Annotated in this window: 49 protein-coding genes (1 of these 49 running past the window's edge); 27 read left to right on the top strand and 22 right to left on the bottom strand. The window is 38.4% G+C overall.

What is annotated here, in order from left to right:
* Nucleotides 1–247: the 5' end (the start) of a hypothetical protein gene (locus tag H7R46_RS04895; RefSeq protein ID WP_002118650.1), read on the bottom strand. It extends 545 nt beyond the left edge of the window; only the first 247 of its 792 coding nucleotides appear in the window; its start codon is at nt 245–247; its stop codon lies beyond the left edge, outside the window.
* Between the two features lie 179 nt (nt 248–426).
* Between H7R46_RS04895 and uvrB the strand changes: the two genes are divergently transcribed.
* The 8 genes from uvrB (at nt 427) to proB (ending at nt 9,971) form a co-directional block, all read left to right on the top strand.
* Nucleotides 427–2,448 (top strand): excinuclease ABC subunit UvrB, encoded by a 2,022-nt coding sequence (gene uvrB, locus H7R46_RS04900; protein ID WP_005067853.1) that lies wholly within the window; start codon nt 427–429, stop codon nt 2,446–2,448.
* A 93-nt stretch (nt 2,449–2,541) separates the two neighbouring features.
* Complete coding sequence (locus H7R46_RS04905) at nt 2,542–3,129, top strand: lipocalin family protein (protein ID WP_005067854.1); 588 nt, start codon at nt 2,542–2,544, stop codon at nt 3,127–3,129.
* Nucleotides 3,130–3,239: 110 nt separating this feature from the next.
* Nucleotides 3,240–4,187 (top strand): EamA family transporter RarD, encoded by a 948-nt coding sequence (gene rarD, locus H7R46_RS04910; RefSeq protein WP_080631061.1) that lies wholly within the window; start codon nt 3,240–3,242, stop codon nt 4,185–4,187.
* A gap of 216 nt (nt 4,188–4,403) precedes the next feature.
* Nucleotides 4,404–5,861, top strand: a complete 1,458-nt coding sequence (locus H7R46_RS04915) for a glyceraldehyde-3-phosphate dehydrogenase (protein ID WP_005067858.1) — start codon at nt 4,404–4,406, stop codon at nt 5,859–5,861.
* A 149-nt stretch (nt 5,862–6,010) separates the two neighbouring features.
* Nucleotides 6,011–6,736: a hypothetical protein gene (locus H7R46_RS04920; RefSeq protein ID WP_005067859.1), complete on the top strand. Its 726-nt coding sequence runs from the start codon at nt 6,011–6,013 to the stop codon at nt 6,734–6,736.
* Nucleotides 6,737–6,747: 11 nt separating this feature from the next.
* Complete coding sequence (locus tag H7R46_RS04925; protein WP_005067862.1) at nt 6,748–7,422, top strand: hypothetical protein; 675 nt, start codon at nt 6,748–6,750, stop codon at nt 7,420–7,422.
* Between the two features lie 179 nt (nt 7,423–7,601).
* Nucleotides 7,602–8,822: an Obg family GTPase CgtA gene (gene cgtA / locus H7R46_RS04930; RefSeq protein ID WP_002118576.1), complete on the top strand. Its 1,221-nt coding sequence runs from the start codon at nt 7,602–7,604 to the stop codon at nt 8,820–8,822.
* A 15-nt stretch (nt 8,823–8,837) separates the two neighbouring features.
* A complete protein-coding gene (proB, locus tag H7R46_RS04935; RefSeq protein ID WP_002118789.1) occupies nt 8,838–9,971 on the top strand; it encodes a glutamate 5-kinase in 1,134 nt (377 codons plus the stop codon).
* A gap of 26 nt (nt 9,972–9,997) precedes the next feature.
* On the opposite strand, the gene H7R46_RS04940 is transcribed toward proB, so the two are convergent.
* Nucleotides 9,998–10,654 (bottom strand): HAD-IB family hydrolase, encoded by a 657-nt coding sequence (locus H7R46_RS04940; protein WP_005067866.1) that lies wholly within the window; start codon nt 10,652–10,654, stop codon nt 9,998–10,000.
* Nucleotides 10,621–11,829 carry a DUF1615 domain-containing protein gene (locus H7R46_RS04945; protein ID WP_025466547.1) on the bottom strand — a complete coding sequence of 403 codons (1,209 nt, stop codon included), beginning with the start codon at nt 11,827–11,829 and terminating at the stop codon, nt 10,621–10,623. The genes H7R46_RS04940 and H7R46_RS04945 overlap by 34 nt, the downstream gene beginning before the upstream one ends.
* Before the next feature lie 83 nt (nt 11,830–11,912).
* Between H7R46_RS04945 and dusB the strand changes: the two genes are divergently transcribed.
* A complete protein-coding gene (gene dusB, locus H7R46_RS04950; protein WP_005067871.1) occupies nt 11,913–12,938 on the top strand; it encodes a tRNA dihydrouridine synthase DusB in 1,026 nt (341 codons plus the stop codon).
* Between the two features lie 37 nt (nt 12,939–12,975).
* On the opposite strand, the gene H7R46_RS04955 is transcribed toward dusB, so the two are convergent.
* Both H7R46_RS04955 and H7R46_RS04960 read right to left on the bottom strand, forming a co-directional pair.
* Nucleotides 12,976–14,022 (bottom strand): NAD(P)H-dependent flavin oxidoreductase, encoded by a 1,047-nt coding sequence (locus H7R46_RS04955; RefSeq protein WP_005067873.1) that lies wholly within the window; start codon nt 14,020–14,022, stop codon nt 12,976–12,978.
* A 117-nt stretch (nt 14,023–14,139) separates the two neighbouring features.
* Nucleotides 14,140–14,841 carry a VIT family protein gene (locus H7R46_RS04960; RefSeq protein ID WP_005067876.1) on the bottom strand — a complete coding sequence of 234 codons (702 nt, stop codon included), beginning with the start codon at nt 14,839–14,841 and terminating at the stop codon, nt 14,140–14,142.
* A gap of 267 nt (nt 14,842–15,108) precedes the next feature.
* Here H7R46_RS04960 and H7R46_RS04965 point away from each other — a divergent pair, with 267 nt between their 5' ends.
* Nucleotides 15,109–16,326, top strand: coding sequence for a tetratricopeptide repeat protein (locus H7R46_RS04965; protein WP_005067880.1), 1,218 nt, complete (start codon nt 15,109–15,111; stop codon nt 16,324–16,326).
* 1 nt (nt 16,327) lies between these two features.
* The gene (wecB, locus tag H7R46_RS04970) at nt 16,328–17,470 is read left to right on the top strand and encodes a non-hydrolyzing UDP-N-acetylglucosamine 2-epimerase (protein WP_005067882.1); all 1,143 of its coding nucleotides are present in this window, start codon (nt 16,328–16,330) and stop codon (nt 17,468–17,470) included.
* Nucleotides 17,471–17,476: 6 nt separating this feature from the next.
* Here the strand turns inward: wecB and H7R46_RS04975 are convergent, their stop codons facing one another.
* From H7R46_RS04975 to H7R46_RS05015, 9 genes are all read right to left on the bottom strand, one after another.
* On the bottom strand, nt 17,477–18,373 hold the full coding sequence (locus H7R46_RS04975) for a hypothetical protein (RefSeq protein ID WP_005067885.1): 897 nt from the start codon (nt 18,371–18,373) through the stop codon (nt 17,477–17,479).
* Nucleotides 18,351–20,195, bottom strand: coding sequence for a hypothetical protein (locus tag H7R46_RS04980; RefSeq protein WP_086260902.1), 1,845 nt, complete (start codon nt 20,193–20,195; stop codon nt 18,351–18,353). Before H7R46_RS04980 ends, H7R46_RS04975 begins: the two co-directional genes overlap by 23 nt.
* Entirely contained in the window at nt 20,196–21,446 is a 1,251-nt protein-coding gene (locus tag H7R46_RS04985; protein ID WP_005067892.1) for a glycosyltransferase family 2 protein, read from the bottom strand.
* Nucleotides 21,433–22,329, bottom strand: coding sequence for a hypothetical protein (locus H7R46_RS04990; RefSeq protein ID WP_005067894.1), 897 nt, complete (start codon nt 22,327–22,329; stop codon nt 21,433–21,435). The genes H7R46_RS04985 and H7R46_RS04990 overlap by 14 nt, the downstream gene beginning before the upstream one ends.
* Complete coding sequence (locus H7R46_RS04995; protein WP_005067896.1) at nt 22,329–23,078, bottom strand: hypothetical protein; 750 nt, start codon at nt 23,076–23,078, stop codon at nt 22,329–22,331. The genes H7R46_RS04990 and H7R46_RS04995 overlap by 1 nt, the downstream gene beginning before the upstream one ends.
* 194 nt (nt 23,079–23,272) lie before the next feature.
* Nucleotides 23,273–24,715, bottom strand: a complete 1,443-nt coding sequence (locus tag H7R46_RS05000; RefSeq protein ID WP_182924245.1) for a cryptochrome/photolyase family protein — start codon at nt 24,713–24,715, stop codon at nt 23,273–23,275.
* Nucleotides 24,716–24,833: 118 nt separating this feature from the next.
* A complete protein-coding gene (locus tag H7R46_RS05005; RefSeq protein ID WP_002118581.1) occupies nt 24,834–25,316 on the bottom strand; it encodes an FKBP-type peptidyl-prolyl cis-trans isomerase in 483 nt (160 codons plus the stop codon).
* 135 nt (nt 25,317–25,451) lie between these two features.
* Nucleotides 25,452–26,738: an NAD(P)/FAD-dependent oxidoreductase gene (locus tag H7R46_RS05010; protein ID WP_005067905.1), complete on the bottom strand. Its 1,287-nt coding sequence runs from the start codon at nt 26,736–26,738 to the stop codon at nt 25,452–25,454.
* A gap of 97 nt (nt 26,739–26,835) precedes the next feature.
* Entirely contained in the window at nt 26,836–28,155 is a 1,320-nt protein-coding gene (locus tag H7R46_RS05015; protein ID WP_017399276.1) for a D-alanyl-D-alanine carboxypeptidase PBP6B, read from the bottom strand.
* Nucleotides 28,156–28,324: 169 nt separating this feature from the next.
* On the opposite strand from H7R46_RS05015, the gene H7R46_RS05020 reads away from it, so the two are divergent.
* Nucleotides 28,325–30,028 carry a M61 family metallopeptidase gene (locus H7R46_RS05020; protein ID WP_005067909.1) on the top strand — a complete coding sequence of 568 codons (1,704 nt, stop codon included), beginning with the start codon at nt 28,325–28,327 and terminating at the stop codon, nt 30,026–30,028.
* 400 nt (nt 30,029–30,428) lie between these two features.
* Nucleotides 30,429–32,666, top strand: a complete 2,238-nt coding sequence (locus tag H7R46_RS05025; protein ID WP_002118624.1) for an NADP-dependent isocitrate dehydrogenase — start codon at nt 30,429–30,431, stop codon at nt 32,664–32,666.
* Nucleotides 32,667–32,781: 115 nt separating this feature from the next.
* Here H7R46_RS05025 and H7R46_RS05030 read toward each other — a convergent pair whose 3' ends face one another.
* Nucleotides 32,782–33,570, bottom strand: a complete 789-nt coding sequence (locus H7R46_RS05030) for an rRNA large subunit pseudouridine synthase E (protein WP_005067912.1) — start codon at nt 33,568–33,570, stop codon at nt 32,782–32,784.
* A gap of 196 nt (nt 33,571–33,766) precedes the next feature.
* Here H7R46_RS05030 and icd point away from each other — a divergent pair, with 196 nt between their 5' ends.
* Nucleotides 33,767–35,023: an NADP-dependent isocitrate dehydrogenase gene (icd, locus tag H7R46_RS05035; protein WP_005067916.1), complete on the top strand. Its 1,257-nt coding sequence runs from the start codon at nt 33,767–33,769 to the stop codon at nt 35,021–35,023.
* 35 nt (nt 35,024–35,058) lie between these two features.
* Here icd and H7R46_RS05040 read toward each other — a convergent pair whose 3' ends face one another.
* Entirely contained in the window at nt 35,059–35,184 is a 126-nt protein-coding gene (locus H7R46_RS05040; protein WP_002118699.1) for a hypothetical protein, read from the bottom strand.
* Complete coding sequence (locus H7R46_RS05045; RefSeq protein WP_005067919.1) at nt 35,181–36,359, bottom strand: YbfB/YjiJ family MFS transporter; 1,179 nt, start codon at nt 36,357–36,359, stop codon at nt 35,181–35,183. The genes H7R46_RS05040 and H7R46_RS05045 overlap by 4 nt, the downstream gene beginning before the upstream one ends.
* Nucleotides 36,360–36,455: 96 nt before the next feature.
* On the opposite strand from H7R46_RS05045, the gene H7R46_RS05050 reads away from it, so the two are divergent.
* The 4 genes from H7R46_RS05050 (at nt 36,456) to H7R46_RS05065 (ending at nt 42,789) form a co-directional block, all read left to right on the top strand.
* Entirely contained in the window at nt 36,456–37,337 is an 882-nt protein-coding gene (locus H7R46_RS05050) for a LysR family transcriptional regulator (protein ID WP_005067921.1), read from the top strand.
* Nucleotides 37,338–37,545: 208 nt separating this feature from the next.
* A complete protein-coding gene (locus H7R46_RS05055) occupies nt 37,546–38,940 on the top strand; it encodes an L-cystine transporter (protein WP_002118474.1) in 1,395 nt (464 codons plus the stop codon).
* A 148-nt stretch (nt 38,941–39,088) separates the two neighbouring features.
* A complete protein-coding gene (locus tag H7R46_RS05060; RefSeq protein ID WP_032012346.1) occupies nt 39,089–39,904 on the top strand; it encodes a PhzF family phenazine biosynthesis protein in 816 nt (271 codons plus the stop codon).
* Between the two features lie 122 nt (nt 39,905–40,026).
* A complete protein-coding gene (locus tag H7R46_RS05065) occupies nt 40,027–42,789 on the top strand; it encodes a M16 family metallopeptidase (RefSeq protein ID WP_005067924.1) in 2,763 nt (920 codons plus the stop codon).
* Between the two features lie 61 nt (nt 42,790–42,850).
* On the opposite strand, the gene H7R46_RS05070 is transcribed toward H7R46_RS05065, so the two are convergent.
* Complete coding sequence (locus H7R46_RS05070) at nt 42,851–43,234, bottom strand: DUF3144 domain-containing protein (RefSeq protein WP_002118682.1); 384 nt, start codon at nt 43,232–43,234, stop codon at nt 42,851–42,853.
* 107 nt (nt 43,235–43,341) lie between these two features.
* On the opposite strand from H7R46_RS05070, the gene H7R46_RS05075 reads away from it, so the two are divergent.
* Nucleotides 43,342–43,974, top strand: a complete 633-nt coding sequence (locus H7R46_RS05075) for a hypothetical protein (RefSeq protein WP_005067925.1) — start codon at nt 43,342–43,344, stop codon at nt 43,972–43,974.
* 35 nt (nt 43,975–44,009) lie between these two features.
* Here H7R46_RS05075 and H7R46_RS19490 read toward each other — a convergent pair whose 3' ends face one another.
* Nucleotides 44,010–45,473 carry a CYTH and CHAD domain-containing protein gene (locus H7R46_RS19490; RefSeq protein ID WP_005067926.1) on the bottom strand — a complete coding sequence of 488 codons (1,464 nt, stop codon included), beginning with the start codon at nt 45,471–45,473 and terminating at the stop codon, nt 44,010–44,012.
* A gap of 165 nt (nt 45,474–45,638) precedes the next feature.
* Between H7R46_RS19490 and H7R46_RS05085 the strand changes: the two genes are divergently transcribed.
* From H7R46_RS05085 to rapA, 6 genes are all read left to right on the top strand, one after another.
* Nucleotides 45,639–46,022 carry a DUF962 domain-containing protein gene (locus H7R46_RS05085; RefSeq protein WP_080631066.1) on the top strand — a complete coding sequence of 128 codons (384 nt, stop codon included), beginning with the start codon at nt 45,639–45,641 and terminating at the stop codon, nt 46,020–46,022.
* Nucleotides 46,023–46,137: 115 nt separating this feature from the next.
* On the top strand, nt 46,138–46,749 hold the full coding sequence (thiE, locus tag H7R46_RS05090) for a thiamine phosphate synthase (protein WP_005067932.1): 612 nt from the start codon (nt 46,138–46,140) through the stop codon (nt 46,747–46,749).
* 42 nt (nt 46,750–46,791) lie between these two features.
* The gene (hemL, locus tag H7R46_RS05095; RefSeq protein ID WP_005067933.1) at nt 46,792–48,090 is read left to right on the top strand and encodes a glutamate-1-semialdehyde 2,1-aminomutase; all 1,299 of its coding nucleotides are present in this window, start codon (nt 46,792–46,794) and stop codon (nt 48,088–48,090) included.
* A 62-nt stretch (nt 48,091–48,152) separates the two neighbouring features.
* Nucleotides 48,153–48,857: an isochorismatase gene (locus tag H7R46_RS05100; protein WP_005067935.1), complete on the top strand. Its 705-nt coding sequence runs from the start codon at nt 48,153–48,155 to the stop codon at nt 48,855–48,857.
* Nucleotides 48,858–48,989: 132 nt separating this feature from the next.
* Nucleotides 48,990–49,628 (top strand): RluA family pseudouridine synthase, encoded by a 639-nt coding sequence (locus H7R46_RS05105; RefSeq protein ID WP_005067937.1) that lies wholly within the window; start codon nt 48,990–48,992, stop codon nt 49,626–49,628.
* Nucleotides 49,629–49,772: 144 nt separating this feature from the next.
* Nucleotides 49,773–52,610 (top strand): RNA polymerase-associated protein RapA, encoded by a 2,838-nt coding sequence (gene rapA, locus H7R46_RS05110; protein ID WP_005067938.1) that lies wholly within the window; start codon nt 49,773–49,775, stop codon nt 52,608–52,610.
* Between the two features lie 56 nt (nt 52,611–52,666).
* Here rapA and H7R46_RS05115 read toward each other — a convergent pair whose 3' ends face one another.
* Nucleotides 52,667–53,683 carry an AI-2E family transporter gene (locus tag H7R46_RS05115; protein ID WP_005067939.1) on the bottom strand — a complete coding sequence of 339 codons (1,017 nt, stop codon included), beginning with the start codon at nt 53,681–53,683 and terminating at the stop codon, nt 52,667–52,669.
* A gap of 166 nt (nt 53,684–53,849) precedes the next feature.
* Nucleotides 53,850–54,545 carry an HTH-type transcriptional repressor FabR gene (gene fabR / locus H7R46_RS05120; RefSeq protein ID WP_002118668.1) on the bottom strand — a complete coding sequence of 232 codons (696 nt, stop codon included), beginning with the start codon at nt 54,543–54,545 and terminating at the stop codon, nt 53,850–53,852.
* A gap of 140 nt (nt 54,546–54,685) precedes the next feature.
* Here fabR and H7R46_RS05125 point away from each other — a divergent pair, with 140 nt between their 5' ends.
* Together H7R46_RS05125 and H7R46_RS05130 are read left to right on the top strand one after the other, a co-directional pair.
* Nucleotides 54,686–55,756: a ferredoxin reductase gene (locus tag H7R46_RS05125; protein ID WP_032012348.1), complete on the top strand. Its 1,071-nt coding sequence runs from the start codon at nt 54,686–54,688 to the stop codon at nt 55,754–55,756.
* Between the two features lie 12 nt (nt 55,757–55,768).
* Nucleotides 55,769–56,863 carry a fatty acid desaturase family protein gene (locus H7R46_RS05130; RefSeq protein WP_002118415.1) on the top strand — a complete coding sequence of 365 codons (1,095 nt, stop codon included), beginning with the start codon at nt 55,769–55,771 and terminating at the stop codon, nt 56,861–56,863.
* A 47-nt stretch (nt 56,864–56,910) separates the two neighbouring features.
* Here the strand turns inward: H7R46_RS05130 and H7R46_RS05135 are convergent, their stop codons facing one another.
* A complete protein-coding gene (locus tag H7R46_RS05135) occupies nt 56,911–57,612 on the bottom strand; it encodes an SIMPL domain-containing protein (RefSeq protein WP_005067944.1) in 702 nt (233 codons plus the stop codon).
* Nucleotides 57,613–57,671: the final 59 nt, after the last annotated feature.

Genomic DNA, 57,671 nt, shown 5'->3' on the forward strand with positions numbered 1-57,671 from the left:
TCTTAAAGTCTTCAACATAATGCTGAATTTGTGAAAGTGGCATTTGTTGAATGTGTTCATTTAAAGTTGGAATTGCAAAGCTTTGACCAGCCCAGCCACGACCTACACCTTCAACTGCTCCGAAGTGCTGACTTGCAACGCGCGCTGCACCACTACCGTGTTGTCCAGCAAGATTACTTCCAAATACAAAAACTGTATCTTCGGGAAGTTCGGTTACAATACTTTCATCATGATATTGATAGGTCATGGTTATACTTTTTGTTTAATGGATAGCTTCATGTTGCAACCGATTAGGGTATTGGTCAAGTGTTAAGATGCTTAATCTTTTACATTGAATTTCCAGCTCAATTTAGACTTTAAATTAAGATAAAAATCCCCATTAAAAGGGGAGACGTTAAATTCAATTTTTCATAAAGAGAGATAACTTTGAACGAAAATCAACCTTTTGATTTGGTCACTCATTATCAGCCAGCAGGTGATCAGCCACAGGCCATTGAAAAGCTGGTAAATGGTATCGAGCATGGTTTTCGTAATCAGTTATTGCTGGGTGTAACTGGCTCGGGTAAAACCTATACCATGGCGAATGTGATCGCTCAAACACAGCGACCTACAATTGTGATGGCTCATAACAAAACTTTGGCTGCCCAGCTTTATGGAGAGTTTAAAGCGTTCTTCCCTAATAATGCGGTTGAGTATTTCGTAAGTTACTATGATTACTATCAACCCGAGGCTTACGTTCCATCCTCAGATACTTTTATTGAAAAAGATGCTGCCATTAACGATCACATTGACCAGATGCGACTATCAGCAACACGTGCTTTATTAGAGCGTCGTGATGCAATTATTGTGGCCTCGGTTTCTGCAATTTATGGTTTGGGTGATCCAAATGCTTATATGCAAATGTTACTGGATGTGGTTGAGGGCGACCGTGTAAGTCGTGATGAAATTATCCGCCGTTTGGTTGAAATGCAATATACGCGTAATGAACTTGAGTTCTTACGTGGTACATATCGAATTCGCGGCGAAATTATTGATATTTTCCCTGCCGAATCTGATCAACATGCGATTCGTATTGAACTATTTGATGACGAGGTCGATTCGATCCGTTGGTTTGACCCGTTAACGGGTAAAATGGTCCGTAAAGTTCCACGTGTTACGATTTATCCAAAAAGCCACTATGTAACGCCGAAAGATCATCTAACTCGTGCTATTGATACAATTAAAGATGAGTTACAAGATCAACTTAAATTCTTCCGTGAACATGACAAATTGCTGGAAGCCCAGCGTATTGAGCAGCGTACCCGTTATGATTTAGAAATGATGCAACAGTTGGGCTATACCAATGGTATCGAAAACTATTCACGTCATTTATCGGGCCGTCCAGCTGGTGAAGCGCCTCCAACTTTATTTGATTATGTACCAGAAGATGCATTACTGATTATTGATGAGTCACACGTTACAGTTCCGCAAATTGGAGCGATGTATAAAGGTGACCGATCACGTAAAGAAAATTTAGTGAATTACGGGTTCCGTTTACCAAGCGCACTTGATAATCGACCAATGAAATTTGAAGAGTGGGAGCGCATTGTACCGACGACCATTTTTGTCAGTGCAACACCTGCTAAATATGAGCTAGAAAAGTCTGACCAAGTGGTTGAACAGGTGGTACGTCCAACAGGATTAATCGATCCTGAAATTGAAGTTCGTCCTGTATTAACTCAAGTTGATGATGTTCTTTCTGAGATCAATATTCGTAAGAACCTAAATGAACGTGTGTTAGTGACCACTTTAACAAAGCGTATGGCGGAAGATCTGACTTCTTATTTAAAAGAATACGGGGTTAAAGTCGCTTATTTACACTCTGATATTGATACGGTTGAACGTGTCAAAATTATTCATGAGTTACGTACAGGTGTATTCGACGTTTTAGTCGGTATTAACTTGTTGCGTGAAGGTCTCGACATGCCAGAAGTTTCTTTAGTTGCTATTTTAGATGCAGATAAAGAAGGTTTTTTACGTTCAGAACGTTCACTCATTCAGACGATTGGTCGTGCCGCGCGTAACGTGAAAGGTAAAGCAATTTTATATGCTGACCGAATTACTGATTCTATGCAAAAAGCAATAGATGAGACTGAACGCCGTAGAGCTAAACAAATTGAGTTCAACGAGTTGCATGGTATTACGCCACGTAGTGCTGTTCGTCAGGTCATCAAAGAAATTGATTCAGGCGAAGTGCTTTCAGACGACGAAATTGATGAGAAGGTGCTTGAACAAGCACAAGCTTTAAGTGCTGACGAAAGACATATTCTCTCTGATCCAAAATTGTTTAGTAAGCATATTACTAAGCTTGAAAAAGAGATGTTAAAAGCTTCGAAAGATTTACAGTTTGAGCAAGCAGCACGGATACGTGATGAAATCATTCGTCTGAAAGCGCAAATGTTGCAATAAACGAATACATAACGCTACATAATGTGTTTAAAAAACAAGCTACTGTAGATATTTGAGTTCTTTTGTATTCACAACTAATCGTTGAGGGCAACAATGGCATTTCGAAATAATGTTCCGCAAGCCAGCTGGCGTTTGGCTAAAATTGCGTTGGGCGGTGTCGTTTTGGCTGGTTTGGCTGTTGGAACCTATGTCTATGCCCAGCCGAAACCTTTGCAAACTGTCTATAAAGTTGAACTGGACCGATATTTAGGTGTTTGGTATGAAGTCGCGCGTAAACCTGCATTTTTCCAAAAAAAGTGTGCTTATGATGTATCTGCAACCTACACCTTAAACGAAAATGGAAATGTAGTAGTAGATAATCGCTGCTACGATAATAGAAAACAATTACAGCAATCTATCGGGGAGGCCTTTGTGGTTAACCCGCCATATAACACCAAATTGAAGGTAAGTTTTTTACCGGAAGCTGTAAGATGGATTCCGGTAATTCGTGGGGATTACTGGATTTTAAAGCTAGATGAAGACTATCAGACTGTTTTGGTTGGGGAACCTTCACGTAAATACCTTTGGGTGCTATCAAGAGACCCTCATCCAGAGCAAGAAGTGGTAGATGAATATTTAAATTATGCAAAAACATTAGGTTTTGATATTCGAGATATTATTCGTACAGAGCATAAAGAATAGTGGTATATGTCTGTTTAAGAAAAAACCATGTTTTTACATGGTTTTTTCTTTTTTATAGTGGATAAATCAAGTATTGTAGTGAGTTGTTTTTACTAAAGTCTAAGAGGTTAATGATGTTTAAGGGCGTGATCTTGTCTGTCATGGCATCATTCACTTTTGGTGTACTTTATTTTTATACTCAATTATTAAGCCAGCTAGATAGTGAGCAAACTTTTGGATGGCGGATTATTGCAACACTACCGTTCCTTACTTTATTTATGTGGTGGAGTGGTGATTTAACTTATATCAAAAATATCTATCAACGTATTTTGGCTAAGCCTTCTTTACTATTATTGTTAATCACAACCTCTATTTTAACCTCAGTACAACTTTGGCTTTTTTTGTGGGGGCCGATGCATGGGCGTGGGTTACAAGTCTCTTTGGGATATTTCTTATTACCGCTGGTTCTTGTCTTAGCTGGAAGTGTGTTGTATGGCGAAAAAATATCAAAATTTCAATGGGTAGCAATTATTCTTGCAGTCATTGGCGTTAGCCATGAGATATGGCGTTTAGGAAGTATTGCGTGGGAAACTGCATTGGTAGCAGTTGGATATTCTGCCTACTTTTTATTACGTAAAAAAATTAAAACAGATAATTTAGGGGGCTTTTGGTGGGATTTGGTCATTATTATGCCCGTTGCGATTTATTTAACTCATACAGGTTTGCTGCCATACAGTAAATTTATAGACCAACCGAGTCTTTCTTTGATCATTATTGGGCTTGGAATTTTAAGTGCTATTGGTCTGGGAAGTTATATTCTGGCAAGCCGCTTTTTACCTTTAGTTGTGTTTGGACTCTTGGGGTATTTGGAACCTGTATTACTGGCTTTAGCTTCTTTAGTTTTAGGGGAGAGCATTGGTCAAGAAGAATGGTTCACTTATATTCCGATTTGGTGTGCTGTTTTTGTACTCGTTTTAGAAGGGGCAATTCATCTTTATCAACAACGGCAAAAAGCCCAAAATCTGCAACTTAATATCACGAAATATCAAAAAAGATTAAAGAATGATGAGTTCGAGTAGGTCGTCAGAACCTAAAAAGTAAGAAAAAGCAAAAATTTAGCTGCTTTAAACAATAAGATAATAAAAAATAATTATAGGTATTTTATGAATTTATGATGAATTTTAGGAAAATCTAGTCACTAACGTCAGCTTTTGATTCATTCTTGCCAATAATTCCATTACAATTACGGGGTTTTAAAAATCACGCCTAGATATAATTAATTAGAGGACGTATCTGTGAGCAAAGACACTATCATCGCCCTGCACGCTGAACACCAAGGCCGTTGGAAAAACCGTGAAGAAATCGCGGAACGTATGATTGCATTAATCGGTCAATTATACCGTGAAAAAAATATTGTCGTATCTGTTTACGGTCGCTCTTTAATTAACCGTTCTGTTATCCAAATTTTGAAAACTCACCGTCGTACACGTGTTGTAGACGTTGAACTTTCTGTTGTAAATACATTCCCAATTTTAGAAGCTTTAGCAAAAGTTGAAAATATTGGTTCTGCAGAAGTTGACATCGGTAAACTTGCTGTTGAATATAAAGAAAAAGGCGGTGATGTTGATGCTTTTGTTGCTCAATCAGTTGAGTCAATCAAAGGTAGCGCAACTTCTGAACAACCTAAAGATGTAGTTCTTTACGGTTTTGGTCGTATTGGTCGTATCTTGGCTCGTTTAATCATTAGCCAATCAGGTTTAGGTCGTGGTTTAAGCCTTAAAGCAATCGTTGTACGTAAGTCTTCTGATGGTGACTTAGCAAAACGTGCTTCTTTACTTCGTCGTGACTCTATTCACGGTACTTTCGCTGGTACAATTTCTGTTGATGAAGAAAACGAAGCAATCATTGCTAACGGTAACTTCATTAAAGTGATTTATGCGTCTAGCCCAAGTGAAGTTGACTATACTGAATATGGTATTGAAAATGCACTTTTAATCGACAACACTGGTAAATGGCGTGATGCTGAAGGTCTAAGCCAACACTTGAAATGCCCAGGCGTTGCACGTGTTGTATTGACTGCACCAAGTAAAGGCGAAATGAAAAACGTTGTATTTGGTGTAAACAACACAGATATCTTAGATGAAGACAAAATCATCTCTGCTGCAAGTTGTACAACAAATGCAATTACTCCAATTCTTAAAGTATTGGATGACAAATATAAAGTTCTTAACGGTCATGTTGAAACTGTTCACTCATTTACAAATGACCAGAACTTAATCGATAACTACCATAAAGCAGATCGTCGTGGCCGTGCTGCTACTTTGAACATGGTAATTACAGAGACTGGTGCAGCTAAAGCGGTTGCTAAAGCATTACCTGCATTGAAAGGTAAGTTAACTGGTAATTCTGTACGTGTTCCTACACCAAACGTATCTCTTGCAATCTTGAATTTAACACTTGATAAAGAAGTTGATCGCGAAGAAGTGAATGAATACATTCGTCAAATCTCGATTAACTCTAGCCTTCAAGGTCAAATTGGTTATACCAACTCGACTGAAGTCGTATCAAGTGACTTTATTGGTTCTCGTACAGCAGGTGTATACGATGCTCAAGCAACGATTACTTCTGGTAACCGTTTAACTGCTTACGTTTGGTACGATAACGAAGTTGGTTATAGCTGTCAGGTATTACGTATCGCTGAACAAATGTGCGGCGTAAGCTACAAAAAAATTCCAGCAGAATTGAATGCTTAAGATCATTTAACGATCTATAAAATATTTTCACAAAAAGACCCAGTTTAGACTGGGTTTTTTTACAACCGTACAAAATATATGCTGACTATTTTTTGTAAATAAATGAGAATACAAATTAAGGAAAAAAAGAAAATAGTAAGGGATTGGAATTGTCGCAGTTTAAACGTTTGTTGGTCGTTTTTATATTCATCATTATTGCCAATTTATGTGGTGTACTCATTGCAATATGGGTATTTAAGCACTTTAATATTTATATTCCACTGAAAAATCAGGCAGTTGCTATTGATTTGCAAGAGCCTCTACAGGTTAAGGTTAAAGTACAAGATGCTTTAAATGTGGATGTAAAGGGGCGCGTAAATGCCAGTATTCCAATTGATGAGAAACTGAATATTCCTTTAACACAAACATTAACTCCGCGTGTTTACTTCGATAATATGGTGCCGATTAGCACAACCATTCCGGTCAAAGAAACATTAAAAGTTGAGCAAAATCTACCAATTGATACCAAGGTTCAGGTGCGAGTTTTAGGACGTGATATTACCTTGCCATTGAAAGGGACAATTCCACTAAAACTTGATGTGCCAATTGATATTAATGTCCCACTTGAGCAAAAGGTTCATTTAAAATTTGATGCCCCAGTACGCACGGTATTAAAAGAAAATCTACATATTCCTTTAAAAGCAAGATTAGACACGAATATCCCAATCGAAGGGAATTTAAATGTACCTGTTAAAACTGCATTAAATGCTTCAGTTGATGTGAAAAATACTTTGCCTGTTAAGATTGCAAATGGTGAGTTAAAGATTCCTCTGTCCACTATGCGATTAAATCGAGTATTAGGTTCAGAAACATCACAAAAGACAACTGATCAATAGGGTGGATGCTAATGTTCCGTTCACTCAAGAGTATGTTAATCAGTTTCTTTTTAATGATGATACTTGCCGCTATTATGTTTTGGGTATATCTCAATATTCAAGCAAATTTAGTCGTTTCGGCTCATAATGCCGATATTAGTTTACCTGACTCTTTAGAAACAAAAATTCAAGTTGGTAATACTTTGCAGGTTCAGTCTATTGGTAAACTTGATACAACTTTAGATATAGATCGCCAATTAACTTTACCCTTAAAAGGGAAATATTTGGCAGATTTAAATTTTGCTGTAGAAACACCTATTACGGTAAGTGTCGATTATTCAACGACTCTAAAAATTGATCAGGTTATGCCTTTAGAAACCACCACAGACTTGGTTTATCAAAGTAAGTTTTTACCAAAATTTCCCCTTAAATTAGATATCCCTATTAAATTAGATGTGCCTTTTAATTTAAAACGTAGTTATACCGTTCCCGTTAAAATTGTTTTTGATGGTCCGGTTTATTTTGAATTCGATGAACCTGTAAATTTATCGGTGAAACATCAGTTTAAACCAAGCCTAAACATAAATGATCCTATGGAAATGGGGAATGTCTCTTCATTTAATGCCATCATGTATAATTCTGTGCCAAAAACAAAAGCAAATCTTGATATGCAAATGACCTTACCTCTGCGCAATGTTCATCCTTGATAATTAAATAAATTGGCTAAATTTTATTTTTTATAAGGATCTTATTTGCAAAACTAAAAGCATCTGCTGGATTAAAGATAAAACAGATCGTTATAAATGGAATTGTTCCATTTTCTATTCGAGAATTTTATGAAAATATGGCAGAATAGGCGGTTTTAGAGTTTTTAGAGGATTGGCAGATGCGCTTTGTTGATGAAGCAGTCATTACCGTAGAGGCTGGCGACGGTGGCAATGGCGTAGCCAGTTTTCGCCGTGAAAAATTTGTACCATTTGGTGGCCCAGATGGTGGTGATGGCGGACGTGGTGGAAGTATCTATATTCAAGCTGATGATGATACAAGTACGCTAGTCGATTACCGTTACACACGTAAATTCCGTGCTGAGCGTGGAAAAAACGGTGCAGGTGCTAACTGTACTGGACGTGGTGGTGAAGATGTGGTTTTAAAAGTACCCGTTGGTACAACAATTGTTGATACAGATTCAGGCGATATTATTGGCGATTTGGTTGAAGACGGCCAAAGAATTCTGGTTGCTGGTGGTGGTGAAGGTGGTTTAGGTAACACTCACTTTAAATCATCAACTAACCGAGCACCGCGTAAATGTACGACTGGTACAAAAGGTGAGTTCCGCGAAATTCGTCTTGAATTAAAAGTATTGGCAGATGTTGGTTTGCTTGGTATGCCAAATGCCGGTAAATCTACTTTTATTCGTGCTGTAAGTGCTGCAAAACCAAAAGTGGCAGATTATCCATTTACAACCATGGTTCCAAACTTGGGTGTAGTCGATGCTGACCGCCATCGTTCATTTGTAATGGCCGATATTCCTGGGTTAATCGAGGGTGCAGCAGAAGGTGCAGGTTTAGGAATTCGTTTCCTTAAACATTTGGCACGTACGCGTATTCTTTTACACATTATTGATGTACAACCAATTGATGGTTCAGATCCAGCACATAATGCAAAAGCGATTATGAATGAGTTGGCTAAGTTCTCACCAACTTTGGCTAAATTACCAGTTGTTTTAGTACTCAACAAACTTGATCAGATTGCTGAAGAAAGCCGTGAAGAGTGGTGTCAGCACATTCTAGATGAACTAGAGTGGACTGGACCTGTCTTTAAGACATCGGGCTTATTAAGCGAAGGTACAAAAGAAGTTGTGTATTACTTGATGGATCAGATTGAACAACAACGTGAACGTGAAGTTGAAGATCCTGAATACGCAGCAGAAGTAAGAGCTTTCCGTGAACAACTAGAAGTTGAAACACGTGAACAAACCATTGCGGCAAAAGAAGCATATCGTGCAATGCGTCGAGCACAACGTCTCGAAAGCATGATGGACGATGATGATGATTTTGACGATGATGAAGACGACAATGATGTAGAAGTCATCTACGTTCGTGACTAGAAAACCGAGGGAAACATGATAGAAGTGGTCGATGGGCAACGTCAGCTCAGTGAGTGTAAACGAATCGTTGTTAAAATCGGATCATCTTTACTTACAGCTAATGGGCAAGGTTTAGATCTAGATGCTATTTCGCATTGGGCGAAACAGATTGCAGATTTGCACAATGCCGGGCACGAGATTATTTTAGTGTCATCAGGAGCTGTAGCAGAAGGTATGGTTCGTATGAAGCTTGCGAGTCGACCCACCGATCTACCCAGTCTACAAGCCTGTGCTGCAATTGGGCAGATGGGCTTAATTCATACTTGGTCTAGTGTGCTTGAAAACCACGGTATTCGTACTGCTCAGGTTTTATTGACTCATGATGATTTGGCAGATCGCCGTCGTTATCTGAACTCGTGTGATGCTTTGCAAAACTTGATTGATTGGCGTGTGATTCCTGTCATTAATGAAAATGACACTGTGTCTACCGACGAGATTCGCTTTGGTGATAACGATACTTTAGCTGCTATGGTGGCAGGTCAGGTTCACGCAGAATTGCTGATCATTTTAACCGATCAGCAAGGTATGTTTGACTCAGATCCGCGTCATAACCCTGATGCTAAATTACTCTCTACTGTTCGGGCTATGGATGATGATTTATTCGATATGGCCGGCGGTGGTGGCGTGCTTGGGCGAGGTGGGATGGTCACTAAAGTTCGTGCTGCGCGTTTAGCTGCTAAATCGGGCTGCCCAACCCTCATCGCGAGTGGCGAAAGTGATAATGTCTTATCACGTGCGATGGCAGGTGAGATGCTAGGCACTTTGTTTACTACAGATAAAGACCGCATGACTGCTCATCAACAGTGGCTCGCTGCTCATTTACAAACAGCAGGTCGTCTTGTGATTGATGATGGTGCTGTTGAAGCGATTAAATTGAAGCATCGCAGTTTGCTCCCTGTTGGAGTTAAAAATGTTGAAGGACATTTTGATCGTGGTGATGTGGTTGAATGTGTCGATAAACAAGGTAAACGTATTGCGGTAGGTCGAGTGAACTTTAGTTCACGATCAGCCGAAATTATTAAAGGCTTAGCCTCAGATAAGGTTTATCAAGTGCTTGGTGAAGCTCGTTCACTTGAAATGATTCACCGTGATCATATGGCAATTTATTAAGATTTACTCAAATAAAAAAGCTCGCTTTAAGCGAGCTTTTTTTCTGGTGTTAAACGAGGTAAAACACGGTCTTCACCTACCATATATGGATGTGTGGCGAGACTAAGCATGTCTAAGTCTTCCGAGCTATTACCATAAGCATAAATCTGGTGGTAATGCTGTAGCGTATATTGCTGATGTATTCTTAACTTCTTTTGTTCACTACTACAGTCTGGAGTGGAATAGTAACCCGTCATCATGCCGTTTTTAATTTGAGTTTCAGTACAAATTAATTCGATATCTAGTAACTTGCAAAGTGGAGCAAGATAGACATCAATTGAAGCTGAAACTAATACGACCTGATCACCACGCAATTGATGGTGTTGTAACTGATTAAAAATTTCAGGCGAAAGCACAGAGACTAACTCTTGTGCGTATTCTTCACCTAATTTTTGTAATTCGATTGCAGGCGTATTTTTAAACATGCTACGGAATAACTTGGCACGCATAGCATGGGCAGGATAAAAGTTAAGATAGTAGGCTTGAATCCATGGCAGAATTTTCAAGCCTTGCTTAACAATGTGACGCTTAGATAAAGCATAAAAGATGAACCCTGTAAAACTATCTTTACTACACAAGGTTCCATCAAAATCGAACAGGGCGAGACTTTTTATAGTCTTATTCGTTTCGCTCGTTGCATACATGTTTCATATCGTCCGTTTACGCGGGTTGCATACCAATTGGTATTATAATCACGACTTAATTTAGGCCCAGAAATTACCACTTGAGGCATAATTGCATAGAGTGGTTCTTTGCCAGTTTTTGATTTATAAAGTTTAGTCAGCGCAATATAAGTTTGAGTACTTTCAAACTTTTTCTCTTTTTCTAATTTAAGATCATCACGGATTTGTCGTGGGGTAACCAATACATTATTTTTTGCAAATACCGTGATCAGTTCTTTTTCTGACTCGCTTTGAGCTGCGCGTGGATCACCATCTTTTGTATAAAGAAGTAAATCGCCATCAAGACTTATATCTTTATCCGTAAGTTCCTGTAGCATTTTTTGAAAAGCTGCATTACGGCTAGAGTACATACCAGAGTTATAATCCGCAAAACGATAAATGGCTTTATCGTAGTCTGCCGGATAAACCATTAAACGATGTATGCCGTAATATAAACCACCGTATTCAGTATATAGGTCATCGCGGAGCGCAGCAGTACTCATACTCGAACGCTTATTGGCTTTCGCATAGTTAATATGAACTTGCATTGAGCCCAAAGTCGTAATAGGGTTCATTTTCTCGCCAATATCCTGACCAACCAATTTGGCTGCACCAGTTAAGGCACTCACATGATAGTGTTTAGCCATGAAGTCGAAAATTTCTCGGTAAAGTAAGTCGAGTTCTTTCTCGGTTTTAACTTTACGCATTTGACTCATATAGTTGTTATCAGGAGAGGGCTGAGTTCTTAGAACTTCTTCAAAGTAACCAGCAATTGTTCCACCAACGGTTTTGCCAAGCTTATCTTCAAATTTTTCATTTAAACGTGTACTAACTTCTTCAACTGCCTTTTGTCCTAACCCAGGCACTTGAGGGTTGGCAACAAAGTTAGATTCCTGATCCACTACAGCTACAATACTACAGACATTTTTCTTGGTTTTAGGAATATCCAAGTCTTTCATAATGTCATCAATATCTTTAGCCCATGACTCACGGTCATGCACACGTGATGGAATTAGACGTTTAATCTGTTGGCTTTCTAGTTCAGGCTCATCATTGTTTGACCACCAAGCTTTATCACCACAAGCAGCTAAACTCATGCATACGGCAGCCATGCCGAATGATTTTAATAAAAAACGGGAAGACAACGGTTTGTTCATGGCGAGGAAAGCACCTGCATAAAAAGATGAGCCGATTAAGCGGATGAAGTATACTATGTTGATCATCAATTGTATGAATATATATGTATATTGGTCCCTATCAACTGTCAAATAATTTAATTGTTGCTCCTATGGCGGGAGTTACTGACCGTCCATTTAGAACACTCTGCAAGTATTTTGGCGCAGGCCATGCAGTCAGTGAAATGATGACTGCTGATAAAACTTTGCGGATGAGCAAAAAGAGCCTCTACCGTGCGAACTTTGATGGTGAGCTCGCTCCGATCTCTGCTCAAATTGCAGGCTCTGATCCTGAGCAATTGGCAGAGGCTGCACGCTATCAAGTAGCAAATGGCGCACAAATTGTTGATATTAATATGGGATGTCCTGCCAAGAAAGTATGTAATAAGCTCGCTGGTTCAGCGTTATTACAAGATGAAGACTTAGTGGCTCGAATTCTTGATGCGGTTGTTGCTGCTGTTGATGTTCCCGTGACTTTGAAAACCCGTTTAGGCTTTTTAAATGGTCAGGAAAATATTTTAAGAGTCGCAAAAAGGGCAGAAGAAGCGGGGATTGCCGCGCTAGCTTTACATGGCCGCACCCGTGAAGACATGTATTTAAATACAGCACGTTATGATTTGATCAAACATGTCAAAGAATTAATCAATATTCCACTTATTGCGAACGGTGATATTGATAGTCCTGAAAAAGCAAAATATGTACTCGACTATACAGGGGCCGATGCAATTATGATTGGTCGAGCTGCTCAAGGTCGACCATGGATTTTTCGTGAAATTGCTCATTATTTAAAAACTGGTGAACACTTAGCTGCACCTAATATTGAAGAGGTGAAGCAGGTGTTACTAGGACATTTATCAGAACTTTATCAATTTTATGGTGAATACTCTGGCTGCCGTATTGCCCGCAAACACATTGCTTGGTACACAAAAGGTTTACGCTCAAGTAACGAATTTCGCCAAAATATGTATAAAGTTGAAAGCACTGCTGAACAGGCAATAGTAGTCGAAAATTATTTTAATCAGTTATTAGCTGAAGGCAATTTGATGAGTGATGTTCAGGTTGAGCAGGTTAACTTACTAGAAACCCATTAAATAAAAAGCCAGTATATGATTACTGGCTTTTTAAGATTTACTCATCTTCTAGCATTTCTACAACTAACTGGTTAACCAGATCAGCAGCATCTAGCTCTCGTATTTGAGAGACATTACTACCCGCCCAAAAAGCACCGAAGCCATAGTCTTTATTCTTGCTTGCAATGGCATTTAATTGCTTGGCTAGATCGTATGCATATGGATATTCGGGTTGAGGAGGGCGATTAGGTAAATCAATTTGTGTGTGCCAATGGTTGAGCAGGCCACGGGCTGGACGCCCAGAAAGACTGGCGCTGATTTGTGTTACAGGTTCATTAAATAAAGCTTTACGATACTCGGCAGATGCATTTGATGTATGGCATTGAACAAATGCTGTTCCGAGTTGAACAGCAGCAGCTCCTAAGCTCAACATATGCCGTGCTTGTGCTCCATTCATAATTCCGCCTGCGGCTACCACAGGCTGTTTGCAATGCTTGACAATAAGGTGTACTAAATCGCTTGTTTTAATTGCTGCATCAAAAGTTTTATTAAAGATTCCACGGTGTCCGCCTGCTTCAATCCCTTGAGCAATAATAATATCTATACCAGCCGCTTCAATGGCTTGTGCTTCAACTAAATTGGTAGCAGACACCATCGTAATAATTCCGGCATCTTTTAATGCCTGAATTTGGTGGGGATGGGGAATCCCAAAATGAAAACTTACCGCTTTAGGTTTGGTTTCTAATACGACATTTAGAAAATCATCGTTATCAAGAAAACTTGGATAAATACAGTTTAACTTTTGAGGAGGCTGTTCTCCGAACTTTTCAAATTGTGGGCGTAAATATTCAATCCATTGAGCAGAAGTTTGAAGATTAAGTTGCTCGGGTTGATGACAGAAAAAATTAACCTGAAATGATTTTTCTGTAAGTGTTTGGGTTTTTAAAATCTGTTCACGTGCACTTTGTGCCGTATTTGCACCTAGACCTAAGGACCCAAGACCACCCTGATTAGAAACTTCTGCTGCAAGTTCAGGTGTAGATACACCTGCCATAGGGGCAAGAAAAATTGGATGTTTAATTTCAAGTTGTTGTAATAGGTCCATTTTATTCACCTCATTTCTTTCTGTTCACCATAACGTGAAAGCAGAACCAAGAGCAAATAATATTGGGCATTTAGTTTTTAAATATTTAGTTCTTAAACATTGATAAGTTCTGATTTTTTAAAGTGGAGTAACATGAAATAAAGAGCCGATCCAGCTTGAAAAGCCCATCGCTAAAATTCCCCACAAGGTAATGCGTAGACTCCCTTTAAGCTTGGAAGTACCTGCGAAATGACTTGATAGCGCTCCTAAAAAAGCTAATGAAATAATGCCAAATATTAAGACTGTTTTTTCGATCCATATCTCTGGACTGAGTAAAATAGCCAGCATAGGAAACAATGCCCCAAATGAAAATGAGCCAGCTGAAGCTAATGCGGCTTGAATAGGATTTGCTGCGGTATTTTCATGAATACCTATTTCATCACGCGCGTGAGCCCCTAATGCATCATGATTTGTAAGTTCAGTAGCAACTTGTAGCGCTAAATCAGGTGCTAAGCCTCTGGATATATAAATTTGAGTGAGTTCGTCCAGTTCACGCTGCGGATGCTTTTTAAGTTCTTGTTCTTCAAATTTTAAGTCGGCTTTTTCAATATCTTCTTGTGATTTTACTGAAATATATTCTCCTGCAGCCATAGAGGTTGCACCGGAAATTAAACCAGCAATACATGCAATAAGAAGTGTATGAGCAGAAGCCCCACTTGCAGCCATTCCCATAATTAGACTAGTAACAGAAATAATTCCATCATTTGCCCCTAAAACGGCCGCCCTTAACCACCCTGAGCGGTGAATAAAATGATGTTCTGGATGTTGAGAAAAGGACATGTTTTCTCCTATTTGTAGTTATAAATTTTTATCTTATCCTATAAGATTATTTACAATAATACGATTAAAAAATGTGTCATTATAGGAAAAACAAACAGATAAGAACTTTTTAAAACATCATATTAAAGGAGATAAAATGAACAATTTAAAGAACTCATCTACTTATATAAAACAGTGTCATTTATGGGTTTAATTATAATACTTATTGATTAAATTTTAATTTGATTGCTACGCAAGCATTCTATCTACTTTACTTTAGAGGTCCCAATGAATAGCAAAACAATAAAATCTATAACCCGTTCCTTTATCGTTATTGGTTCGATCTGTCCAGCTTTATGCCTCTTAAGTATTGAGACTAGTTTTGCGCAAGAGATTGTTAATCAAGAATACAAACCTGGAAACCCAATTTATGATAAATGGGATCAATTTTATAAAATTGAGAAGACTCAACCTGAAAATGCCGAGAAGTTATTATTAGAACTTGGAGAGATGACGCCACAAGATATCAAAGTTTGGAAAAGCTTAACTTATTTACAGATTCGACTGGGGAAACAAGATGCAGCTTTGCAAAGTCTGAGAAAAGCAGAGGCATTAGATCCAGCAGATGATAATTTAAAACTCCAAGAAGCCTATCTACTGAATTCTCAAAAAAATAACAAAGAGGCTTTGGTAGTTTTTAAGGAACTTACCCAATCTAAAGATGCTGATATTGCAACTAAAGCGACACAGGCTGTAAAAAATCTGAGTGGAGGAGAGGTCAAAACTTATTTCCGTGATGTGTATTTTGCACCTTCATATGAATCACGTTACGACGATGTAATTTTCCCACTTAAAGCTCGCTATGGTAAGAACCTCGATAATGGTCGAGCGCAGGTGTATGGCTTTTTAAATCTAAACCGCGATACTCAATCTCAAGGTGGTGTACGACCTGAAATTATTGATGAAAATGCAGTAACTCTAGGTGTAGGCGCTAATTATCAACCTTGGACTTCTATACCTGTGCGCATGTATTTAGAAGTAGGTGGAAGTTACGATCTGATTGATCGAAATAGAGATAAATTTCGTGAAAGTGTTGTTGGTGGGGTTACAGGGTATCAAGAATGGGATTCTCAAAATAGTTGTAATCATTCACTTTGCTTTAATGATTACTTCACTGATTTATATGGCAATGCAGCGACTTATTCTAGAGAAGATTATAACGTTATTGGCGATTTACGTTTACGTACGGGTTTGAATGTCTATAAGGGGGAAACGGGCACTGTACAGGCGTATGTGAAATTGCATGGCTTAGCTGACAGTAAAGATGAATATTACAATAATTTATTTGAATATGGCCCAGGTATTTCATGGCAGCCTTTTAATTATCAACCAATAAAACTACGTGTTGAACGACTATATGGCAATTACTTTAAAGATGTGCCAGTAAATACGAAAGATCATTACAACAATACTCGAGTAGAACTCGTTTTTTATAAGGATTTCTAAAGTGAATAAAATTTTTATATCTATTGTATTTGGAACCCGTCCTGAATTAATCAAACTTGCCCCTGTTATTTTATTGGCAAAACAAGACCCTCGCTTTCAAGTTGAAGTGATTTTTACTGGACAGCATGATGAACTAGTAAGAGATGCGATAGATTTCTTTGGGGTTGAAATTGACCACCGTCTTAAAATTATGAATGCTGGACAAAGTTTAAATCAGCTCTTAATTCATGGTTTGAGCCAAATCGAGAATGTATACACTGATGGGCAAAAAAGAGATGCAATTGTTATTCAGGGAGATACAACAACTGTTTTAGCAGCTGGCTTAGTCGCGTTTTCAATGAAAGTTCCTGTTGCGCATGTTGAAGCTGGTTTACGTTCTTATGATTTAGATCATCCTTTTCCAGAGGAGGGAAATCGTCAGTTGGTTTCACGTATTACTAAATGGCATTTTGCCCCGACTGAACAATCAAAAAGAAATTTACTCAATGAACAAATTCCGCCAGAGCTCATTACTGTTACAGGCAATACAGTTGTTGACGCTGTGTATTTAGGGCGTAAATTAATTGCTGAAAAATCTGATTTGAAGAACCAGCTTGAACCTTATGGAATTCAATTAAAGCAAGATGACAAAGTTGTACTTATTACTGCCCATCGTCGTGAAAACTTTGGTGGTGGAATTCAAAATATTTGTAATGCAGTTGAGCACTTAGCTCAAGCACATCCTGATTTACATTTTATTTGGCCTGTACATTTGAACCCGGCAGTACATGATGTAGTCCATGATAAGTTTAAAGACCATTCCCAAATCCATCTTGTTAAACCATTAGACTACCCAAGTCTATTGGCAGTGATAGACCGATCGAATTTTATTTTGACGGATTCGGGAGGCTTACAAGAAGAAAGTCCATCATTTAATAAGCCAGTTTTGATCTTGCGGGATACTACCGAGCGACCAGAAGTTGTTGAGGTGGGAGCAGGCGTTTTGGTGGGTACAAATCAACAAAAAATTATTGAAGAAGCTGAAAAGTTACTCACCGACCAACAGCATTATGAAAAAATGGCACATCTGGAAAACCCATTTGGCGATGGGCAAGCTGCTCAACGTATTCTCAATCAAATTGCTAAATCTTATGAATCGGCATAATTATGATTAGGATCTCGTCTCATTTATGGTTTTATTCGCATGACCATAAGTGAGGCGGTACCATAAGCTCACAATATTAACGCACCAGCGGCTCATGTAATGAGGACCATCAAAAATATAAACAGTTTTACCTTCATATGCTTTTAGCTGAGAAATAATTTCCCAAGGGTATGCGGCTCTAAATTGCCCATTCTTTTTCACTCTAAAAGCTTCTAATACTATAATTACTTTGTCTTTTCCAAGTTTATGTTCAAGCTGATCTAAAATATGTTTGGCCTGTTTAGGTGATCGAATCCCTACGCCAACGCCATCTTGGAAAAAAACTCCAGTATGGTCCGGTAGCCAGCTTTTAACCCACAAATCATAATTTTCAGGTTCACTTTCGCCACTATAAATACTTACCCAAACTGGTGAGGGGAGCTTTGACAATACATGGCCTAAAGCACTGACTCGTAGCCAAGTTGGATCGGCTTCTACCGGAAAGTAATAGCCTTTAAATGCCGTTTTTTGCTCTTTTATAATTTGGGCAGATTTTTCGCCTAACTCAATGACATTTGCTCGCGCTTTAGGTTCATTATATTCGCCAGCTAACCCTAATATAAGATTTTTAGCCCATGGCTCTTGTTTAATTTTTTCTAAATTAATTGCTTTTTCCCACTGTGGAAAATTGGATTCTTTCCACCATGATTTAGATTCAACCACAGACCATTGGGGAACAAAGGTATCGACACCTAAGTAGTGCCAATTTCCTTCTGGAGGAGTCGTTTTATTATCAGGTTGCCAGAAAATGCCTTCAATATGAGGGGCTTGACCTTGATGTTTGAAAAGCCCCGCATACCCGATGACACTACATATAATTAAAATAATAAATGCAACTATTTTAATTGGTATCTGTTTTCTCATTATTTCGTCTTAACCAGTACCACAAGAAGATAATTATTATCATAATTGCAGAGATAATCACAACTAGTAAGAAGAAAGAAGACTGTTGGATTAAAGGAGCCTTTTGATTTCCGACAATGAGTTTTTGTAAAACATAAATATTTCCATTTTCTGAAACCAGCATTTTTGTTACGTTGTTTGGAATTTTATGTTGGATCTTTTCCCAAAGGTGCATGAAAGTTCGTGCACCACCTTCTGAATCGGTAATCACATCAAAGCGGTTATTGTTATAACTGACAATGAAACCATTCTGTGCAGCAGGTGCATAGATAATATCCTGATGCATTAATAGCTGTTGTTGATAAATATCTTTGTTGACGCGGACATTTACCGATTGAGGCGCACTCGGTGAATAACGGACTAGGTTGAGAGGCATTGGTGCTTGTGTTAAAAGCATTTTTTTCGCAGTTTGACCTAATACAATGGCGATATTTAATGCACCAGATTGATCATCAATCGCAATTGTAGGCGTCGTTGCTAAAGTCATTGAAATTGCGGCTACACCATTTTTGAGTTTATGAGGTAGCTTTACAGTAGACTTGGCTGTATCAATCCAAAGTGAACCATGCGCGTTAGGTAAACATTGGGAGTTGGCAATTACTGAGTTTTCAAGCTTTAGACTAAAATTCGTCGTATTAGAAATGGCTTTTGCAAAAATATTGAACTGACGGTTTACTGGATCTGAAGCAAGATCCGCCGTTTTCATACTTCCTGCGAGCCCACCATCAATCCAAGCTGTAATATTGGAACCTTGTAATAAACCACTTTGAATACGAAGTGCAATTTGTCCTTGCAAGATATCAGTTGGTTGCCATACTGAAGGGAAGTCAAGGAATAAGTTTTTTTCAGCATGATTTAATCTGAAATCTTCAATTCCTAAATCGGCGAGTGTATTGATTTTTTTAAATTGTGCCCAAGTTGGAGTGGAGATTGTTGTGGGGAAAATTGCACTTCCTGTATCAAGTTGCTCTACATACGAGGGATTGATTAGTCCATTTATGGCAGCAGTAAGTTCTTGTGGTGTGTGATAAGTAATTGAGAGAGTAGCCACTCCATCTGCTGGTTTTGCAATTTGTACTAATGCTCCGCCTTTTAGTGGTGTAGCTGAGCGAATTACTTCAATAATGAAATTTGTTTCATCATTTAAATTGGTTTGTCCTGAATCAACCCATTCAATTGGCGTGATTGAAGTCCATGAACTTGCTAATCTAGCCAGCATTGAAGCTTCTATAATCTCTTTACGGTTATATTTTAAAATGCCAACAAACGGAGTAGGCCGTCTCGCTTGTGGATTAGCTAAAGCATCTGGTAAGTCTTTTAAACGGTATATATTACGGATAGGCGTAAAGTCGAGTTGGGAGTTGCTTAAATAAGTTAAGTGATCAATATCTTCTGTACAGAAGGTTTCTTTGGTTTGATTCAGCGTAGTGGGTTTAGCATATTGTTGAATAATAAAATCTAAACGATGAAAGCCACTTTGACTTGCTGGAATATCAAATTTGACTTGACCATCCCCACTTAGCGTAGTGTTATAAATAAGTTTATCATCATATTTTACAAGTAAAGTTGTATCGCTTTCAGTGGAATAATCACTTGAAAATTGAATGTTTTGCCACTGGGCACCTTTGCCAATATAGAAAAAATGAGGCTCAACAGTATATTTAGTTGAGGTACTAATATCATCCAGTTTCCATGTGTAAGCATGAGCAGACATGGCGAGCATAAGACTGGAGCTGGCAAGGAGCACTTGAGCTGTGTTGTAGAGATCAAAAGTCTTTTTCATTTATTTTTTCTCCTTGCTACGTTCCGTTTTGTACCATTGAAGGGAATTACCCTGTATTTTATTTTTAAGCATGTCATATGCGGCTTTAAATACAATGAATAGAAAAACTTGTGAGTAACTTACATACGATAGAACCGAATAAAAATAGAGTTCTGGTTTTACTTTTTCGAGTGAAAGGGTAAACCACATTTGTGCGACATATAAGCAAAATGAGAGCCCCCACAATGTGGTGAATGGACCTGGAACTGAAATGCCTGCTATATCAAGCAACCCAAGGGTTAACGTGATATGACTCCAGAATAAAGCGGGTACAAAAAGTATGTAGCACATAATGTTGTTAAGAATTTCAATTCCGATAGGGAAAGGCGTTCTTAATGCGACGGGTAAATATTTACGAGTTACATAAAAATTACCTTGGGTCCAACGTGAGCGCTGTTTAACAAATACACTCAGAGATGGGGGGTCTTGCTGCCAACCAATAGCATAGGGCACCCATTTAATTCGTTTTTGGCCGATAAAAATCCTAAAACTCATTTCAGTGTCATCGACCAATGACTTTTCATCAAAACCGCCTAAGGTTTCTAAAGCATCACGCCAAATCACGTAGTTAGTACCCATTAAGGTCGATAGTTCAAAACGTTGCCAACGACCGCCTTGGAAAATCCATTGGAAAAAGATGAATTCAATTGCGATAAATCGGGTCAAAATACTATCTTGCCAATTACGTGTTCTTACTTTTCCATTAACGGCTACTAATTTTTTATCGGCAAGCAGGGTTTGAGCTAGCAAGCGGACACAGTCGGGTTCAGGCGTACTATCTGCATCATAGACAACAATCAATTCGCCTCTGGCATGGGGGAGGCCATTATTAAGCGTTCTAGATTTACCTTTACCCCCCATTCCTTTAGGAACGTTGACAATCTTTATGCAAGGATAAATTTTTGCCAAATTTTCGGCAATTTCTAAGGTGTTATCCTTTGAACCATCATTAATGAGTAAAACTTCATATGCTTCGGCTGGGTAATCTTGTTGAGCAATTGCATGCAAAGTATCTTCAATCACAACTCCTTCATTATAGGCAGGGATCAGGACACTCAAAACAGGCCATCTCTCTGGTATAGGAAGGTTTTGTAACTCTTTTTCAGCTGTTTTTGAATATTTCCAAGCCTGATAACTTAACCACGCCCAAAATGCTTGTGGAATCCAAATCCCTAAAAAGCCAAATAAGAAGAGAATATCAATGGGAGCCATTTGATTTAACCCTCCTGATAATAGACGAGATGAGCAATACCAATAAAATCAACCCAACTACTAAGGAGATCCATGAAATATAGCTACCAAACGTACCAAGGAGGTCTGGGTAGGTACTTGTAAGAATTAAATCGAGTGGAACTACAACGGTGCTTAATCCAATGAAAATATAGCCAATAAGACTTGTCTCTACTTCTTCAGGCGTACTTATGTAATTAATCTTATTAAATTTCCACGATATTCCAAGTTGAGGATACCGAATATTTGTTGTGGGTAGATCAGCAGGAGGATTAATAATAATTTCATAGCCAGAAATATGACTATTAAAAGGTTTAGCCGAATAAAATAAATGCTGTTTTTGCTTAATTTCTCTAGAGGGTAACGGGAGCTGCGAAGGGTTAAATTTAATAATATAACTGCCAGCGGTCTGTGAAATTAAGTTTTCATCCCAACCTGTTGAGACAAATGCAGCCATAGGCCGTAAACCAATTGCGGTCGAAAATGTGGCTTTAGCCGCAAAATATTGAGGCTGCTCTGATTTATAAAGTGCAATTGGAATCGCACCTTGGCTGACAGCTTCTTTGAGCAAGAAATAGTGAGAAAAGCTAAAAACTTCATCTGGTAATATAATGCCAGGCTTGATCCCTTTATTAATAAGCCGTTGAAAGCTATCCGAGCTGATTTGGTCAATTGTAAAGACAGGCCACCATGTATCCTGATATGGAAAAAACATGGAAAGATCGTCTGTGCTTTGAACTTCTGTTTTGGTATGTTCAGTTTTAATCTCACAATGATAATATTGCCGATAGAACTGCTGTAAAGTGGCATCAGGATACTGACTAGATGCAATAATAATTCCACAAATATTAAGAAGATTAGACATTAGGTCGTCTCCTCTTCAGGTGGAATCTGAATAATTTTATATTCTACATCAAGCCGCAGAGTCATAATTTCTCTAAGCTTTTTAATAAATTCAGGCTCTTCATCAGTTTTTTGCTTGCGAATTACAATGCTGTAAATAGTTTCAAGATCATCATCAGCAAACTGGAAAACGATTTCTTGTGGATGATGCTGACTCAAAATTTTGATCATCTCATTTTGAGTGGTTTTCCACACATCGTCGCCTAACATTTCTTTAATTAAGCTTCGGTTGAGAATTCTAATTTCAAAGACTTCATAGTCTTGTATGTTATGATGATCAAGAAGCTTAAAGAAACTACGTTGGAAATACTTGAGTGCACTAAGCGGGAAAATATCACGGCGATAATTACGGTCATAACTTTGAATATCGCGGTATTTTTGAACGTTAATTTCAATATTATGGCGAACAGCACTCAGAAAAAGAGGAATGAGGGGAATAATAAAAAGTAAAAGAAGCTGACGTTCAATATGTGTCTGAGCTCCTAAGTCGAGTAGAAAATATACTGCAACACCGATAAAAGCGACTAAGCCCACAATTAAAGATGCGCCAACTTGTAAAAAAGCTCCAGAAATTAAAAGAATAAGAATAAAGATCCAGCTTCCTCTAAAACTTACAGGCAACCACTCATACGCCACTATGCCCATAAATAGATGAGCTGCGATAATCCATAAGACGAGTGTTCTTCCAGGGTTCTTTTGTTGCTGTTGCATGCGAGCTATGGCTACCTTCTTGTAATGTTAATTTTTTTATACTTTTATTACTAAATGTGAGACATTGCGAAGTTATTGTTGTTTATGGCCTTTTTAAGTAACTATTATGTTTATTTGTAGATCAAAGTCACTATTTAGTCAAATATTGTTCTTATTTTTTAATTAAAAATAAACAGATAAGACGTAACTCTTATCTAAATACTCTTGAAAGTTTCAATTGCTTTAAGGCGGGTTTCCTTTAAATCAACTATTGGTTTTGGATAATTTAACTGAATATTCGTTTTAGTCGAGTAGGGCTCATGAATGGCTTTATTGTCTAGATGAGCTAATTCATCTACCCATTGACGAATATAATCTCCATTTGGATCAAATTTCTTTGATTGAGCAATAGGGTTAAAAATTCTAAAGTAAGGTACAGCATCAGTTCCAGTAGAAGCACACCATTGCCAACCCCCATTATTTGCTGCTAAATCCCCATCGATTAAATGCTCCATAAACCATTGTTCACCTACTCGCCAATCGATGAGCAAGTTTTTACATAAAAACATGGCTGTAATCATGCGTACACGATTATGCATCCAGCCAGTTTTTAAAAGTTGACACATTCCAGCATCAATAATTGGTATACCTGTCTGGCCCGTTTGCCATGCGGTTAGGTGCTCTGGATTGTGACTCCACTTAATTTTCTGAGTGTTTTTTTTAAATGGAATATGTTTAGAAACATGGGGGAAATCAAATAAAATATGCTGATAAAATTCTCGCCAAAGCAGTTCATCTAACCAAGTCTGCTGGCCTTCATTTGTCAAATGAAAGTTGCCATGTTCAGCCCTAAAAAGAGCTTGCAGGCACTGGCGGATAGACAAAATTCCAATGTTTAAATAGGGAGAAAGTTGGCTAGTTCCTCTTACATTGGGAAAGTCACGTTCAGACTTATAATCAGATAAATGATCTTTAATAAATATGTCGAGCTGCTCTAGAGCAAAATTTTCTCCAGCTGGCCATAAGCCTTGTTGCTCTTTAGAAACAGAAGGATCAAAAAAAGCTTCAATATCTTCTAGAGTTAAGCTGTTTATTTTTGAAAAAGACGCTGGATAGCTACTTTGCTTTTCAGGAATTGGATAGCATTGAGGTAAACCACTGATATCCAATTTTGAATAACATGCTTTTTTGAATGCACCGAAAATCTTGTAGGGCTGCTGTGATTGATTGCGAATAGAGCGTAAAGGAAAAATCGTACGGTCATGGAATAAAAAGAGCTCTTTACCTTGTTGATTTAAAAAATCTTGTACAGTTTTATCTCTTTTTAATTCATTAACGCCGAACTCTATATTTGAATAGACATTTTCAATATTAAGTTGAATGCTAAGTTCACCAATATAATCAGCGATATCTTTCCAGTAAGGAATGACTTGGATAATAAGGGGAATATTAAGTTGTTCTAGTTCTTTTTTGAGTTGTTGAAGTTGACATAAATAGAAATTAATTTTTATAGGCGCATCGTGATGCATTTTCCATTGTTCAGGCGATAAAATAATTAACCCAATACAAGGCCCTTGTTGAGAGGCATGCCATAAAGCAGCATGATCTCGAACTCTCAAATCTTGACGAAACCAAATTAGCTGATTTACGTTTGACATGAAAATTGGCCCTTATAGAGTGAGATGAGTTAAAGGATTATTATCAAAATATTATATAAAAATAAATACATAAAAAAAGCAAAGCCGAAGCTTTGCTCTTATCATCTTTAAAGATGAATTAGTGGTGATGACCACCAGCACCGTGTACGTGACCGTGATCTAATTCTTCTTGAGAAGCATCACGGATTTCTACGATTTCAACTTCAAAAGTTAAATCTTGACCAGCAAGTGGGAAGTTAGCATCAACAACAACGTTGTCGCCTTCAACTGCTTTAACAGTAACGATCTGTACGCCATCATCTGTTTGAGCTTGGAATTGCATACCAGGTTGAATGTTCTCAACACCTTGGAACATTTGAGCTGGAACTTCTTGTACTAGGTCTGGGTTGTATTCGCCATAACCTTCAGCAGCTGGAACGTTAACAGTGAATTTTTCACCAACAGTTTTACCTGTTAATGCATTTTCTAAACCAGGAATGATATTGCCTGCACCGTGCAAATAGGCAAGTGGTTCACCTTGAGATTGATCAAGTGTTTCACCCTCAGCGTTTGTTAATTTGTAGTGGAATGAAACCACGTGGTTATTTGCAATAGCAGTCATGTTTTTGATCCATTCAATCAATTGAAGCGTACATCATAAAGTGAAAAATAAATTTTGTAGACTACAAAATCTTAATCTTTGGCACTTTTTCTGATGCGTTTTTATATAAATAGGGACGAACTTAAAAAATTCAACTTAATACAGCTTAATTTTTGGACGTACACGTCTTGTAAGTAAATCTTTCATTGTGAGTAGTCCAGCCTGAGTATATCCGTGAATCGTTGCTTGATGTAAACGATATAAAGACACATACATTGTTTTCGCAATATAGCCTTGTACGCTGACATCTCCAAGTAATTCTCCAACGGCTTTATGACGACTTAAAGACACGAGAGAACCTTTGTCGTTAAATGTAAACATCGGCTGTGATCGGCCATTTAGTCGAGCAGCCATAGCATCGACTAAAAAGCTGGCCTGTTGGCTTGCAACTTGAGCACGTGGGCCAAGTGGAGGATGTCTTGCATCAAGTTGGCAATGAGCACAGTCACCAAACGCAAATACATTTGGATCAGAATAGGTTTGCAACGTTGCATAGACCATCAGGCGGTTAATATTGTCACGTTTAAAATCGGTAAAACTTTCTAATACCTTTGGTGCTTTTACGCCTGCGGCCCAAACGGTAATATCACTTTTAAGTTGGTTGCCATTGCTAAAGTAGATGCAATGCTCATCAATTTTTTCAACGCGGTGTTGAGTTAAAATTTCAACACCCATTTTTTTGAGTTGCCCAGCACTGTGTTCAGCAGTTTTATCGCTTAGAGCAGGTAAAATACGCTCAGAAGCTTCAATTAGTGTAATTTTGACTTGGTTTGGATGAATCTTCTTTAAACCATATCGATAAAAGTTTTTAGTTGTCTCAATTAACTCAGCTGCCAGTTCCACACCTGTTGCTCCCGCACCAACAATTCCAATATTTAAAGTTCGCTGATTAGGTTGATTCTGAGCTTCAATATAAAGATGTAATAAATCTTGCTGGAAAATATCGGCTTGCTTTCTGCTATCAAGGAAATGGCAGTTTTCACGCACTCCCGTGGTATTAAAGTCATTTGATACTGAACCAAGCGCTAAAATAAGTGTGTCATAACTTAGCTCTTGCGAATGATTCTGTTGATCCTTAGACACTTGAGGGGGCATTAGTTCAATTAATTTTTTATCTTTATTAACCCCAACTAATGTTCCGAGTACAAATTCGTAATGATGTTTTTCTGAGTGCGCAAAATAGTTAGTTTGTTCTTCGTGTGGATTTAAAGAGCCAGCAGCAATTTCATGAAGCAATGGTTTCCAAATATGGGTAAGATTTTGGTCAACCAATGTAATCTTTGCTTTACGATTTTTCCCAAAAGTTTCACCGAGTTGTGTTGCCAGTTCTAAGCCGCCAGCACCACCACCAACAATTACAATATGATGTAAATTTTGGGTCATTTTTTCACCTAATTATTTTTCTATAAAAAAAGATGGCTAAATTATGCCATCTTTTATTTATAAAAATTATTGTGCGTCTGTGCACAATTTGATGTTTTTAGTGCGAATCTACTGGGTAGAGTTTAGCAGCACTATGTTCACTTGACGAAAAAATAGAGAAGAGGCTAGAAAACCACATTGCGATTTTTTGGAAAATATTGGCTTCTTCAATATGTACGTTATCTTCGATTTGAAGACTACGGATCAGTTGATTATTTTGATAAATCGATACTGTTGCCAAACTTACGACTTTCATTAATGGCGCAGTTAATTGTTTTTCATTGAGCTCAATGTTTACATGTGTTTGAGTCGTTTCAAGTGGAGCAATCACCTTGAGCTGTTGGTTACTATCAAGTACTTGAACGCGTTGAGTTGCATTATCAAAAGTATTTAGGTCAATTGGTGCTGGGTCTGCATATAAAGATGTCGTTACAATTGTTGGTTGCTTTGTTTCAACCTTAAACATTTTTAAAGTCGACTTTACAACAGGTAGTTCAGCAATTAATTTCTGCTCAGGAATAATCACTTCATCACGTGTATAGGCGTAAGCAAGATTCATTAATTTATCTGCAATCTCAGCGCGTTTTACAGCACTCGGCGTACCTAAAACAATGACTAATAAACGTCTTTGAGTTAAGTCAGATGAGAATGAAGGACGTGAAGCTGTGAGTGCCAAGTTATAACCTGCTGCTTTGGTATATCCCGTTTTAAGGCCATCTACATATGGATCATATTTGAGCGCAAGGTTTGTCGCATGATGGAAGCGTTGGTTATAGCTAAAGCTTGGCATTTTTGAATAATGCAAATATTCAGGAGTTTGTTTAATTAACGCCTGACTTAATAAGCTAAGGTCGTGTGCTGTAGTGAAATGATCAGGCATCGTAATTCCGGCAGGATTACTAAAATGAGTATCTTTCATACCCAAAGCTTGAGCTTCCTGATTCATACGTTGTACGAAGCGCGGAACATCACCAGAGATTTTTTCAGCTAAAGTCACGGCTGCATCATTAGCAGACATTACGATTAAACCTGCCAATAACTGATCAACTGAAATTTGTTCACCAGCTTTAAGATACATTTGTGATTCATCCCACTGCACAACACTAACCACTGGAGTTGCAGTAATGATTTCTTCTTTTTTCAGTTTTCCAGCTTTAATCTCTTTTAGGGCAATGTAGGCAACCATCATTTTGGTTAAAGATGCTGGTGCACGTTGCACATGGCTATTATGCTCAGCAATGATTTGACCCGATTGAGTATCTACAATAGTCCATGCAGCAGCTTCAACACTTTCAGGTGCAATATTGAGTAGTGCAGCATTGGTTAGAGTAGTACAAAAAATACTAAAGAGGGTAAAAAGAGATAGAAAAAATTTCACGGATGACCTTAACTTCACTGGCAAATACGGGACACAGATGCACAGCATGCTATGCCTTTTTTTCATGGAAGGCTAGTGGGAATTGTTGCCAAAAAATACATCTACGCAAGACGATACAAAAAAGTGATAATCTAATGTGAAGCCGTTCTTATTTTAAATTGAAGAATTTATGTTGCATTATCAAATTGAGTTCGATGATTACAAACAGCACCTTGTTCACGTGACAATTCGTTTTTTAGCCAACCCGAATCAGGAACTTTGGTTACCAACGTGGATTCCGGGTAGTTATCTAATTCGAGAGTTCTCAAAACATATTGAATCCGTTAAAGCTTATGATGAAGCTGGACGTCTGCTGGACATTAAAAAAACGAGCAAGAATCGCTGGCGTTTATTTAATACAGATCATGAATTAATGACGATTGAATATGATGTGTATGCATATGATTTGTCTGTCCGCGGTGCGTATGTAGATCAGACTCGTCTATATATTAATCCAGCGTGTGTATGTTTGGCTTTAGAGGGGCAGGAGCAATCTGCTTGTGAAGTCGAAGTTTTCTTGCCAGATGAATTAAAGCATTTTCAGTTAGCAACAGGCTTAGCTTCAAAAAGCTTAGTTAAAGGTCGATTTACTTTAAAAGCAGATCACTACGATCAACTGATTGATAGTCCATTTGAGTTGGCTGATCAAACACGCTTTAGTTTTGAGACGAATGGCATTGAACATGAGTTTGTAATTTCTGGTTCGCATAATACCAATATTGATCGCCTAAAAGCCGATATTGAAAAGATTTGTGCAGCTGAAATAAATATGTTCGGTTCAGCACCATTTCAAAACTATACCTTTATGACCATGGCAACAGGTAATAGTTATGGCGGATTAGAGCATTGCAATAGCACAAGCTTGATTACACCGCGTGATGATTTGCCGAAGTTGAATGAACCAACTGAACCTTCTAAAGATTATCAACGCTTTTTAGGCTTATGTAGTCATGAATATTTTCATTCATGGTTAGTCAAGTTTATCCGTCCAGAAAACTTTGCAAACTATAATTTACATCAAGAAGGCTATACTTCTTTACTTTGGATATTTGAAGGCTTTACTTCATATTACGATGACCTGATTTTATTACGTAGTGGCGTAATTTCTCAGAAGTCTTATCTTGATTTACTCAAAGCACAAATTGACCGTTATTTGCAAAACCCGGGCCGTTTTGTTCAAACAGTTGCTGAGTCAAGTTTTGACGCATGGATTAAATTTTATCGTCAAGATGAAAACTCGAATAATGCGGGCACCAGTTACTACAATAAAGGTTCGTTAGTTGCGTTATGTCTAGATTTAGGTTTACGTCTACGTGGTTCTAGTCTTGATGCTTTAATGCGTCGGTTATATGAAAACACTCAAAATGGTATGCAAGTAAACGAAAGAACCATTTTTGATTTATGTAAAGAACTGACGGGTGATAGCTGGATTGAACAAATTAATCATTTGATTAATACCACTGATGAATTGCCACTTGATCAACTGTTCCCTGAGTTTGGCTTAAGTTATAGAGTTAAAACTGACAAATCTTTGCCACTTGGTTTGAAACTTGTTGATAAGCCTGAGGGTGTACTCGTGCAAAGTGCTCGCCGTGATAGCGCAGCAGCTAAAGCAGGTATTTCTGCCAATGATGTAATTATTGCAATTGATGGTTTAAAAGCGACCACTAAACTTGTTGAGAAGTATGCAAAGCAGGGCGGTACCTATACTGTGTATGCTTTCCGTCGCGATGAGTTACTATCTTTTGAAGTTGAATGTTCTACATCTGATTTAACTGAAGTTGAACTTGTCATTGAAGATCAAGCTAAAACTGAAAAATGGTTAAAAGCTTAAATAACAGTTAAATAGTTTATAAAAAACCGATGTTTTGTACATCGGTTTTTTATTTTTAAGTGCTACTAAAAGATGAAATCCGTTTTATCTTTGAGTTTGTTTTGAATGAAAAGTATAATAATTGTCAGAACTCTGAAAGATATCTCATGTAATTTAATCGTATTCAGTCCATAAAAAAGTAATGATGAATTATGTATTACTTAAAGTTGGGTATAGGAATATTATCAATAGATTTAAATTATGTATTATTTCGCTGCGAAATGTCGTTATCACTGGATATTTCGTTGACTGGAAGACAATGAGAGCCGATACTCTCAGGGTTTTATTTAAGCATATCGGTTCGTAGGCACTGGGCCACAAGCTCGGTCCTCAACACTCAATCAAACGGAAGGGGCTATATATGGCTGGTGAAAAGTCAACTATTATTTACACACTGACTGATGAGGCGCCATTATTGGCGACCTATTCGCTACTGCCGATCATTGAGACCTTTACCAAGCCAGCTGGCATCGAGATTATTAAAAGTGACATCTCTGTAGCTGCACGTGTGCTCGCAGAATTCGCTGATTACCTAAGTGAAGAGCAAAAGGTATCTGACAACCTTGCAGAGCTAGGTCGTCTTACACAAGATCCAGATACAAACATTATCAAACTCCCGAACATTAGTGCGTCTGTTGCGCAATTAACTGCATGTATTAAAGAGCTTCAATCAAAAGGTTACGCAATTCCTGATTATCCGGAAAATCCAACGACTGAAGAAGAAAAATCAATCAAAGCTCGTTATGGTAAGTGCCTTGGTTCAGCAGTAAACCCTGTCCTTCGTGAAGGTAACTCTGACCGCCGTGCTCCAGCAGCAGTTAAAAACTATGCGAAAAAACACCCTCATTCAATGAGCGAGTGGAAACAGTGGTCACAAACTCACGTTTCACATATGGAAGAAGGTGACTTCTACCATGGTGAAAAATCAATGACACTTGATCGCGCACGTAATGTGAAAATGGAACTTATCACGAATAGTGGTAAGAGCATTGTTCTTAAGCCAAAAGTTGCGCTTCAAGAAGGTGAAATCATTGATTCAATGTTCATGAGCAAGAAAGCACTTTGTGATTTCTATGAAAAAGAACTTGATGATTGTAAAGAAGCGGGAATTTTATTCTCTTTACACGTAAAAGCGACAATGATGAAAGTTTCACACCCGATCGTTTTCGGTCACTGTGTGAAAATTTACTATAAAGAAGCTTTTGAAAAGCACGGTAAGTTATTTGACGAATTAGGCATTAACGTTAATAACGGTATGGCTGGGTTGTACGAGAAAATCGAAACTCTTCCAACTTCATTACGTGAAGAAATCATTGAAGACTTACATGCTTGTCAAGAACACCGTCCTGCACTTGCAATGGTTGACTCGGCAAAAGGCATCACAAACTTCCACTCTCCAAACGACATCATCGTAGATGCTTCTATGCCAGCAATGATCCGTGCCGGTGGTAAAATGTGGGGTGCTGATGGTAAGCAATACGATGCTAAAGCAGTAATGCCAGAATCAACATTTGCCCGTATTTACCAAGAAATGATCAACTTCTGTAAATGGCATGGTAACTTCGATCCGAAGACTATGGGTACAGTACCAAACGTTGGTTTGATGGCTCAAAAAGCTGAAGAATACGGTTCTCACGACAAGACTTTTGAGATTTCAGAAGCTGGTATTGCAAACATTACCGATCTTGACACTGGTGAAGTGTTATTGACTCAAAATGTGGAAGAAGGCGATATCTGGCGTATGTGTCAGGTTAAAGATGCTCCGATTCGTGACTGGGTTAAACTTGCAGTAACTCGTGCACGTAACTCAGGCATGCCTGCAATCTTCTGGCTTGACCCGTACCGCCCACACGAAAACGAATTGATCAAGAAAGTACAAAAGTACTTAAAAGATCATGATACGACTGGTCTTGATATCCAAATCATGTCTCAAGTACGTGCAATGCGTTACACACTTGAGCGCGTAGTACGTGGCCTAGACACGATTTCTGTGACTGGTAACATCTTACGTGACTACTTAACTGACTTGTTCCCAATTATGGAACTTGGTACTTCTGCAAAAATGTTGTCTATCGTTCCGCTTATGGCGGGTGGTGGTATGTACGAAACTGGTGCTGGTGGTTCAGCGCCTAAACACGTACAACAGCTTGTTGAAGAAAACCACTTACGTTGGGATTCACTTGGTGAGTTCCTTGCGCTTGCAGTATCTTTAGAAGAAATGGGCATTAAAGAAAATAATGCTCGTGCTAAGTTACTTGCGAAGACACTTGATGAAGCGACTGGTAAATTGCTTGACAATGACAAGTCTCCATCACGTCGTACTGGTGAAATCGACAACCGTGGCAGCCACTTCTACTTGTCACTTTACTGGGCTGAAGCACTTGCTGCTCAGAACGAAGATGCTGAGTTGAAAGCTAAATTTGCTCCTCTTGCTAAAGCTTTAGCTGAAAATGAAGAGAAGATTGTTGCTGAACTTGCTCAAGTACAAGGTAAACCAGCGGACATCGGTGGTTACTACGCAATTGACCCAACTAAAGTAAATGCTGTAATGCGTCCAAGTGCTACATTTAATGCAGCTCTTGCAACAGTTGAGGCTTAATTACTAACTCGTTAGTAATTAGCTTAAGAGCCGGTGCATATGCACCGGTTTTTTATTGCCTAAAATAAAAGACATTAAAAAAGCCCACTGATGTGAGCTTTTAAAAGATTAAATCTTATCGACCATTACGCCCACGACCACGTGGTGCTTTTGTATTTGGACGAGTTGTACCGTTGGTCTTACGTCGTGGCTTCTCGCTTTCATCCATTTGCCAGATACGTTTTGTACCAGACTTTTTCGCAGAACCATCTTTGTTCTTGCGAACCATTGGTTTGCCACCCGTACCGCCTGGCTTTTTCACGTATGAACGCGAGCGATAAGGCTGTTCAGCTGGTACATCTTTAAAGTCAGGGTAGAGTAATGGTTCAATTTCTTTTACATCACCCGGTCTTAAACCAAGTTGAACTAAGTCAATTGAGCCAATTTTAGTACGAATTAAACGTAAAGTTGGAAAACCTACCGCAGAAGTCATACGACGAACTTGGCGGTTACGGCCTTCACAAATTGAAATCTCAATCCAAGATGTCGGAATATTTGCACGGTAACGTACGGGTGGATTGCGTTCCCATAACCATTCAGGTTCACTGACTTTAATGGCTTTAGCAGGAAGCGTCATACCATCATTCAGTTCTACACCTTTACGAAGTTGCTCAAGCGCTTCTTCGGTTACATCGCCATCAACTTGAACTAAATACGTTTTGTATTTTTTATTTGCAGGGTTGGTAATGAACTGATTCAGACCACCATGATCGGTTAAAAAAACTAAACCCTCAGAGTCCATATCAAGACGGCCTGCCAAGCGCAAAGTCGGGTCATCAACAAAGTCAGAGACGGTCATGTGCGCTTCGTCTTTACGAAACTGGGAGAGAACGTCATAAGGCTTGTTGAGAATCACAATTTTCATAAAAAATGGCTTCTTCTTTCAAATAACTAGAGAAAACATTGAGCTATATTTAAGTGCGAAATTTGCTTATTTCCCACATAAATCTCAAAAAGAATTAAATTCGATTAAGCTATTATGCGTTAATAAAAGTTGAAAGTATTGTTTATCGATAATTATTTTTAGTTAATTAAGTATTATAAAAGGGAGAATCTACACAATGGGTTATCAGAAGATCGTGGTTCCTGCCGACGGCGACAAAATCAAAGTAAATGCAGACCTGTCACTGAACGTACCAAATCATCCAATTATTCCTTTCATTGAAGGCGACGGTATTGGTGTGGATATTACACCAACAATGAAAGCAGTCGTAGATGCTGCGATTTTAAAAGCTTACGGTGGCAAACGCTCAATCGAATGGATGGAAGTGTATTGCGGCGAGAAAGCCAATAAAATTTATGGCAACTATATGCCAGAAGAAACTTTTGAAGCACTCCGCGAGTTTGTTGTATCAATCAAAGGTCCTTTAACCACACCAGTAGGTGGAGGCATTCGTTCACTCAACGTTGCTTTGCGCCAAGAATTAGATCTATATGTTTGCGTACGACCAGTACGTTGGTTTGAAGGCGTTCCTTCACCGGTTCAACACCCCGAATTAACTGATATGGTGATTTTCCGTGAGAACTCGGAAGATATCTATGCAGGTATTGAGTGGAAAGCCGATTCTGAAGAGGCAAAAAAAGTCATTAAGTTCCTTCAAGAAGAAATGGGTGTCACAAAAATTCGCTTTCCTGAAGGATGTGGTATTGGAATTAAACCTGTTTCAAAAGAAGGAACACAGCGTTTAGTCCGTAAAGCCATTCAGTTCGCAATTGAAAATGACAAACCTTCTGTGACGCTGGTTCACAAGGGTAATATCATGAAATATACCGAAGGCGCATTTAAAGAGTGGGGCTATGAATTGGCTCTTGATCGTTTCGGTGGTGAGCTAATTGATGGTGGCCCATGGGTTAAAATTAAAAACCCTAGAACTGGTAAAGATATCATTATCAAAGATGTCATTGCAGATGCGTTTTTACAACAGATCCTCATGCGTCCAGCCGATTACTCTGTTATTGCCACGCTAAACTTAAACGGTGATTATATTTCTGATGCTTTGGCAGCAGAGGTTGGAGGTATTGGGATTGCACCAGGTGCAAATATTGGCGGTGCTATTGCTGTGTATGAAGCAACTCATGGCACAGCACCTAAATATGCAGGTCAGGATAAAGTAAACCCTGGTTCTATTATTCTTTCTGCGGAAATGATGCTGCGTGATATGGGGTGGACAGAGGCAGCTGATTTGATCATTAAAGGAATTTCTGGGGCGATTGCTGCCAAAACTGTAACTTACGATTTTGAGCGCCTAATGCCGGGTGCAACCTTGTTGCGTTGTTCTGAATTTGGTGATGCGATTATCAAACATATGGGAGAGTAATCTTCTATTAAAAAGCCCTCGGTTGAGGGCTTTTTTTATTGCATAAATTCGGGATGTTTCGGAGATTTAATAAAACCAGTTTTCTTTTGATAACTCTGGTCTAGGGCTTGAATAATAAGAACGAAAGCAACTAGAAATAAAGGAAAGAGCAGAGTTTTCACGGTTTGGTTTCTCCGAGAGTTGAGGTGAGAGAAGGGCGTAGGGGAATTAAAAGGCAAACCGCAAAGAGAAGAACGGTTCCACCCAAAAGAAATAGATGGGCATAAGACCAATGCAAATGATGTAAAGCACTGATGACAACACCACCCAAAAGTTGAGTACTGGCAAAGCCAATAGTGGCAATGCTCCAAAGCTTTTGATAGCGCTGCTCATAAATCTGTAGCAGACTATAAGAACTAATAAATACGGTTGCGGGGGGTAGTAAGCCTGTCAAAAGCGAAGATAAGGCCAGTAAAGAAGCGGTATGTGAAAAGAAAGGCAAAACAACGGCTAAGCAGTAAATGGTATATAACCATTTAATAGCCTGTAGATATCCGGTTAATCTGCTTAAGCAATAAGCGACAAGTGCACCAATACAACTTCCTGTTCCATAGAGAACCCAAAATAAATTTCTTTGCTGTAAGGGAAAATGCAGAGTTCCAGATAAATAATCCATCCAAAACAAAGAGTGTGGAATATATGCAAAGGCACTACACATATAAGCAATAATAATGACAAGGCCTAAACGTGATTTTTGTGAGGCTTGAAGAGCGCTAGATTGGGGCTTAATAAATTTGGCAGTATTACGACTTAATAATCGATAAAGAGTTAAGCTTCCTAATAGCGAAAGACCTGCAAAAATATACCAAACATAATGAATAGGCATATTTTGAAGTAGGGGAATAATAATGGTGGCAGATAACACCCCCACACCAATTCCACTAAATCCTAAAAAGTTAACTTTTAATCTTTGCGTGGTTGGTATGTATTTCATCGCAAAGCTAGGTGCCAAAATCATTAGTAAGCCGCCAGCAATACCTGAAATCGTACGCCAAAAAATGAACCACACCAAAGGCATATCCATGAATGAACAGCAGAGTAGGCTAAGGCTACCCGCTATAGCCGACAATACAATCATGGGTGGGAGGTACTTTTCTTTAATACTTAGCAGCACCAATAAGGCACCCATGAGATATCCCAATAAATTTGCGCTGCCTAAGTAACTGGCAAAATCGTGAGTCCAGTGATACTGCTCGATCATGATGGGCATAAGCGCAGTATAGGAAAATCTAAAAACACCAATTCCCAAACAAGTTGCCAAAAAGACAATTAAGCTCATTCGATAAAACGTAGACATGAGAGGACGCTCATTTTTTTTATTATTAAAAGCGAGTTTTTAAATCTTTAAAAATGATTTAATATGATGGTGATTATCTTGTTTTGAGATAGTGAAATGTTACTTAAGTCCTTAGAGTTTTTTTTAGCTGTTGCAGAGAGTGGAAGTTTTTCCTTGGCTGCACAAAAAATGTATACCGTGCAATCGAATATCACGAGCCATGTGAAAAAACTTGAAGAAGAGTTAGGGGCTATTTTATTCAATCGTAATAACCCTGTGACTTTAACGAATGCCGGACAACAGCTGCATAGTTATGCTGTTCAAATGATTGCTCTACATAATAAAGCGAAAAAAATCTTTCAAGAGGGTGATATTGACCCGAACGAAACCATTCGTTTGGGCAGTATGGAAACGACAGCAGCAATACGTCTACCTCAATTACTCAATCAATGTATGCAGCAATATCCGAATTTGCCGATTGAGCTGCAAACTCACCCGACACGATATTTGTTAAGCGCTGTGCAGCAAGGAGAGGTTGATTGTGCTTTTGTTGCTTCTAAATATTTAATTCCAGAGTTGTATAGTTTACCTGTTTGGCAAGAACAATTGGTTTTGGTTTGTCCGAAACAGCAAACTCACTTTCCAGATGTTGCCAAGCTTGCAAAGACCCGATTTATTGCGTTTCGACAAGGTTGTTCTTATCGTCATGCAATCGAGTTATTTTTAAATGATCACAGTGTTCCACCTTCACAAATTATGGAAATGGGCAGTCTGGACGGGATTGTAAGCTGTGTGGAATTAGGTGTTGGTTTTGCTTTATTGCCAAAGTCATATCTAAACAAAGTAGTCGAGAAAGTGTCATTAAGTTGTTTTGAACTTAATACTGAATCCGCTCATTTTACTACCTACTTGATTGCCCAGTCTCCTGAAACATGGGGACCCAATTTAAAGCAGTTTATTCATTTTATTGAGCAACAATTTGAATTAAAGGTTGCTTAGGTTGTGATTGATTTTCATACGTAAATATCCAACTTAATTTATAAATTAAAAGTGATATATATGTATGAAAAAGTCATTTTATATTCTCACAGAGGTTTGTAATCATCTTGATGCTATAAAATTGTGGAAAAGGGTAGTTTATATAGGCTGGCTATGGTCAAATATGCCCCCTTGAAAGATGACACAAGCAATAATTTGGAGTTTGGGAATGAATATACCCTTAATCATCAATATTGTGGTTTTTGTCGGGTTAATATTTTTACTCGCCCAAACACGTAAAACAGACTGGAGCTTATCGAAAAAAGTTCTGGCTGGCTTAGTTCTAGGTGTAGTGTTTGGTTTAGGACTACATTTGATTTATGGCGGTGGCCATCCGATTCTTGCTGAATCTATTAGCTGGTTTAATATCGTTGGAAACGGCTATGTAAAACTTTTACAAATGGTCGTGATGCCTTTGGTATTTGTGTCTATTTTGGGAGCGGTGGCAAAATTACACCAAGCATCTTCTTTAGGCAAAATCAGTTTTTATACGATCGGTACTTTACTCTTTACAACGCTGATTGCTGCACTGGTAGGGGTATTTGTTACAAACCTGTTTGGCTTAACTGCAAAAGGTTTGGTGCAAGGTGCTGCTGAAACTGCACGCTTAACTGCGATTAATACAGACTATGTAGGCAAAGTTACCGATTTAAGTGTGCCGCAGTTTATTCTTTCCTTTATTCCAAGTAACCCATTTGCTGAATTGACTGGTGCAAACCCAACATCAATTATTAGTGTAGTTATTTTCGCCGTCTTTTTGGGTATAGCAGCGCTTAACCTAATGAAGGACGACGCAGAAAAAGGTCAACGTATTCTGACTGCGATTCAGACGTTGCAGTCATGGGTAATGAAGCTTGTGCGCTTAGTGATGACACTTACGCCGTATGGTGTTTTTGCCCTCATGACCAAAGTCGTGGCAAGTTCAAACGTCGCAGATATTTTAAATCTAGGCGGTTTCTTGGTTGCATCTTATTTAGGCTTGGCGATTATGTTTGTCGTACATGCCATTATTTTGACTATGACGGGTGTTTCTCCTCTTAAATTCTTTAAGAAAGTTGCTCCAGTTTTAACGTTTGCATTCACTAGCCGTTCAAGTGCAGCAAGTATTCCACTGAGCATTGAAACACAAACTCGTCGTTTGGGTGTGCCTGAATCAATTGCAAGTTTCTCTGCTTCTTTTGGTGCCACCATTGGTCAAAATGGCTGTGCGGGTTTGTATCCTGCAATGCTGGCAGTAATGGTTGCACCTACAATGGGTATTAACACCTTAGACCCAATGTGGATTGCATCGTTAGTCGGTATTGTGACTTTAAGTTCAATTGGGGTTGCCGGTGTAGGTGGTGGTGCGACTTTTGCTGCGTTGATTGTGCTTCCTGCAATGGGTTTACCTGTAACGTTGGTTGCGCTTCTTATTTCAATTGAACCACTCATTGATATGGGACGTACTGCGTTAAACGTAAATGGTTCGATGACTGCTGGTGTTGTTACGAGCCAATTGATGGGTCAGACTGATAAAGAAATATTGAACAGTGAAGATGAAATTGAGTTAACTCAACATCATTAAGAATGAGTATTAAACGGCTCTCCACTCTGGATGAGCCGTTTTTTTATATGCATAAATTGCTACTGTGATGTTAATTTTAAAAAAACTGTATCTGTTTTTCTTTTAAATAATTTTCGAAAATGAGTCTATTACAAAAGAGAGTACTATCATGAAAATGTATCAAGTCGATGCTTTTACAAAAGAGTTATTTCGTGGAAATCCGGCCGCTGTCGTTGTTGAAAAAGAGTGGCTAGATACAGATTTAATGCAGAAGATAGCACTTGAGAATAATTTGTCTGAAACTGCTTTTGTAAAAATTATAGACTCTGAAAACTATGAAATCCGTTGGTTCACTCCAACAGTTGAAGTTGATTTCTGTGGGCATGCAACACTTGCCAGTGCTTTCGTATTATTTAAAGATTTTACCGAGAAAAAGACTCTTAATTTCCATGTACGAAACTTAGGTCTTTTTGTGGTTCACCAAGATGAAGACGGTAAAATCAGAATGGATTTTCCAATTCGCAAAGCTCATCAAGTTGAAGATTATCCAGCTATTTTACGTCAAGCATTAACAAAGCCTTTTAAAGCGGTTTATCAAAATGTTCAAGCCTACATTGTTGAGTATGAATCAGTGCAGGACGTATTAGATGAGCAGCCTGACATGAACTTACTTAAAGCCTTGGGTAAACGGACTGCGATTACCACTGCAGGGATGGATGTTGCCATCACTTCAAAAGCCGATCAACAATATGATTGTGTATCGCGTTATTTTGCCCCTGTCGCGGGCATCGAAGAAGATCCTGTTACGGGTTCAATTCATACGGCAATAGCGCCATTATGGGCAGAGAAACTCGCTAAAAATAATATTATTGCTTATCAGGCTTCTAGCCGTGGAGGCGTTTTGTATTGCAATGTTCTGAATCAGGAACGTATTGAAGTTTCAGGGTATGGGAAGCTTTATATGCAAGCTGAAATTTTTCCTTAAAATATAAGGCCGTTTAAATAAACGGCTTTTTTTTCAAAACTTTACTATGAAAGTTAGTTCAAATTTCCTACTATAGTCCCACAACTATTGATTTTTTATTATTCAAATTAATTGGTATTTATATGTTTATGCAGTTTAAACAACTGACACTCTCCCTATGTATTCTTGGTTTAAGTGCTGCGTCTTGGGCACAAACTACACTAGTAAAAAGTAAGCAAAATATTGAGGAATATAAATTAGATAATGGCTTTCGGATTGTGCTTGCACCGAATGACAAAGAAAATAAAATCTTTATTAATACCATTTATTTAACAGGCTCATTAAATGACCCGCAAGGTAAAAGTGGCTTAGCTCATTTGCTTGAGCACTTGGCTTTTAAGGGGACACAAAATGTTAAAGGGGAAGAGTTCCAGCGTCGTTTAGATCAATATACATTGATGACAAACGCCAGCACCGATTATTATTCAACAAAATATACTAATATCGTTCGTCCAGAAAAAACTGCGCTTGATCAGGTACTGTATCTTGAATCTGAGCGTATGGATAAATTAGTTCTTCAAGAAAAGTTTGTTCCTTCCGAGATTGAAATTGTAAAGCGTGAACGTGAAGTCCGTATGGATCAGCCTTTTGCTGTGCTGATGGATAAAATGTGGAAGTCAGCTTATGGTAACCAATATTTAGGTCGTTTACCGATTGGTGATTTGCCTGAACTTAAATCGATTAAAATGCCTGAATTGAACCAGTTTTATCGTAGCTGGTATGCACCTAATAATGCTGTTATGGTCATTTCAGGTAAATTTGATAAGACTGATGTCTTAAAAACAATAGATCAATATTTTAGTCCAATTGCGGCAAGAGCGGTTCCTAAAACTGTACAGATTCCTGTGCTTGACTCTACAAAAATAAAAAATCGTCAATTCATGGTGAAAAAGGGCAGTGATCTGGCTAAATTCCATATCTATATGAATGGTAAAAATACCAAAATTCAGCCGACACTTGCTTTAGCTCCTTTGTTATATACGATGCAGCCAAGTGGTCACCTATACCAAAACATGGTGGAAACAGGTATTACCACAAATGTTGAAGCGAGTACTTGGTTAGACCAAGATTTTAATGTGGTGTTTCTAGGTGCTATTTATTCACCAAGTAATGACCCTAAAAAAGTTGAAAGTTCTTTGTTAGCAGGCATTGAAAAAGGGAAGCCGTTTACTGAAGTTGAATTAAATCGTGTTAAAAGTTTAATGAAAACTCAAGGTGATCTAATCACGAAAGATGCGGTAGCACTTGGGTCACGTTTAAGTGATTACACCGTCGCTGGCGGGCAATGGGATCAATATTTTAAAGATTTAGATTCTGTAGAAAAAGTTAAGCTAGATGATGTGAATCAAACTTTAAAACAGTTCCTTGTGGCTGATCATCGTATTGATGGCGATATTTTGCCAACACCTGAAGACCAGAAAAAAGCGCAACAGCAAAATTCAAAAGAGACACCTAAAACTCTAGATCAGGTCGAAGCAAAGGCTGAACCTTTAAAAGATCCTAAGGTATATCAACAAGAAGTTGCTGAGTTTTTAAAAACTTCAAAGCAATATGTTGAAAGCAATGAGAAAAAGATTATCCGTGGAAAACTAAAAAATGGAATGAAGTATGCTTTATTCCCAGTTGAAACACGTGATGATCGGACTTATGCAACGATTACGATGGACTTCGGAACAGAAAAATCTTTATTTAATAAAGGTACGGTAGTTGATCTAACCTCATACTTATTGCTCCGTGGTTCTGATAAATACAGTTTGCAAGATATTGCCGATAAATCAATTGATGCAGGCGGCGCGGCTTATGCTAGTGCTGACGGCAATGGCATGACCATTAATATTCAGTCTAAATCAGAAAAATTTGATGAGTTTTTCAAGTTTGTTCTTGATGTGATGAAAAATCCAAAATTTGAACAATCTCAATTTGATTTAATTAAATCGCAAAGCTTATCAAGCCTAGATCGTCCTTATACCGAGCCAGATGTAGTGGCGGGTTTAACACTTTCACGTTTACTTGAAGAATATCAACCAGGTGATTTGCGTTATCACTTCGAACCTGAACTGGCAAAACAGCAGTTGAAAAACGCAACTCAAGAACAGGTGAAAGAGTTATATGAGCGTTTCTTTGCAATGAACCACGCTCAAATTGCCATTACAGGCGAATTTGATGCGAAAAAGATGCAGAAATTACTAAATCAGGAATTTGGTCGTTGGAACGGTAAGCAGCCATATCAAAAAATCTTGATTGATCACGTTGATTTTCCAGCACAACAAGTTCATGTTTTATCAGAGCAACGTGAATTTGGTAGCTACCAGAGTGTGCTTTCAATTCCAGTTGGGAAAAACCATCCAGATGCATCTGCTCTCATTTTAATGAACTATATTTTAGGTGAGTCTCAAATTTCATCACGTTTAGCTCAAGAGCTTCGTGAGAAAAATGCGCTGGTGTATGGTTTTGGAAGCGGGCTACAACTTGACCGTGATACGAATGTAGGGGCTTTGAGTATTAGTGCAAATTATACTTCGGGTCGCTCAGCACAAGTGTCTGCTTCAATACATAAAGTGTTAAATGACTTGGTTAAAAATGGGGTAACTGAGCAAGAGCTTGAAGCTGCTAAAGCAGATATCATGAAGAAACGAGTTACGGCATTAGAAGATGAGCGTAATATTCATGGCATGTTAAATCTACAGCTTGAAACAAACAAAACATTGCAAGACCGAATTCGTCATGATCAAGAGTTAACTAAATTGACTGTTGCTGACGTTAATAGAGTAATTAAGAAGTATATTAAACCTGAACATTTGGTCGAAGTGATGGCTGATCAATATGGTCAGGCAGCAAAAAAATAAAGTCTTCTCGTAAATAAAAAGCCACTGAAATGTGGCTTTTTATTTGGATCTTTAAATCATATTAATGATCATGTTTGTGTGCGTGAAAATCTTCATTTTTACGGAAACGTAAATAATTTTCGAATTGTTCACAATACTCATCGAAGTTATCTTCAAGCATCATCTGAAATTGCTGAAGAAGGTAAGACATGACCTGATCTTTCGCATCACGCATTTCATTACCATCTTTAAAGTTATTTGCTGCTACCCACGTATTGAAGCGGGCAGTAGCAAACAACATTGCAGCACTCACTTGACCACGTAGCTCAGCTGGATCAACTTTTTTATCTTTTGGCGGGCGACAAAAATCATTAGCTTGTTTAATAAATTCATCCGCACGCTCAAAGAAAACCGCATTTAACGCTTCTTCTTCAGTAATATCTGTTGCATTAATTTTTTGAGACATGACTTATTCCCGCAAAAATAGAGCTGCTTATTATAGGCAAACGCTTGCGGAAACAAAACCTTTGACTTAGTCTGTAAATAGCCTAAGTATTGGTAGGAGAAATTAATATGCAAGATGCAATTGCGATTCAAAGTTTAAAGACAGATATTGCTTTATTACGCCAGCATGTTTTCCCACCTCAATATTTAGAGCATGTCGAAGGACTGCCGATTTATTATGGCTTGCAAGAAGAAGTCGAAAACTATTACCGACAGTGGCAGGGGCTAATTGAAAGGGCGCAAGAGCTTTTTCAGCCATTTATGGAAGATGAATTACCAGATGCGATTCATTTGCCAAGCCATTTAAATTTACCGCTATTCTTTTTTCACGTAGACCGAATTCGGATCAATAAAACACGCGCAAAAGAATCTAAAACTTTCCGTGGTGTGGCGAGTCTTATTGAAAAATGCGGGCAGTTTGAAACAGACCAGATATTTACGATGCAAGAATGGTTGCAAAGCGATGATACTGCGGCTTTGGTTGCTCACCGTGAATTCATCGATTTAAGAACCTATGTGTTTCAACATGGGCAAAGCGAATATACACGTTCACGGTTTTATACCAATGGGATTGTGCTAGGGGTTGAGCAGCATTTTAAACTGGTCGATGCTCGTGATAAGCCAAGAAAGCAACGCAGCGATAGCTATAGTGATCCGTTAGCAGATAACGGCGTATGGAAAGTATTTGGTAAATACCGATAGAAAGTCGCGACATATTTGTCGCGACTTTAAGATGCTTACCAAAAAGTTTTTACTTGTTTAAATTTTTGCAAAGCTTCGGCAGATTGATTTTGCAAATAAGGTTGTTTAGCCTTAATCCATCCTAATGCAAACCAAAAGTGCGGGTCGTGTTCAATTGCTTTATTAAATAGATCTTCGGCAATAAACAAGTCGTTATAAAGTCCTAAGGTATTTTGCACGGGTTGTAATTGTTTTAAAAACTGCTGAACATTTTTGCGAGGGTATAAGCTCGATATAAATTCGATGCAGTAACGTAATTGCTTCGCTTTTTTGCGTATTTTGTGCTGCTCAGTGACTTCAAGTTCGGTGAAATGCTCGGCATGACTCACGACTTGATGATGTAACTTATCTAAGCTTTTTTCTATCTGTTTTTTTAATTTTCCTTTGGTGTTTTGATCATCTTCTTCAGAATAAGCAAATGCTAGCAAGGCAAGTATAAGCTTAACGGTTTCTGCTGATTTAAACAGCATGACAAGGTCTTTTAATGGCTGCTCAGAAATCGGAAGCAAAAGCTCAGGTGAACCATGCTGCACAATCATCGGTAAAATTTCAGTACGGATAGCGTCTTCATCACGCGTATCTCCAAGCTTACGGAAAAGCTCGGCAATTTGTTCTTCCCAAACAGGATTTAAGTCTTCTGACCATGCTGAAAAGTGATGAAGTGCACTGCGTAAACGACGTAAGCTCACACGTGCTTGATGAATATGCTCAGCTTCGGCAACGCCATCAGCAATTGCAGCCATATTCGGTAAGAATTGTCCTAAACAGTTTTCTACAATCTTTTTGAGCGCTTGTTCTGCTGAAATGTCTTTGTCTAAATTCAAGCTTTTTGCGTGAACAGCAGGTGAAGCAGCTTGTCCTAATGCGAGTAAATTACCACGCTCGGCTTTACTTCTAACATCGAGCCATAACTCATAACGATTAATCCATTGCTGTGCAAATTGAATTAGTGTTTTAACCGCACCTTGTTTAAGTTCAAACTCAACTTCACAAATTTTACTTTGGGTGGTTGCCGTTTTTACCACGCCGTCATCAAGACAGACTTCTATAGCAGTGTCATCTGCTTCAAACACATGATAGGTGCGCTGTACATCAGTCTCAAACTGCAAACTTAATTTTTCAGCTTCTGTTCCTAAAGCCGTATTAATTAAATCAGTTACTACTTTATTATCTTGATATAACTCAAGGTTTAAGTCAGGTTCTTGGTCACACACACCTAAATGAATTTCTTCTTCAACACGGTGCAGATGACTTTGACCTGCGGCTTTAAATGTTTGTACCCACAAATCATTTTCTTTACGTAAACGTAAGGCCATGCCATTTTTTGCAAGTAATCGATCAGGAGTGTCGTAATACTTTGCCTGTAAGTGAATATTCTTTGCTTTGTGTTTTTTTAAGTATTGCTGGACAGTTTTTTTCTTCGATTCAGGTAACTGAAACTTTAGTTCGACTTCGACCATAATATATCTCCCTGAATCAGGTATTTAGACTATCTTGAATAAGTATAATAGCTTAGCGTTAAAAATAATGGTTTTGATAGAGAAAGTTACAATCAAACATATGACGCTACACTTTTATTTAGGTGTACAATCAGGTGACGTTTTGATCAAATAAAAATCAGGAAGATGATCGTGAATGCACCTGTAAACTTTAGCCATGAAGCTCAGCCAGAGTTTGAATTGCCGATTAAAAACTATCAGGAATTTTATCATTTTTATTTAACTGAACACCGTAACATTATGAGCAGACGCTTACACGTGGTGGGCAGTAGCATTGGTCTATACTTTTTTTCAAAAGCAGTCCGTAAGAAGCAAGCCAAATATGTACTCTATGGTTTGGTAGCAGGTTACGCAAATGCTTGGGTTGGACATTTTGTGTTTGAAAAAAATAAGCCTGCCAGTTTTAAACAGCCTTTCTATAGCTTTATTTCTGATTGGCGAATGCTATCTGACGTAGCGACTGGTCGATTAAGTTTGATTGATCGTAAGCACGATAAAATACCGAGTTAATTTTTATATCTATTCTAAATATACCGATTGGTACTGGTAAGCCTATATCAATCGGTACTTATGATGATCTATAAATCCGTTATACTAGCGAAGTTTTTTAAAGCGAGAGTAGAGTATGCGCGGTTTATACCTCATTACCAATGATGACCCAATCCAACTATTATTAGAAAAACTAGATGCCGCACTCGCAACTCGTCAGGTCGCAATTTTACAGTACCGCCGTAAGAAAATAGACAAAGCAGACCAATCCGCAGAAGTCGAACAAATCAAATTATTGTGTGAAAAATATCAGGTTCCTTTTGTCATTAATGATGACTTAAAACTGGCCGCTCAGTTTGGATTAGGTGTACATTTAGGGCAAAGTGACGGCGAAATTACCGATGCAAAAACACAATTACCAGAAGGGGGCATTATTGGTCGTACTTGCCTAAATTCTTTAGAACTTGCGCAAAAAGCAATTGCAGATGGCGCGACTTATATTGCATTTGGTGCAGTCTATGCAACTTCTACAAAACCTGAAGCAGGTAATGTGGGTATCGAAGTGATTAAGCAAGCAGCAGCTCAATATGATGTACCAATTTGTGCGATTGGCGGTTTAACTGTTGAAAACTCACAACCTGTGATTGAGGCTGGGGCTGACCTGTGTGCAGTCATTAGTGATATATTAGGCCGATCAACTGCTGAAATTCCTGCCCGTGTACAGGCGTGGGCACAATTATTTTCTTAAGCTTTCAAAATTATTTTTTAGATATTTAAGACGAGCATTTCCATGAGTTTATCTCCAAAGCAAGAACAGTTATTTAAACAAGCCAGCAAACACATTCCAGGTGGTGTGAACTCTCCGGTACGTGCCTTTAATGGCGTTGGAGGAACACCGGTTTTCATCGAGAAAGCAAAAGGTGCTTATTTATGGGATGTGGATGGTAAGCGTTATGTTGACTATGTTGGTTCTTGGGGACCAATGATTTTAGGTCATGCTCATCCAGAGATTATTAAGGCTGTACAAACAGCAGCAGAAGACGGCTTAAGTTTTGGTGCACCAACCGTACACGAAACAACACTGGCAGATATTATCTGTGAAATCATGCCATCAATTGAATTGGTGCGTATGACTAACTCGGGTACAGAAGCAACCATGACTGCTATTCGTTTAGCACGTGGTTATACTGGCCGTGACAAAATCGTGAAGTTTGAAGGTTGTTATCATGGCCACTCTGACTCACTTTTAGTAAAAGCAGGTTCGGGCTTACTGACTTTAGGTGAAGGTGAACCGACTTCGAAAGGTGTTCCTGTTGATTTTGCTAAACACACTTTAACACTACCTTATAACGATATTACTGCATTAAAAGAATGCTTTGCTAAATTTGGTCATGAAATTGCGGGCGTCATTATTGAACCTGTAGCGGGCAACATGAATATGGTGAAACCAATTGATGGTTTCTTACAAGCCATTCGTGATATTTGTGATGAATATAAATCTGTATTCATTATTGATGAAGTGATGACAGGCTTCCGTGTTGCTTTAGGCGGTGCGCAATCGGTTTATAACGTTAAGCCAGATTTAACAACTTTAGGTAAAATTATTGGTGCAGGCCTACCAGTTGGTGCGTTTGGTGGTAAGCGTGAAATCATGGAATGCATCGCACCTTTAGGCGGTGTGTACCAAGCAGGTACATTATCTGGTAACCCACTTGCTATGCGTGCTGGTATCGAAATGTTTAAACATTTACGCCAACCAGACTTTTACAGCAAATTATCTGCTCAACTTGAAAAGTTACTTGCAGGCTTACAAGCTGCAGCTAATGAAGCAGGTATTCCATTTAAAACTCAGCAAGCTGGTGCAATGTTCGGTCTTTATTTTACTAACCAAGAAGATATTACAAGCTTTGACTCAATGTTGGCATGTGATATTGAAGCTTTCAAAAAGTTCTTCCATGGCATGTTAAAGCGTGGGGTAAACTTAGCACCTTCAGCATTTGAAGCAGGCTTTATTTCATCTGCACATTCTGATGAAGATATTGAATTTACCATTCAGGCTGCAAAAGAAACATTCGCTGAAATGAAGTAAGTAAAAAAGCCCGTGTTAAACGGGCTTTTTAATTTGAGCTATTTTTATGTTTGTAGAGAACAATGTTTTATCCCTTACCTCGAAAAATCCAATTAGCTGCAAGTACTTCAAATTGGTCAATTGAGTCAGCGCAAAGTATTTTGCTCATGGTTGGGCTCAATGAGCTTAAACTACGACCAGATTGGTCTGAGCAACCATTGGCGAATCATTTGGAATTGTTGATTAAGCGCGCTCAATCACTCGAAATTCCAATTATTTTTATTGAGACATCTCAGCTTCAACAAACCATGTTGGAGCTTGGTCAGCGTTTGTCATCAAATACTAAAGCCCAAGTTATGATGGCAGGTGATTTGTCGCCTCTGTTTAAACAAGTCATGCAGCTTGTTTTATCGATTACAGATCAGGTCAGTGTTGTAAATGATGCGATCTTGGCGGCTAATCTAGAGCAGCATATCCAATGGGTTGAAAAGATCAGTTTTGACCATATAAAACATTTAAATACGCAGAGCTTAATGCGGTTATGGTCTTTAAGTACGCCGTCCTCTTATATCTTGTCAGATAAAGGAATTTTATTGGCAATTGCTGAACAGGTGGGGCGACATCCTATGGAGATCCATCCTGAAATTGATTTAAGAAACTACGGACTAGATCAGTCTGCTGTGAATTATCTGGTCGATCTATGGCGTGCAAATGGTGCGAGCTTAAGTGCTGAAGAGATAATGCAAGCACCGACATTGCAACATATTATGCAGTTATTGAAGCCTTGACTGACTATAGACCTCAAGTGATCCATAATATTTGCAAATTCTGCTGTTAATTTACCCGAACGGCATTGTAATTCGGACGTAAGCTTTTTATTATTGCCCGCTTGTTTTTCATCTTACCTTGGGAATACAACTTTGAGTGATTTTCTAAGTGAACATCTGATCTATCGTGATGATGATTTTATGGTGATTCATAAACCTTCGGACATCTTGAGTGTTCCTGGTAAGGGTGATTTACATGATAGCGTTTTGACAAGGTTGGTTGCGATTGAGCCTAAAACCTTGCTCATTCATCGTCTAGACCGAGATACCTCAGGTATTTTAGTATTTGGTTTATCGAAGCGCGGTCAAAGTGCAATTGCACGTCAATTTCAAGATCGTCAGACTTCAAAAATATATGAAGCGCTTGTCGCAGGTCATTTAGAGGGTGAGGGGACTGTAGATATTCCTGTCATCTATGACCCAAGCCGACCACCTTTACATATTGTCGACGCTTCTCACAATAAGCCTGCTTTAACACATTGGCAGGTCATAGAACATTTTCAGATTCAGGGACAGCCTGTAACTCGTGTGAAATTAACACCAATTACGGGCCGATCTCATCAACTCCGTGTACACATGCAATATCTTGGGCATCCAATTGTAGGTGACACGCTGTATGCAACACCGGAGCAGCAACTTGTTCCGCGTTTATGTTTGCATGCCAAACAGTTAAGTTTTAATCATCCTGTCACAGCAGAAACATTAACTTTTGACTGTCCTGTACCGTTTTAATGTAAAAATTTTAATGCGTGATTTTTTGTAGCAAAGCAATTTAATTGGTTTTTGCTTCAAAATTTTGCTTTAAAGACTACATAAAAAGATGCAAAAATAAGCTAATTTGCATCGTACAATATGTAGTGCGAACTTGAGAGAAAGGTGGAAAAATTGCAGCAGTATGCTATTGGTCAACGTTGGCTATCAGACACAGAAACTGAGCTCGGTTTAGGTGTTCTTATTGATGTAGATGAAAGATCTGTCAGCATTTTATTCCCCAAAAGTGATGAGACACGTGTATATGCACGTAATAATGCGCCACTATCTCGTATCATCTTCAATATGAATGATGAAGTTCAAGATCAAGAAGGCCAGAAGTGGATCGTTGAGTCTGTTGAAGATCGTCATGGCGTTTTGCGTTACAACGTTGTTCGTACTTTAGAAAATGGCGAGCAAGAGCGTAAAGCACTCAATGAAACGCGTATTGGTGCGCAAATTCAATTATCTAAACCTTTAGATCGTTTGCTTGCAAGTCAAGTTGATTATAAAGAGTGGTATGACCTGCGTATTGAAGCGATGTTGATGCAAGCGCAAATGCAGACCAGCCCTCTACGTGGTATGGTCGGTGCCCGTGTTGGTTTGATTCCTCATCAGCTTTATATCGCACATGAAGTTGGTAAACGTTTTGCACCTCGTGTTTTACTTGCCGATGAAGTTGGTTTAGGTAAAACAATTGAAGCTGGTTTAATTATCCACCAACAGCTTAAAACTGGTCGTTCAGAACGAATTCTGATTTTAGTCCCTGATTCTCTACAGTATCAGTGGATGATTGAAATGCGCCGTCGTTTTAACTTGCAATTCTCTCTGTTTGATTTAACACGTACCGCATCTATTAAAGAACATGATCCGGAACTTAATCCGTTCTTGACTGAGCAATGCATTATTGCCAGCGTTGACTTAATGGTTGACCATGATGATTTGCGTGAGCAAGCCATAGAAGCTGGTTTTGATTTGCTCGTAGTCGATGAAGCACATCATTTGATGTGGAGCGAAGAAGAAGGCGGTAATGATCGCTATGATTTAATTGAAGAGCTCGCTGAAAATACAGCAGGGGTACTATTACTCACTGCAACACCTGAACAATTAGGTGTAGAAAGTCATTTCGCTCGCTTACGCTTACTTGATCCACAGCGTTTTAGTAGTTTAGAGCGTTTCTTAGATGAAGAGACTCAATATCAGCAGACTGCAAAAATTGCTGAAGTACTCATGTCTGATCAAGCTTTAACGCCAGAGCATTTATCTGCTTTAGAAGGTTTGTTAGGTCACACTATTGAAGACCAGCCTGATCAACGCTTTAGAGCAATTCACGAATTATTAGACCGTCACGGTACTGGACGTATTTTATTCCGTAATACACGTGAAGCTATTCAGGGCTTCCCGGGGCGTGATTGTCAGCCAGCACCATTACCAGCACCAGAAGATTGGTCAAAAGATGGCAAACTGCGTGAGCAGATGTGGCCTGAAGAAGCACAAATTGATGGTTCATGGATGCAAAATGATCCGCGTGTGCCATGGTTAATGGAAATTTTACGCAAAGATCTTAAGCATAAAAAAGTGCTTTTAATTGCGCGTAGCGGACCAGTGGTTGAGTCTTTAGAAAATGTATTGCGTTTGCATGCAGGTATTCGTACCGCAATGTTCCATGAAGGCATGAGCTTACTAGAGCGTGACCAAGCAGCTGCTTATTTCGCAGAAGAAAGCTATGGTGCGCAGATTCTACTGTGTTCGGAAATTGGTTCGGAAGGCCGTAATTTCCAATTTGCCAGTGATCTAATTTTATTTGATCTACCAGCTAACCCAGATGTTTTAGAGCAACGTATCGGACGTCTAGACCGTATTGGTCAAGAAAACCGTATCCAAATTCATGTGCCCTACCTTGTGGGAACAGCTCAAGAGCGTATGTTCCGTTGGTATAACGAAGCACTTAATATTTTCAGCAATATTTCTCCAACAGCACAAACACTGCAAGAGAACTTTATTGTTGAGTTAAAAGACTGCTTACTTGCAGACCAAGGTCAAACATTTGAAGATTTGCTTGAAGAGGTGAATGTTCAACGTCAAGCCTTGGAAGCTGAACTTCAAGCTGGCCGAGATCGTTTACTTGAATATAATTCATGTCGTCCTATTGTGGCACAAGAAATTGTTCAAGCCCTTGAAGACTATGATGACAATACTACGCTACCAATGTTTGTGAAGCGTTTCATGTCATCAACCAATATCGACTTTGATGAGCAAAGTAATGGTACGGTGATTATTAAACCAACCGACCAAATGCAAGTGCAAGGTTTGGCTTTAGACGAAGAAGGTATGACAGCAACCTTCTATCGCGATCAGGCTCAGCTTCGTGAAGATGCTCAATATTTAACTTTAGAGCATCCATTCATTGAAAGTGTTATGGAAATGATCCGTACGCAATCATTTGGTAGTACCAATGTTGCTGTACTTAAATCTAATGCGTTAAAGCAGGGCTCAGTATTAATTGAAGTCTGGTTTAAAGTAGATGTTGTTGCACCTAAATCTTTGAACTTGCCATCAAGTTTACCGAAACAGCTCATTCGCGTGTTGTTAAGTGAAAATGGTCAGGATTTATCTGAAAAGATTGATCCAACAATTTTAAAACCTTATTTGCACCATTTAGATGGTAATAGCTGCCGCCAAGTAGTTAAAGCTCGCCGTGATATCATTGAGCAGCGCTATAAACAAGCGTTAGAGATTGCGAAAGTTGATTTACCGCAGCTTCAGCAACAAGCAAAAGAGCATTATGGCAATAAATGGCAATATGAAATTGACCGTTTAACTTATCTCAAACAGTTCAACCCAAGTATTCGTCAAGACGAAATTGAACGTTTACAAAAGCTGCAAAAAGAAGGCTTGAGCTTACTTGATGGTTTAACTGTTACACCAGAAGCAATTCAAGTGTTAGTTGTGGTTAAGCCGTAACTTACCAAAATAAAAAAAGCGCCGAGAGGGCGCTTTTTTTATACATCGATTTTGAGTTAGATAAGACCAGCGTCTTTTAATTCTAGCTTTAAATAAGCATAAAAAATTGGAGCTGCGATTAAACCGCCTAAGCCAAAAATTGACTCAAATACTAGCATTGCTAATAAAATCTCCCATGCATTTGCATTGATTTTATGCCCAATAATTTTAGCATTAATAAAATATTCAAGTTTATGAACCAAAACGAGATAAAGTAATGCTGCTCCTGCTAGTCCTAGGGAAATGGTAAGAGCTGCAATAAACGTTAAAGTGTTTGAAAGTAGATTCCCCAAAATTGGAATGAGACCAAACATAAAGGTCAAAATAGTTAATGTTTTGGCAAAAGGAAGGTGAACTCCCCAAAGCGGCAACAAAATAAAGGCGAATAAAATAAAGAGCAGGGTGTTAATCGCTGAAATTTTTATTTGGGCAAAAACAACATTTTTAAATGAAATTGATAATTTTTGAATACGCTGGATAAGCAGTGACTTAAAAACAGGCTGAGGCGTACGGCGATGAAAACCATGTATTGCCACCAAAATACCAATAATTAATCCCATGACCATAGTCACGAAGTTATGCAAAATATCGGAACTGGTGTTTTTTAGAGTAGTCACGTTATCTTTCATAAATGCAAAGATCTCGTCTTTTAGATCTGTCACGCTATCAGGAATATAACCTGGAAGATATTTTGTGATCTCTGCTTGCAAATGAAGTAAGGTTTGATCAACTTTGCTATTAATACTATGTAATCCGACGCCTTTTAGATCGTATACAACGAAACTAATCAGACTCGTTATGAAAAAACCAATAAGTGAGATGGTGACGATACTGAGTAAAATACTAATAAAAATACGGGCTCTTTGGCCATCAATATAACGTTCTACAACCGAACTTAAACTAATAATAATTTCATAAATGAGAAAGCCTGCAAAAAAACTTGCTAATAGATGTAATGGGATAACCGAAAGCAAAAAGATGCCCATAAGAATGTAGCTTGCAATCAGACTTTGACGATTATTCAAATTTTGCATGTGGATCCCTGAGATCGTTGGGAATATAGGAGAAAGAGCAAACAGAATGATTATTTATACTCTGGCAAGCTATTCGCTTCAATCAGTGAATTATATTTTTATTGGAAAATAGAGGAGTTAGATGTAAAAATGGCCTGTTCATCAACAAGCCATTCATTAGATCATTTTAGCGAATTTTTGCTTCATCTAGATGACGTGCGCCTTCTAAAATCATCCGAATCATAATCATGGTTTGTTCAGCAACTTCTGCACGTTGATTAATCGGTAAATCAATCACTTTGGCACCCATGTGAAACACAAGTTGAGTAATTGCTTTTGCAACAAGGTCTGGGTGATACAGGTGATTGTTATTTAATCGTTCAAGACGAATTAAATCTTCTTGTAGCTCTTGCTGAAAAAAGTTGAGCTGGCGGTCTACGGCAGCCTTATAAGAAGCAGAACCTGTAAAACTTTCACGTAGTAATAAACTTAAATTACCTTCATCGGCATCGAGTTGTTGAAGGAAAATATCGACGGAACTACGAATAATACTTTCTTGTAAAGAAGCACGTAGGCGAGCCTGACGGATAATTTTACGTAAAACGATACCTGCGCGGTCAATTAGAGAAATTGCTAATTCATCAATATCTTTAAAATGTCGATAGAAACTATTTGGCGCAATTCCTGCTTCTCGAGCTACTTCTCGTAAACTCAATGAAGCAATACTTTTTTGCGGACCAATGAGGTTTAAAGCGGCCTGAAAAAGTTCTTCTTTAGTAATTGTCGCTTTTCTTCCAACAGAACGCGTAGCTGTTTTAATTTCAATGACATCTTGTTGTTGAGGTGTGTCATTCAGGTTCTGAGAAAGTGAAGATTGGGTCATGCTGTTCAATATATTTGTAAACTCTCAGGATTATAGCCTTAGAAGCTGAACTTGTGAAATTGTAATTAAAAGTACGAGTGTATATACAAATATATATACATGTGTATAATAATTAAAAAAGAGCGACAGAGCCTTCAGTTATGCAAGCAATCGAAAAGAGAAATTCTCTATTCAATTCATTGACACAAGCCATCTTTGATAAAGAAATGGCTAATTTCTGGCTACAAAAAGTTAATCCTTTATGGTCTGTAAAACATGGCCTTGTTCAAATTGTAAAAAAAGAATTTGTCGCTCACGACATGGTGAGCCTGACGCTAAAATGTAACCGCTTAGTGAAAATGGGCGTTGCAGGCCAGCATCATCCTGTAATTGTAGAAATTGCTGGTCGTCGCTATGAGCGTACTTATAGTTTGACGCAAATAGATGCGCAGCACTTACGTTTAACCGTAAAAAAAGTTGCAGACGGTATTGTTAGTAACTGGTTTATTTCTGAAAGCCAAATCGGTGATGTTTTTGAGCTTGGTCAACCTTATGGTGACATGCAACAAAACATCAAAACATCGAATTTAATTATGTTGGCTGCGGGTAGTGGTATTACCCCAATGTTGAGCCTAATTACTGCGATTAAACAAAGCCAGCAGTTAGATAAAGTTCAGGTACAACTTTTATATTGGGTAAAACAACGTTCAGATGCGGCTTTTGTTGAATACTTTGAAAAAGTTGCGCAGCAATATCCGAACTTTAATTATCGGGTTTTCTATACACAAGAAACCCCAAATGATGAGCGTTTAAATGCAGAGCATTTAGCATTAGTTGATGATATCGAAAACAGCACAATTTATGCGTGTGGACCTTCTGGTTTTGTGGCGACTGTTGAGCAACTTTTTGAAAAAGCTCCAGCCGTTTTAACAGAAGCATTTAGCTTAACAAATGAAAGCTCTGCTGATGATATTGGTTATGTGAATGTCACATTAACCCAGTCTAATAAGGTAATTGCAATTCCTAAAGGCCAGTCAATTCTGGTTAGCCTTGAACATGAAGGCCTTAAACCAACTCATGGTTGCCGTATGGGAATTTGTAATAAATGTGTTTGTAATAAATCACAAGGTTCAACACGTAATTTACTTAACGGTAGTGAAAACACTGAACCAAGCCAATTACTCAAAATTTGTGTGAACTCAGCAAAATCCGATCTAGTTATTGATCTTTAAGAGAGAACTCTTATGAATATGCCAGTGAAAGTCGAATATTTTAAAAATCCTAAAAATCGAGATTTGACTCCAGCAGAACTTGATGCATTTGCAAAAGAGCTCGATCAGATCAAGCAAGAAGTATTGGATGATTTGGGTGAGAAAGACGCTAAATATATCCGCCGTGTTTATGCTGCAATTCGTTATAGTAGCTTTTTAGGTCGTGCATGTTTGTTTGCAGGTTGGTTCCCACCAGCATGGATTTTAGGAACAGGTCTGTTAGGCTTCTCTAAAATTATGGAAAACATGGAACTCGGTCATAACGTGATGCACGGTCAATATGACTGGATGAACGATCCTAAATTTAATGGTCAAACTTACGAGTGGGATACTGTCGGTACTTCTGATAACTGGCGCCAAACTCATAACTATAAACATCACACCTATACCAACATTAAAGGTATTGATGATGACATCGGTTACGGTTTACTTCGTTTATTCCCAGAGCAACGCTGGAAGCCGGGTTTCTTACTTCAACCTGTTTATAGCATCCCATTCTGTTTATTGTTCCAATGGGGCGTAGCTATTCAGAATCTTGAAATTGGACGTGTCCTTTATAAACGTAAGAGCATGGCAAAATTCTTGGAAGAGTTAAAACCTGTTAATAAAAAGATTGGAAAACAACTTTTTAAAGACTATGTTTTCTTCCCTTTAATTGCAGGTCCAGCAGCTTTACCTGTATTCACTGGTAATTTGGTTGCAAATGGTCTTCGTAATATCTGGACATTTACGATTATTTTTTGTGGTCACTTCACAAAAGATGCGGAAGTATTTCCAAAGTCTGTTTTACAAGAAGAAAGCCGTGGTCACTGGTATATGCGCCAGATTCGTGGTTCTTCTAACTTGAAAGGTTCAGAAGCATTACATATTTTAAGCGGACATTTGAGCCATCAGATTGAGCACCATTTATTCCCTGATATTCCAGCGCGTCGTTATCGCCAAATGGCTCCAAAAGTTGAAGCTGTATGTAAAAAATATGGTCTAAATTATAACAACGCAAGTCTGGCTAAACAGTTTGGACAGGTGGTAGGCCGTATCTTTAAATATGCTTTACCTTTTAAAAAATAAGTCAAAAAAAGCCCTGATGAGTTCAGGGCTTTTTTTAGAGAAACAAATTATTTAAACTGAATTGAACCGTTTGCATTTACAGTAATTTTAGACTCACCAGCTGCCATATCTTGAGCTGGTGCAGCTTCGGCCATAGCAAATTTAGCCATGCTGGTACGCATTACAGGTTGTGGGAAATAGTTATTTGTGTTCAGGTTTAGAGTGACCAAAGTATATTGGTTTTTATTCCAAGCTTGGGTCAACATTTGAGCACGTTGTTGGAAGTTTTTAGATGCTTCTACCATTAACTCATTTTCAACTTTTTTACGTTGTTCATCAGAAACCGTAAAATTAATCGATTGAGTTTGGAAGTTTTGCTGTAATTCGTTTACTAACTGGCTAGCAGCTTTAAAGTCTTTACTTTCAAGACGGATTTCAGCGCGGCCACGCCATTCTTTTAACTTATTGCTATCGTTATCGTAAATTGGATAAGTGCTTTGAGCACCAGTTTCCACTTTTACTTGTGGATATTTACGAGAAACATTAAGTGCCTGATTCATCAGCTGATTGATTTGGTTTGAAAGCTCGGCTGGTTGTTTGTTACTTTTTTCAATATATAAAGTTGCATGCATTTCATCATTAGAAACTTGGCGAGAAGCTTCCGCTTGTACATTTACAATATTGTAGTTCAAAGCATTGTCATCCTGAGCAAAAACTAAAGGGCTAAGGAGAGAACCTAAAAGAAGGGTGGATACGGCTAAAGTACGCATAAATTTTTCCTTTAAAAATTAATATAAATTTAATTTTTTTCATTAGGAAATGTTAAACA

This window comes from Acinetobacter sp. BEC1-S18-ESBL-01 (assembly GCF_014169935.1).
Lineage (GTDB): Bacteria > Pseudomonadota > Gammaproteobacteria > Pseudomonadales > Moraxellaceae > Acinetobacter > Acinetobacter pittii.

Bases quoted from the DNA above. Each gene is read 5' to 3' on its own strand.
- H7R46_RS04905 (WP_005067854.1), top strand. From the start codon at position 2,542: ATGGCATTTCGAAATAATGTTCCGCAAGCCAGCTGGCGTTTGGCTAAA.
- rarD (WP_080631061.1), top strand. From the start codon at position 3,240: ATGATGTTTAAGGGCGTGATCTTGTCTGTCATGGCATCATTCACTTTT.
- H7R46_RS04925 (WP_005067862.1), top strand. From the start codon at position 6,748: ATGTTCCGTTCACTCAAGAGTATGTTAATCAGTTTCTTTTTAATGATG.
- cgtA (WP_002118576.1), top strand. From the start codon at position 7,602: ATGCGCTTTGTTGATGAAGCAGTCATTACCGTAGAGGCTGGCGACGGT.
- proB (WP_002118789.1), top strand. From the start codon at position 8,838: ATGATAGAAGTGGTCGATGGGCAACGTCAGCTCAGTGAGTGTAAACGA.
- H7R46_RS04940 (WP_005067866.1), bottom strand. From the start codon at position 10,654: ATGTATGCAACGAGCGAAACGAATAAGACTATAAAAAGTCTCGCCCTG.
- H7R46_RS04945 (WP_025466547.1), bottom strand. From the start codon at position 11,829: ATGAACAAACCGTTGTCTTCCCGTTTTTTATTAAAATCATTCGGCATG.
- dusB (WP_005067871.1), top strand. From the start codon at position 11,913: ATGTATATTGGTCCCTATCAACTGTCAAATAATTTAATTGTTGCTCCT.
- H7R46_RS04955 (WP_005067873.1), bottom strand. From the start codon at position 14,022: ATGGACCTATTACAACAACTTGAAATTAAACATCCAATTTTTCTTGCC.
- H7R46_RS04960 (WP_005067876.1), bottom strand. From the start codon at position 14,841: ATGTCCTTTTCTCAACATCCAGAACATCATTTTATTCACCGCTCAGGG.
- H7R46_RS04965 (WP_005067880.1), top strand. From the start codon at position 15,109: ATGAATAGCAAAACAATAAAATCTATAACCCGTTCCTTTATCGTTATT.
- H7R46_RS04975 (WP_005067885.1), bottom strand. From the start codon at position 18,373: ATGAGAAAACAGATACCAATTAAAATAGTTGCATTTATTATTTTAATT.
- H7R46_RS04980 (WP_086260902.1), bottom strand. From the start codon at position 20,195: ATGAAAAAGACTTTTGATCTCTACAACACAGCTCAAGTGCTCCTTGCC.
- H7R46_RS04985 (WP_005067892.1), bottom strand. From the start codon at position 21,446: ATGGCTCCCATTGATATTCTCTTCTTATTTGGCTTTTTAGGGATTTGG.
- H7R46_RS04990 (WP_005067894.1), bottom strand. From the start codon at position 22,329: ATGTCTAATCTTCTTAATATTTGTGGAATTATTATTGCATCTAGTCAG.
- H7R46_RS04995 (WP_005067896.1), bottom strand. From the start codon at position 23,078: ATGCAACAGCAACAAAAGAACCCTGGAAGAACACTCGTCTTATGGATT.
- H7R46_RS05000 (WP_182924245.1), bottom strand. From the start codon at position 24,715: ATGTCAAACGTAAATCAGCTAATTTGGTTTCGTCAAGATTTGAGAGTT.
- H7R46_RS05005 (WP_002118581.1), bottom strand. From the start codon at position 25,316: ATGACTGCTATTGCAAATAACCACGTGGTTTCATTCCACTACAAATTA.
- H7R46_RS05010 (WP_005067905.1), bottom strand. From the start codon at position 26,738: ATGACCCAAAATTTACATCATATTGTAATTGTTGGTGGTGGTGCTGGC.
- H7R46_RS05020 (WP_005067909.1), top strand. From the start codon at position 28,325: ATGTTGCATTATCAAATTGAGTTCGATGATTACAAACAGCACCTTGTT.
- H7R46_RS05025 (WP_002118624.1), top strand. From the start codon at position 30,429: ATGGCTGGTGAAAAGTCAACTATTATTTACACACTGACTGATGAGGCG.
- H7R46_RS05030 (WP_005067912.1), bottom strand. From the start codon at position 33,570: ATGAAAATTGTGATTCTCAACAAGCCTTATGACGTTCTCTCCCAGTTT.
- icd (WP_005067916.1), top strand. From the start codon at position 33,767: ATGGGTTATCAGAAGATCGTGGTTCCTGCCGACGGCGACAAAATCAAA.
- H7R46_RS05045 (WP_005067919.1), bottom strand. From the start codon at position 36,359: ATGTCTACGTTTTATCGAATGAGCTTAATTGTCTTTTTGGCAACTTGT.
- H7R46_RS05050 (WP_005067921.1), top strand. From the start codon at position 36,456: ATGTTACTTAAGTCCTTAGAGTTTTTTTTAGCTGTTGCAGAGAGTGGA.
- H7R46_RS05055 (WP_002118474.1), top strand. From the start codon at position 37,546: ATGAATATACCCTTAATCATCAATATTGTGGTTTTTGTCGGGTTAATA.
- H7R46_RS05060 (WP_032012346.1), top strand. From the start codon at position 39,089: ATGAAAATGTATCAAGTCGATGCTTTTACAAAAGAGTTATTTCGTGGA.
- H7R46_RS05065 (WP_005067924.1), top strand. From the start codon at position 40,027: ATGTTTATGCAGTTTAAACAACTGACACTCTCCCTATGTATTCTTGGT.
- H7R46_RS05070 (WP_002118682.1), bottom strand. From the start codon at position 43,234: ATGTCTCAAAAAATTAATGCAACAGATATTACTGAAGAAGAAGCGTTA.
- H7R46_RS05075 (WP_005067925.1), top strand. From the start codon at position 43,342: ATGCAAGATGCAATTGCGATTCAAAGTTTAAAGACAGATATTGCTTTA.
- H7R46_RS19490 (WP_005067926.1), bottom strand. From the start codon at position 45,473: ATGGTCGAAGTCGAACTAAAGTTTCAGTTACCTGAATCGAAGAAAAAA.
- H7R46_RS05085 (WP_080631066.1), top strand. From the start codon at position 45,639: ATGATCGTGAATGCACCTGTAAACTTTAGCCATGAAGCTCAGCCAGAG.
- thiE (WP_005067932.1), top strand. From the start codon at position 46,138: ATGCGCGGTTTATACCTCATTACCAATGATGACCCAATCCAACTATTA.
- hemL (WP_005067933.1), top strand. From the start codon at position 46,792: ATGAGTTTATCTCCAAAGCAAGAACAGTTATTTAAACAAGCCAGCAAA.
- H7R46_RS05100 (WP_005067935.1), top strand. From the start codon at position 48,153: ATGTTTTATCCCTTACCTCGAAAAATCCAATTAGCTGCAAGTACTTCA.
- H7R46_RS05115 (WP_005067939.1), bottom strand. From the start codon at position 53,683: ATGCAAAATTTGAATAATCGTCAAAGTCTGATTGCAAGCTACATTCTT.
- fabR (WP_002118668.1), bottom strand. From the start codon at position 54,545: ATGACCCAATCTTCACTTTCTCAGAACCTGAATGACACACCTCAACAA.
- H7R46_RS05125 (WP_032012348.1), top strand. From the start codon at position 54,686: ATGCAAGCAATCGAAAAGAGAAATTCTCTATTCAATTCATTGACACAA.
- H7R46_RS05130 (WP_002118415.1), top strand. From the start codon at position 55,769: ATGAATATGCCAGTGAAAGTCGAATATTTTAAAAATCCTAAAAATCGA.
- H7R46_RS05135 (WP_005067944.1), bottom strand. From the start codon at position 57,612: ATGCGTACTTTAGCCGTATCCACCCTTCTTTTAGGTTCTCTCCTTAGC.